Source organism: Azospirillum sp. (genome assembly GCF_050789165.1).
Genome location: NZ_JBOZRT010000029.1, coordinates 1 through 57,671, shown reverse-complemented (window position 1 = coordinate 57,671; position 57,671 = coordinate 1). Strand labels below are relative to the sequence as shown.

46 protein-coding genes and 2 pseudogenes are annotated in these 57,671 nt (G+C 69.8%); 37 read left to right on the top strand and 11 right to left on the bottom strand.

What is annotated here, in order from left to right:
• Window positions 1–31 precede the first annotated feature (31 nt).
• From ACRWK7_RS05730 to ACRWK7_RS05715, 4 genes are all read left to right on the top strand, one after another.
• A complete protein-coding gene (locus ACRWK7_RS05730) occupies window positions 32–505 on the top strand; it encodes a hypothetical protein (RefSeq protein WP_431855236.1) in 474 nt (157 codons plus the stop codon).
• Window positions 506–524: 19 nt separating this feature from the next.
• On the top strand, window positions 525–2,753 hold the full coding sequence (locus ACRWK7_RS05725) for an alpha,alpha-trehalose-phosphate synthase (UDP-forming) (RefSeq protein ID WP_431855235.1): 2,229 nt from the start codon (window positions 525–527) through the stop codon (window positions 2,751–2,753).
• Window positions 2,750–4,522 carry an SLC13 family permease gene (locus ACRWK7_RS05720; RefSeq protein WP_431855234.1) on the top strand — a complete coding sequence of 591 codons (1,773 nt, stop codon included), beginning with the start codon at window positions 2,750–2,752 and terminating at the stop codon, window positions 4,520–4,522. Before ACRWK7_RS05725 ends, ACRWK7_RS05720 begins: the two co-directional genes overlap by 4 nt.
• 105 nt (window positions 4,523–4,627) lie before the next feature.
• Entirely contained in the window at window positions 4,628–5,005 is a 378-nt protein-coding gene (locus ACRWK7_RS05715; protein WP_431855233.1) for a response regulator, read from the top strand.
• A 6-nt stretch (window positions 5,006–5,011) separates the two neighbouring features.
• On the opposite strand, the gene ACRWK7_RS05710 is transcribed toward ACRWK7_RS05715, so the two are convergent.
• Together ACRWK7_RS05710 and ACRWK7_RS05705 are read right to left on the bottom strand one after the other, a co-directional pair.
• On the bottom strand, window positions 5,012–5,614 hold the full coding sequence (locus ACRWK7_RS05710) for a response regulator transcription factor (RefSeq protein ID WP_431855232.1): 603 nt from the start codon (window positions 5,612–5,614) through the stop codon (window positions 5,012–5,014).
• Entirely contained in the window at window positions 5,611–6,705 is a 1,095-nt protein-coding gene (locus ACRWK7_RS05705; protein WP_431855231.1) for a sensor histidine kinase, read from the bottom strand. The genes ACRWK7_RS05710 and ACRWK7_RS05705 overlap by 4 nt, the downstream gene beginning before the upstream one ends.
• 326 nt (window positions 6,706–7,031) lie before the next feature.
• Here ACRWK7_RS05705 and nhaA point away from each other — a divergent pair, with 326 nt between their 5' ends.
• The 7 genes from nhaA to ACRWK7_RS05670 all read left to right on the top strand — a co-directional run bounded on the left by nhaA (window position 7,032) and on the right by ACRWK7_RS05670 (window position 27,740).
• Window positions 7,032–8,228, top strand: a complete 1,197-nt coding sequence (gene nhaA / locus ACRWK7_RS05700; RefSeq protein ID WP_431855230.1) for a Na+/H+ antiporter NhaA — start codon at window positions 7,032–7,034, stop codon at window positions 8,226–8,228.
• The gene (locus tag ACRWK7_RS05695) at window positions 8,225–8,419 is read left to right on the top strand and encodes a hypothetical protein (RefSeq protein WP_431855229.1); all 195 of its coding nucleotides are present in this window, start codon (window positions 8,225–8,227) and stop codon (window positions 8,417–8,419) included. The genes nhaA and ACRWK7_RS05695 overlap by 4 nt, the downstream gene beginning before the upstream one ends.
• Window positions 8,420–9,031: 612 nt before the next feature.
• Window positions 9,032–21,835, top strand: a complete 12,804-nt coding sequence (locus ACRWK7_RS05690; RefSeq protein ID WP_431855228.1) for a VCBS domain-containing protein — start codon at window positions 9,032–9,034, stop codon at window positions 21,833–21,835.
• A 73-nt stretch (window positions 21,836–21,908) separates the two neighbouring features.
• Window positions 21,909–23,522, top strand: a complete 1,614-nt coding sequence (locus tag ACRWK7_RS05685) for a TolC family protein (protein ID WP_431855227.1) — start codon at window positions 21,909–21,911, stop codon at window positions 23,520–23,522.
• Window positions 23,519–24,286, top strand: a complete 768-nt coding sequence (locus tag ACRWK7_RS05680; RefSeq protein ID WP_431855226.1) for an efflux RND transporter periplasmic adaptor subunit — start codon at window positions 23,519–23,521, stop codon at window positions 24,284–24,286. The genes ACRWK7_RS05685 and ACRWK7_RS05680 overlap by 4 nt, the downstream gene beginning before the upstream one ends.
• Window positions 24,283–25,623, top strand: a complete 1,341-nt coding sequence (locus ACRWK7_RS05675) for an efflux RND transporter periplasmic adaptor subunit (RefSeq protein ID WP_431855225.1) — start codon at window positions 24,283–24,285, stop codon at window positions 25,621–25,623. Before ACRWK7_RS05680 ends, ACRWK7_RS05675 begins: the two co-directional genes overlap by 4 nt.
• Window positions 25,608–27,740, top strand: a complete 2,133-nt coding sequence (locus tag ACRWK7_RS05670; protein ID WP_431855224.1) for an HlyD family efflux transporter periplasmic adaptor subunit — start codon at window positions 25,608–25,610, stop codon at window positions 27,738–27,740. Before ACRWK7_RS05675 ends, ACRWK7_RS05670 begins: the two co-directional genes overlap by 16 nt.
• A 500-nt stretch (window positions 27,741–28,240) precedes the next feature.
• Here the strand turns inward: ACRWK7_RS05670 and ACRWK7_RS05665 are convergent, their stop codons facing one another.
• On the bottom strand, window positions 28,241–29,149 hold the full coding sequence (locus ACRWK7_RS05665; RefSeq protein ID WP_431855223.1) for a LysR substrate-binding domain-containing protein: 909 nt from the start codon (window positions 29,147–29,149) through the stop codon (window positions 28,241–28,243).
• 124 nt (window positions 29,150–29,273) lie between these two features.
• On the opposite strand from ACRWK7_RS05665, the gene ACRWK7_RS05660 reads away from it, so the two are divergent.
• The 3 genes from ACRWK7_RS05660 to ACRWK7_RS05650 are packed head-to-tail and all read left to right on the top strand — an operon-like array spanning window position 29,274 to window position 31,887.
• On the top strand, window positions 29,274–29,837 hold the full coding sequence (locus ACRWK7_RS05660) for an N-acetyltransferase family protein (RefSeq protein ID WP_431855222.1): 564 nt from the start codon (window positions 29,274–29,276) through the stop codon (window positions 29,835–29,837).
• Complete coding sequence (locus ACRWK7_RS05655; RefSeq protein WP_431855221.1) at window positions 29,774–31,114, top strand: MFS transporter; 1,341 nt, start codon at window positions 29,774–29,776, stop codon at window positions 31,112–31,114. Before ACRWK7_RS05660 ends, ACRWK7_RS05655 begins: the two co-directional genes overlap by 64 nt.
• A gap of 23 nt (window positions 31,115–31,137) precedes the next feature.
• Window positions 31,138–31,887 carry an SDR family oxidoreductase gene (locus ACRWK7_RS05650; RefSeq protein WP_431855220.1) on the top strand — a complete coding sequence of 250 codons (750 nt, stop codon included), beginning with the start codon at window positions 31,138–31,140 and terminating at the stop codon, window positions 31,885–31,887.
• 266 nt (window positions 31,888–32,153) lie between these two features.
• Here the strand turns inward: ACRWK7_RS05650 and ACRWK7_RS05645 are convergent, their stop codons facing one another.
• The gene (locus ACRWK7_RS05645; RefSeq protein WP_431855219.1) at window positions 32,154–32,339 is read right to left on the bottom strand and encodes a hypothetical protein; all 186 of its coding nucleotides are present in this window, start codon (window positions 32,337–32,339) and stop codon (window positions 32,154–32,156) included.
• Window positions 32,340–32,355: 16 nt separating this feature from the next.
• Window positions 32,356–32,730, bottom strand: a complete 375-nt coding sequence (locus tag ACRWK7_RS05640; RefSeq protein ID WP_431855218.1) for a hypothetical protein — start codon at window positions 32,728–32,730, stop codon at window positions 32,356–32,358.
• 94 nt (window positions 32,731–32,824) lie between these two features.
• Between ACRWK7_RS05640 and ACRWK7_RS05635 the strand changes: the two genes are divergently transcribed.
• The gene (locus ACRWK7_RS05635; protein WP_431855217.1) at window positions 32,825–33,127 is read left to right on the top strand and encodes a DUF6166 domain-containing protein; all 303 of its coding nucleotides are present in this window, start codon (window positions 32,825–32,827) and stop codon (window positions 33,125–33,127) included.
• Between the two features lie 86 nt (window positions 33,128–33,213).
• A complete protein-coding gene (locus ACRWK7_RS05630; protein WP_431855216.1) occupies window positions 33,214–34,023 on the top strand; it encodes a sterol desaturase family protein in 810 nt (269 codons plus the stop codon).
• Window positions 34,024–34,086: 63 nt separating this feature from the next.
• Here the strand turns inward: ACRWK7_RS05630 and ACRWK7_RS05625 are convergent, their stop codons facing one another.
• Window positions 34,087–34,845, bottom strand: coding sequence for an alpha/beta fold hydrolase (locus tag ACRWK7_RS05625; protein ID WP_431855215.1), 759 nt, complete (start codon window positions 34,843–34,845; stop codon window positions 34,087–34,089).
• A 166-nt stretch (window positions 34,846–35,011) separates the two neighbouring features.
• On the opposite strand from ACRWK7_RS05625, the gene ACRWK7_RS05620 reads away from it, so the two are divergent.
• The 12 genes and pseudogenes from ACRWK7_RS05620 to ACRWK7_RS05565 all read left to right on the top strand — a co-directional run bounded on the left by ACRWK7_RS05620 (window position 35,012) and on the right by ACRWK7_RS05565 (window position 45,286).
• Entirely contained in the window at window positions 35,012–35,302 is a 291-nt protein-coding gene (locus tag ACRWK7_RS05620) for a DUF6455 family protein (protein WP_431855214.1), read from the top strand.
• A 4-nt stretch (window positions 35,303–35,306) separates the two neighbouring features.
• Complete coding sequence (locus ACRWK7_RS05615; RefSeq protein ID WP_431855213.1) at window positions 35,307–36,152, top strand: isocitrate lyase/PEP mutase family protein; 846 nt, start codon at window positions 35,307–35,309, stop codon at window positions 36,150–36,152.
• A 119-nt stretch (window positions 36,153–36,271) separates the two neighbouring features.
• Window positions 36,272–37,513 (top strand): iron-containing alcohol dehydrogenase, encoded by a 1,242-nt coding sequence (locus ACRWK7_RS05610; protein WP_431855212.1) that lies wholly within the window; start codon window positions 36,272–36,274, stop codon window positions 37,511–37,513.
• Between the two features lie 49 nt (window positions 37,514–37,562).
• The gene (gene dctP / locus ACRWK7_RS05605; RefSeq protein ID WP_431855211.1) at window positions 37,563–38,627 is read left to right on the top strand and encodes a TRAP transporter substrate-binding protein DctP; all 1,065 of its coding nucleotides are present in this window, start codon (window positions 37,563–37,565) and stop codon (window positions 38,625–38,627) included.
• A gap of 70 nt (window positions 38,628–38,697) precedes the next feature.
• Complete coding sequence (locus tag ACRWK7_RS05600; protein WP_431855210.1) at window positions 38,698–39,255, top strand: TRAP transporter small permease subunit; 558 nt, start codon at window positions 38,698–38,700, stop codon at window positions 39,253–39,255.
• A 2-nt stretch (window positions 39,256–39,257) separates the two neighbouring features.
• Window positions 39,258–40,577: a TRAP transporter large permease gene (locus ACRWK7_RS05595; RefSeq protein WP_431855209.1), complete on the top strand. Its 1,320-nt coding sequence runs from the start codon at window positions 39,258–39,260 to the stop codon at window positions 40,575–40,577.
• Window positions 40,578–40,593: 16 nt separating this feature from the next.
• Window positions 40,594–41,502, top strand: a complete 909-nt coding sequence (locus ACRWK7_RS05590) for a phytanoyl-CoA dioxygenase family protein (protein WP_431855208.1) — start codon at window positions 40,594–40,596, stop codon at window positions 41,500–41,502.
• A gap of 55 nt (window positions 41,503–41,557) precedes the next feature.
• Window positions 41,558–42,268, top strand: coding sequence for a GntR family transcriptional regulator (locus ACRWK7_RS05585; protein ID WP_431855207.1), 711 nt, complete (start codon window positions 41,558–41,560; stop codon window positions 42,266–42,268).
• 58 nt (window positions 42,269–42,326) lie between these two features.
• Window positions 42,327–43,349, top strand: coding sequence for a phosphotransferase family protein (locus ACRWK7_RS05580; protein ID WP_431855206.1), 1,023 nt, complete (start codon window positions 42,327–42,329; stop codon window positions 43,347–43,349).
• Window positions 43,346–44,626 carry a phosphopyruvate hydratase gene (gene eno / locus ACRWK7_RS05575; RefSeq protein ID WP_431855205.1) on the top strand — a complete coding sequence of 427 codons (1,281 nt, stop codon included), beginning with the start codon at window positions 43,346–43,348 and terminating at the stop codon, window positions 44,624–44,626. The genes ACRWK7_RS05580 and eno overlap by 4 nt, the downstream gene beginning before the upstream one ends.
• A 74-nt stretch (window positions 44,627–44,700) precedes the next feature.
• Window positions 44,701–45,059 (top strand): annotated as a pseudogene (locus tag ACRWK7_RS05570) (transposase); the annotation flags it as partial.
• 44 nt (window positions 45,060–45,103) lie between these two features.
• Window positions 45,104–45,286: a transposase gene (locus tag ACRWK7_RS05565; protein ID WP_431855204.1), complete on the top strand. Its 183-nt coding sequence runs from the start codon at window positions 45,104–45,106 to the stop codon at window positions 45,284–45,286.
• Between the two features lie 146 nt (window positions 45,287–45,432).
• On the opposite strand, the gene ACRWK7_RS05560 is transcribed toward ACRWK7_RS05565, so the two are convergent.
• The 3 genes from ACRWK7_RS05560 to ACRWK7_RS05550 form a co-directional block, all read right to left on the bottom strand.
• A complete protein-coding gene (locus ACRWK7_RS05560; RefSeq protein ID WP_431855203.1) occupies window positions 45,433–45,918 on the bottom strand; it encodes a MarR family winged helix-turn-helix transcriptional regulator in 486 nt (161 codons plus the stop codon).
• A gap of 112 nt (window positions 45,919–46,030) precedes the next feature.
• On the bottom strand, window positions 46,031–46,858 hold the full coding sequence (locus ACRWK7_RS05555; RefSeq protein WP_431855202.1) for a phytanoyl-CoA dioxygenase family protein: 828 nt from the start codon (window positions 46,856–46,858) through the stop codon (window positions 46,031–46,033).
• 43 nt (window positions 46,859–46,901) lie between these two features.
• Entirely contained in the window at window positions 46,902–48,059 is a 1,158-nt protein-coding gene (locus ACRWK7_RS05550) for an amino acid ABC transporter substrate-binding protein (protein ID WP_431855201.1), read from the bottom strand.
• Between the two features lie 336 nt (window positions 48,060–48,395).
• On the opposite strand from ACRWK7_RS05550, the gene ACRWK7_RS05545 reads away from it, so the two are divergent.
• The 9 genes from ACRWK7_RS05545 to ACRWK7_RS05505 all read left to right on the top strand — a co-directional run bounded on the left by ACRWK7_RS05545 (window position 48,396) and on the right by ACRWK7_RS05505 (window position 55,750).
• Window positions 48,396–49,256, top strand: coding sequence for a branched-chain amino acid ABC transporter permease (locus tag ACRWK7_RS05545; protein ID WP_431855200.1), 861 nt, complete (start codon window positions 48,396–48,398; stop codon window positions 49,254–49,256).
• Window positions 49,253–50,206 (top strand): branched-chain amino acid ABC transporter permease, encoded by a 954-nt coding sequence (locus ACRWK7_RS05540; RefSeq protein ID WP_431855199.1) that lies wholly within the window; start codon window positions 49,253–49,255, stop codon window positions 50,204–50,206. The genes ACRWK7_RS05545 and ACRWK7_RS05540 overlap by 4 nt, the downstream gene beginning before the upstream one ends.
• On the top strand, window positions 50,203–50,976 hold the full coding sequence (locus ACRWK7_RS05535; RefSeq protein WP_431855198.1) for an ABC transporter ATP-binding protein: 774 nt from the start codon (window positions 50,203–50,205) through the stop codon (window positions 50,974–50,976). The genes ACRWK7_RS05540 and ACRWK7_RS05535 overlap by 4 nt, the downstream gene beginning before the upstream one ends.
• Complete coding sequence (locus ACRWK7_RS05530) at window positions 50,957–51,676, top strand: ABC transporter ATP-binding protein (RefSeq protein ID WP_431855197.1); 720 nt, start codon at window positions 50,957–50,959, stop codon at window positions 51,674–51,676. The genes ACRWK7_RS05535 and ACRWK7_RS05530 overlap by 20 nt, the downstream gene beginning before the upstream one ends.
• 152 nt (window positions 51,677–51,828) lie before the next feature.
• Window positions 51,829–52,164, top strand: a complete 336-nt coding sequence (locus tag ACRWK7_RS05525; protein WP_431855196.1) for an IS6 family transposase — start codon at window positions 51,829–51,831, stop codon at window positions 52,162–52,164.
• Between the two features lie 458 nt (window positions 52,165–52,622).
• Complete coding sequence (locus ACRWK7_RS05520; RefSeq protein WP_431855195.1) at window positions 52,623–53,174, top strand: hypothetical protein; 552 nt, start codon at window positions 52,623–52,625, stop codon at window positions 53,172–53,174.
• A 36-nt stretch (window positions 53,175–53,210) separates the two neighbouring features.
• Entirely contained in the window at window positions 53,211–53,876 is a 666-nt protein-coding gene (locus tag ACRWK7_RS05515) for a response regulator (RefSeq protein ID WP_431855194.1), read from the top strand.
• Window positions 53,873–55,195 carry an ATP-binding protein gene (locus ACRWK7_RS05510; protein ID WP_431855193.1) on the top strand — a complete coding sequence of 441 codons (1,323 nt, stop codon included), beginning with the start codon at window positions 53,873–53,875 and terminating at the stop codon, window positions 55,193–55,195. Before ACRWK7_RS05515 ends, ACRWK7_RS05510 begins: the two co-directional genes overlap by 4 nt.
• 81 nt (window positions 55,196–55,276) lie before the next feature.
• Window positions 55,277–55,750, top strand: coding sequence for a hypothetical protein (locus ACRWK7_RS05505; RefSeq protein WP_431855192.1), 474 nt, complete (start codon window positions 55,277–55,279; stop codon window positions 55,748–55,750).
• Between the two features lie 179 nt (window positions 55,751–55,929).
• On the opposite strand, the pseudogene ACRWK7_RS05500 reads toward ACRWK7_RS05505, so the two are convergent.
• Both ACRWK7_RS05500 and ACRWK7_RS05495 read right to left on the bottom strand, forming a co-directional pair.
• Window positions 55,930–56,296, bottom strand: a pseudogene (locus ACRWK7_RS05500) (transposase); the annotation flags it as partial.
• A gap of 209 nt (window positions 56,297–56,505) precedes the next feature.
• On the bottom strand, window positions 56,506–57,069 hold the full coding sequence (locus ACRWK7_RS05495; protein WP_431855191.1) for a DUF2061 domain-containing protein: 564 nt from the start codon (window positions 57,067–57,069) through the stop codon (window positions 56,506–56,508).
• Window positions 57,070–57,671 lie beyond the last annotated feature (602 nt).

Sequence of the window (57,671 nt, the reverse complement as noted above, 5' to 3'; positions counted from 1 at the left end):
GGATCATCCGCGCACAGGTCGGGAGCGGCGGATGATGATGGCGGAAGGACGGGATCTCCAGGCGGCGGCCGTGGCGGAGCGCCTGGGTGGTCTTGGGCACCGTGCGTTTGAAGAGCGGTGCGCCCGCCTCACGCTGCTCGTCGGCGGAGGTCAGGCCGGCGCCATCCGCGACTGGCTGACCGGTGGCCCGGTCCTGAGCAACGCGATGGAACAGTCGATCGCCCGCTGGATCAAGGGCGGGATGCCGCTTCCGGAGATGCCGAGCCGCCGCACGGACAAGCGACTGGCCGCTGCGCCGCTGTGCGCGCTCAGCACCGCCGCCGCCGAGGTGCTGGGTGGCGGCAAGCGGCTGACCCTCCTGCTCGCCGCCGCGGCGCACAGTCCCGACGAGGACGTCGAACCCGCCGCACGCGGAGCGGTCGCCGCTCTGATGCAGGAGCACAAGGAGCGCCTGCTCGGCGCCGTGAACCGGCACCTGGTCGCCGCCGGCCGGGCGCCGGTCTAGGCGGCGCGAGGGGGCTGCGATGGCCATGCTCGTGCGCTTCGCCATGCCGCTGCTGGTGGTGCTCGGCCTCATGGGGTTCGCGCTGTCGCCGCTGGTGAATCACCTCGTGGGCCGCTGGTTCCAGTACGACGTCGAACTGCGGTCGAACCTGATCTTCAACGCCGTCCAGGACTCGCTGATCGGGATGGTGCAGGCCGGAGAAGGGCCGGAGATCGACACGCTGTTCCAGCGCATCACCCTGGACGAGCGCGTGCAGGCGCTCGCCCTGTGCGCGCCGGCCGGCACACCGACGCGGGCATCGCCGGGCTGGCCGATCCAGGTCGGCTGCCCGCCGGCCGGTGCGCCGCTCCGCAAGCCGCAATTCCGCACTGACCGCATCGCCGGCGGCGCGCTGCTGGTGGCGACGTTCCCCCTGGCCGTGCAGGGGAAGACTTTGGGAAGCCTGCTCATCCTCCAGGACGTCAGCTTCATCGAGCGCCGCAGTTCCGACACGCAGCTCTACCTCGCCGCGGTGCTCGTGCTGATCGGCGTCGCGGCGGCCGGCGTGACGGTGGTGGTCGCCCGCCTGACGCTGCGGCGCTGGCTGAGTTCGGTCCGGCAGTCGCTCAACCCGGCGCTGGCGGCCGGATCGCGCCCCGATCCGGCACCGGAGATGCGGCCGGTGATCGCCGAGATCCGGCAGATGCTGCGCGACCTCGACCTGTCGCGGCACACCGCGGCCGGCATCCGGGTCGAATGGTCGCCCGAGACGCTGCGCCGCGTCCTCGACAACGAGCTGCCGGGCGCCGAGGTGATCGTGGTCTCCAACCGCGAGCCCTACATCCACAACGACGACGGCCACGGCGGCATCGTGGTCCAGCGCCCGGCCAGCGGGCTGGTGACGGCGCTGGAGCCGATCACGCGGGCCTGCGGCGGCACCTGGATCGCGCATGGCAGCGGCTCCGCCGACCGTCGGGTGGTCGACCGCCACGACCATATCCCGGTGCCGCCGGAGCGGCCGACCTACACCCTGCGCCGCATCTGGCTGAGCGAGGACGAGGAGGAAGGCTACTACTACGGGCTGGCGAACGAGGGGCTCTGGCCGCTGTGCCACATCTCCTTCACCCGCCCGGTGCTGCGCGAGAGCGACTGGGAGCATTACGTCGCGGTCAACCGCCGCTTCGCCGACGCCGTGCTGCAGGAGGCGAAGACCGACGACCCCATCGTGCTGGTGCACGACTACCACTTCGCGCTGGTGCCGCGCATGGTGCGCCAGCGCCTGCCCAACGCCGTCATCATCACCTTCTGGCACATCCCCTGGCCGAACGCCGAGGTGTTCAGCATCTTCCCCTGGCGCGAGGCGGTGCTGGACGGGCTGCTCGGCAGCTCGATCATCGGGTTCCACACGCGCTTCCACTGCAACAACTTCATCGACACCGTCGATCGCTTCCTGGAGTGCCACATCGACCGCGAGCACTCGACCGTGTCGGTCGGCGGCCACGCCGCGCTGGTGCACCCCTACCCGATCTCCATCGAGTGGCCACCGTCGCCGCTCCAGGGGCAGGCACCGGCGCCGGAGTGCCGGCTGAGCGTGCGGACCCGCCACGGCCTGCCGGCCGAGACGCTGCTCGGCGTCGGCGTCGAGCGCTTCGACTTCACCAAGGGCATCCCGGACCGCTTCCGCGCAGTCGAGATGCTGCTGGAGAACCACCCGGAGCTGATCGGCCGCTTCGTCTACCTGCAGGTGGCGGCCCCGACCCGCAGCAAGCTGCCGGCCTATCGCGAGCTGCAGGCCGAGGCGACGGCGATGGCCGAGGCGATCAACGCCCGCTTCGGCCGCGACGGCTACACACCCATCCTGCTGGTTGCCCGTCACCACGAACCCAGCGACGTTTACGAGCTGTTCCGGGCGGCCGAGGTGTGCATCGTCAGCAGCCTGCACGACGGCATGAACCTCGTCGCCAAGGAGTTCGTCGCCGCCCGCGACGACGAACGCGGCGTGCTGATCCTCAGCACCTTCGCCGGCGCCTCGCGGGAGCTGCTGGAGGCGCTCATCGTCAACCCCTACGACACCCGCAGCATGGCCGAGGCGATCCGCCAGGCACTGACAATGCCGGTGGAGCAGCAGCAGGAGCGCATGCGCCTGATGCGCGACCTGGTGCGCGAGAACAACGTGTACCACTGGGCCGGGCGCATGCTTCTGGACGGCGCGCGCCTCCGCAAGCGCGGCCGCATCGAGGCCCACATCGACGCTATGGGGGCCGGGTGACCGTCGAACAGATCTTCGTGCTGGCTCTCCTCGCCGGCGTGTTCGTCGCGTTCATCCGCGAGTGGGCGCCGCCCGACCTCGTCGCGCTGGCGACCACGGCCATTCTGCTGGGCTCGGGCATTCTCGACACCGGGGAAACGCTGGATGTCTTCAGCAACGCCGGCGTGATCACCGTCGGGGCCATGTTCGTGCTGTCGGCGGCGCTCGACCGCACGGGCTGCATCGAAGCCCTGGGGAACGCCTCCATGGCGATCGTCGGCCGGTCACGCGCGGCGGCGTTCCTCGGCCTCGTGGTGCTGGCCGCGGCGGTGTCGGCGTTCATCAACAACACGCCGGTCGTGGTGATCCTGACCCCCGTCGCCATCCGCCTGTGTCAGCACTTGAAAATCGCGCCCTCGAAAATGCTGATCCCGCTGTCCTACGCGGCGGTGTTCGGCGGAACCATCACGCTGATCGGCACCTCCACCAACCTGCTGGTGGACGGCGTGGCGCAGCGGCTCGGCCAGCCGGCCTTCGGGCTGCTGGAGATCACGCCGCTCGGCCTCGTCATGACGGCGGTCGGCACCGCCTACCTCGTCGCCTTCGGAGACCGGCTGCTGCCGGTGCGCGAGACGGTGGCCGGGCTGCTGTCCGGCCAGCCGCAGCGCCAGTTCCTCACCGAGATGATCGTACCGCCGGATTCCGGCGCCATCGGCAAGACGCTGGAGGAGGCGAAGCTCGCCGCCCTGGCCGGCGGCCGCGTGGTGGATGTGCTGCGCGGCGACGAGAGCCTGCGCCGGAACCTCCGGGCGGTTCGGCTGGAGGCCGGCGACCGGCTGCTGTTCAAGACCGCGGTGAAGGGCGTCATGGGCCTGCGCGAGCAGGCAAGCGTCCTGTTCGACCCCGCCGTCCGGCTGCAGGAGGTGGCCACCCGGCGCACGGTGATCGTCGAGGGCATCGTCGGCCCGCGCTCCAGCTTCGTCGCGCACAAGCTGTCGCACTTCAACCTGCGGCGCCGTTTCGGCGTCTACATCGTGGCGCTGCACCGCCAGGGCGTGAACCTGCGCGACAAGTTCGAGGACGTCCGCATCGAGGTCGGCGACACGGTGCTGATCGAAGGCCCGCCCGACGGCATCCGCCGGCTGGTCGAGACCGGCGACCTGATGAACCTCAGCGAGCCGGAGCACCACCCGTTCCGGCGCGACAAGGCGTGGCTCGCCATCGCCGCGATCCTTGCCGTCGTCGTGCTGGCGGCGCTCGACGTTCTGCCCATCGCCGCGCTGGCGCTGATCGCCGCGGTGGCGGTGGTGGTCGCCGGCTGCCTGCCGCACGAGGACCTCTACAAGTCCATAGAATGGCGCATCCTGTTCATGATCTTCGGCATGCTGCCGCTCGGCCTGGCCCTGGAGAAGACCGGCGCCGTCCTGCTGCTGGCGAACGCGGTGGTCGAGGCGACGCATGGGCTGGGGCCGCACCTCGTGCTGTCGCTGATCTACCTGCTGGCGCTGGTGCTGACGGAGGTGGCGTCCAACAACGCGGTCGGCGTGCTGCTGACGCCGATCGCCATCGGCGTGGCGCAGCGGCTGGGCGTCGATCCGCGTCCCTTCGTGGTCGCCGTGATGTTCGCCGCGTCGAGCGGCTTCGCCACGCCGATCGGCTACCAGACGCACCTGTTCGTGTACGGCGCCGGCGGTTACAAGTACATGGACTTCGTCCGCATCGGCCTGCCGCTGGATCTGCTGTTCTGGGCGGTGGCGTCGCTGCTCATCCCCGTCTTCTGGCCGCTGTAGCCTCCCGGCCGGCGCAGGGAACCGACGAACGGTTTCCAGCGTTGTCTGCGTTGGACGCGGAGGTGTGTCCGCATGTGCACAGGAACTCGTACAGGGTCTGACGGTATGGCCGATGAAGCCAAGGCGACGAAGGTGCTTATCATCGAGGACGAACCGCTGATCGTTCTCGATCTCAAGGCCATCCTCAAGGACATGGGCTGCGACGTGTGCGGCGTCGCGGAGACGGCGGAGCAGGCGATGGAGACGGCCAAGCGGGAGGCTCCCGACCTCATCCTGGTCGACATCCGCCTGCCCGGCGAAACGGACGGCATCGACGCGGTGAAGGCGATCGTCGCGGAGCGCCCCACCCCGGTGCTCTACGTCACCGGCAACTGGCGCGAGCTGCGCAGCCGCGGCCTGCCGGACGCCATGGCCATCGGCAAGCCGTATCTGCCCTCGGTGCTGCGCCGGGCCATTCAGACCGTCATGGGGCAGGACGCCTGAGGCGCGTCACGGCGCGATGAGGCCGCCGAGCGCCGCCTTGACCGCCGCCTGGATGCGGGTGGCCACGCCCAGTTTGCGGATCGCGTTGTCGATGTGGAAGTTCACCGTCCGCTCGCTCACCCGCATCAGCACGGCGATGTCGGTGGACGACTTGCCCCGCGCCGACCAGGTCAGCGCCTCCACCTCGCGGTCGGTGAGGCGCACGGAAGGCCCCGGCTCCGTCCGCGCCGGGCTGCGGGCGATCCGGTTCCGCACGGTTTCGACCAGCAGTTCGAAGTCGATCGGCTTGACGATGTACTCGTCGCAGCCGAGCCGCCGAGCCGCGATCAGGTTCTCCCGCTGCCCGTACGCGGTCAGGAAGATGAAGGGGATGGCGCGGACCGCCGCCCCGGCCTGCGGGATGCTGCCGAGGATGTCGAAGCCGGAGAGCCCGGGAAGGTCGAGGTCGCACAGGATCAGGTCGGGGCGCCGTTCGACGATGGCCGCCAGCCCGGTGGTGCCGTCGCCGCAGGCGTCCACCTCGAACCCGGCCTCCTCCAGTTCCTCCACCAGCAATTCGCGGGTGCCGGGGTCGTCCTCGATGCAGAGGATGCGCTTGCGCTCGGTCATGGCTGATCGCCTCCGGTCCTGGAGGGCGGCTGCGGCAGCCGGACGGTGACGGTGGTGCCGGCGCCCGGGCGGCTGTCGAGAGACACCGTGCCGCCGTGTGCCGCCACGAACCGCTCCACCAGGTGCAGGCCCATGCCGGCGCCCGGCACGCCCCGGCTGTTGCCGCCGCGGTAATACGGCATGAACAGGTTCGGCAGGTCCTCGGCGCCGACGCCGGTGCCGCGGTCGGCGACGGACACCACGACCTCGTGGCCGCGGCGCAGGCCGTACACCGCGATCGGCGTGCCGGGCGGGGAGTACTTCACCGCGTTGGCCAGGATGTTCTCGAAGACCTGGAAGAGCAGCGTCTGGTCCCCCTCGATCCGCGCCGGCAGCCCGTCCAGGTCGGCCGACACCAGCGCGGCGCCGCCTTCGGCCGCGTTCTGGATGACCTCCCGCAGCAGCGCCTTGAGGTCCAGCGGCCGGACGTCCGCCCTGGGGTCGTTCCGCTCGATCGCGGCGGAGGCGAGGATGGCGGCGATGATGCGGTCGATCCGGGCCGCCGCGTCGCGGATCTTCTGCGCCCGGGCCGCGATGTCGCCCGGCGCCATGGTCCCGCTGCGCTTCAGGATCCGATAGGCCTGCCCGTCCATGACGGTGAGTGGCGTGCGCACCTCGTGCGACAGCATGGCCATGAAGCGGCGCTGGCGCTCCACCTCCTCGCGCTGCTCGTCCAGCGAGCGGTTGAGCGCCGCCTCCATGGCCACGCGGTAACGCACCAGGAACGCCACGACCCACTGCGTGGCCACGGCGATCACCCGGTTCAGGACGAAGCTCCAAGTGATCGCGTCGTCGTAGGGCTGGATGAAGAAGCCCAGGAAGGACAGTGTGGTGGCGACCGCCGCGTACAGGAACACCCGGCGGCCACCGTCGAGAAGGCTCAGGATGACCGGGATCGCGTAGGCGAAGCAGACCGAGACGTTCTCGGCCGGCGTCACCGCGTCGAGGAGGAAGATGCCGGCGATGCTGACGACGTTGAAAGGAACGACGAGCAAACCGGCCTTGGAGCGGAGTCCGATCACCGTTGCGACGGTCTTGCCTTTCTGCGTCATCGGATGTCTGGAATGGGAGCCCGCAGGGCGACGACAGTTCACGCCCATCGCAGGCCGTCCGCAAGAGAAACCGTCCATGAAGGGCGCGCCATCCCGCCGCCGATCCGACGCGGGGCGGTCGGCTCGGCGGCGGGGGCGTTCCTCCCTGGACCGATTTGTTTTTTCTGTGCTGTAGGGAGGCACAGAACAGCGCAAACGCGGCGCTCACGCCAGCTGTCAAGGTTCACAGGTGGCGCGGCGCCGCCGGCATGAAAAGGTTGGCATGGATGGCGACCGCCCGGCGGCGGACGCATGCCCCTTCACGCCGCTGACGGAACCGCTTTCCCATGGCAAACGACATCGTCCGGCGCATGGCCCGCCCGGCCAGCATGCTCCGCGAACTGCTCGACAGCGAGGCGTCGGGGGGTGTCTTGCTCATGATCGCCGCCGCGGCCGCGCTGGTCGTCGCGAACTCGCCGTGGGCATCGCTCTACGCCGCGGCGCTCCACGCGCCGCTGGCGGGCCTGGACGTGCTGCACTGGATCAACGACGGCCTGATGGCGGTGTTCTTCCTGCTGGTCGGGCTGGAGATCAAGCGTGAGCTGCAGGAAGGGCAGCTCGCGACGTGGTCCCGGCGCGCGCTGCCCGGCATCGCCGCGGCCGGCGGCATGCTGGTGCCGGCCCTGGTCTACGCCGCGCTGAACTGGAACGATCCGCAGACGCTGCGCGGCTGGGCGATCCCGGCCGCCACCGACATCGCCTTCGCGCTGGGCGTCATCTCGCTGATCGGGCCGCGGGTGCCCGCCTCGCTGAAGGTGTTCCTGGCCGCCCTTGCCGTCCTGGACGACCTCGGGGCGGTGGCGATCATCGCCGTCTTCTACACGGCCGACCTGTCGCTCGGCGCCCTGGCGCTCGCCGCGGCGGCGATGACCGTGCTCATCGCCATGAACCAGCTCGGGGTCGTGCGCCTGTGGCCGTACCTTCTGGCCGGTGCGGCGCTGTGGGTCTTCGTCCTGTGGTCCGGCGTCCACGCGACCGTCGCCGGCGTGGCGCTGGCCTTCACGATCCCGATGGCCCGCAAGGAGCACGAGGTATCACCGCTCCACCGCCTGGAACACGCCATCCTGCCCTGGGTGTCCTTCGGCGTCGTTCCGATCTTCGGCTTCGCCAACGCCGGGGTGTCGTTCGCCGGAGCCGATCTCGCGTCCGTCACCGGGTCCGTGCCGCTCGGCGTCGGGCTCGGCCTGTTCCTGGGCAAGCAGGCGGGCGTCCTGGCGGCGTGCTGGATCGCCGTCCGCCTCGGCCTCGCGCACCTGCCGTCGGGGGCGAACTGGCTTCAGCTCTACGGAGTGGCGCTGCTGTGCGGCATCGGGTTCACCATGAGCCTGTTCATCGGCGTCCTCGCCTTTCCCGCGGCTCCGGAGCTCATGGACACCGTCAAGATCGGCGTCCTTCTGGGATCGACGCTGTCGGCGCTGGCCGGGTGGTTGATCCTGCGCAGCGCGCCGTTGCGCCGGACCGTCGCGGAAGGCGCCCGGCCATGACCTTGAGCGACGAGCAGACACGCTGGCTTCTAACCGCCCGCCCCGATACCTGGCAGCTCGACGACGGCGCCTCGGACGACCTGATCTACGAGTGCATCGCCATAGGCTTGGTGGAGGTGGGCCACCGCCGCGGACAATGGAAGCTGACGGCGGCCGGCCATCACGTGTGGTGCATGCTGCGCGGGCGATAGAGTCTCCTCCGGCGTGGCACGGATGACCGCCTCGTTGGAGCCGGTTCGCCGCGTGGCAGCGCAGGACGTTGTTGCAGTGGGGCGATGATTAGGCATCGCCGTCCAGGCCCTGAATTGCATGCTCGACCTCGGACACCCGGACTCCGTCCGCATCCGATGAGCAGGCGCACCAAGCTGTCGGTATCAGCTCTCGTCACCCCGGTGCAGCCGCGTCAGCGCCCACGCGCCCGGACGTTGTCTGCGATGTCCGCTTCAGCGAACCGGTCGGCCGACACAGGACGAAGCGGTGAAGGCAGCGCGGCTCGCGCGGGCCTCGAGCCGGCACCGAAGCGGAACCGCTCTGTCGCAATTTGTCTGATAACGTTGGTAGCAAGCGCAGGCTGAACCGCTAACTATAGTTGACCGATCGATACAATTTGTTTTAATAGGCTACTAATGCGTTGGCCTGCGGATGCAATCCTCTTCCCTATTGATTCAGCACCCCAATCCCATGCGCAAGCCTGTCTTGCAGTCCGCGGACAATGCTCAGGCTGACCTGAAGCAGAGTTTGTGGGCGGGACGGGTCTATTAGCGATTTATTGTCTCCAGGCTCAAATGCTGCGGGTGCCAAGCGTGCGCAATTCGTTGAAGGTCATCCTGGAGCCGCGGCTCGTGTTCGATGGCGCTGCGGTGGCCACGGCTTCCCACACGGCGGCCGACGTCATCGACCAGTCCAAGGACACCGCTGCGCACGACGCGCCAGCGCACGGCGCCGCGTCCCACGACGACGCTTCCGGCGCCGCGGCGGCGCCCGCGCCTGTGGACGCCCCGCACGCCGACCCCGCGGCCGCGGCGGCGCCGATCCCCGCCGACGGCCGGGCAATCGCTCCCCCGGCGGCGCCGGTGCAGGAGATCGTTTTCGCCGATTCCCGGATCGAGGGGCTGCAGACGCTGCTGTCCGGGGTGCCGGCGGGGGTTGCGGTCGTGGTGCTCGACCCCACGCGCGACGGCATCGAACAGATCAGCGAGACGCTCGCCGGACGCACCGGGATCGAGGCCATCCACGTGCTGTCGCACGGCTCCGACGGGTCGGTGACGCTGGGCGGCAGCACGCTGAACGCCGTGACGTTGAGCGCCCGTGCGGAGGACGTGGCGGGCTGGCGCGACGCGATGGCCGACGACGCCGACATCCTGCTGTACGGCTGCGAGGTGGCGGAGACCCAGCGCGGCAAGGCGTTCGCCGACACGCTCGCCGTCCTGACCGGCGCCGACGTCGCCGCCTCGGACGATGCGACCGGCGGTGCCGGGCACGGCGGCGACTGGATCCTGGAATACCGGACCGGCGGCATCGAGGCGTCGGCGGTCATCTCCGACGACGCCCGCGCGCAGTGGGACGGGCTGCTCGCCGCGCCGTCCATCACCGCGCCGACCGACCCGCTGGCGGCGACCGAGGACACCACGCTCGCCATCACCGGCATCAGCGTATCGGACGCCGATGCCACCGACACCCTGACGGTGACGGTCAACGTCAGCAACGGCACCCTGGCGGCGACCGGCGGCACGCTGAGCAACGGCGGCAAGACCCTGACGGTCAGCGGCACCGACCAGGATGCGATCAACGCCGTCCTCGCCGGCCTGACCTACACACCCAACACCAACAGCAACGCGGGCGACCTGCTGCGGGTGCAGGCCAGCGACGGCACCACCACCACGACCCAGGATCTGACCATCACGGTGGCGGCGGTCAACGACGCGCCGACGCTCACCAAGAACACCATCTTCAGCCCGGTGACCGAGGACAGCGGAGCCACCGGCGGGACGCTGGTGTCGGCGCTGCTCGACCAGGCGGGCTATGGTGACGTGGACAGCGGTGCGCTCCGCGGCATCGCCATCGTCGGCACGACCTTCTACCAGGGCACCTGGCAGTATTCGTCGGATGGTTCGACCTGGAACGACGTCGGCAGCCGCAGCGATTCCAGCGCCCTGCTGCTGCAGGCCGACGCCGGCACGTCCATCCGCTTCATCCCGGGAAGCAACTTCAACGGCACCGCCACGCTGCAATTCCGGGCGTGGGACCGCACCAGCGATTCGGCCGGCGCCACCGTCGACCTGACACTGCCCGGCGCGACCGGCGGCGGCACGGCGTTCAGCGCCAGCCGGCAGACGGCAACGATCAACGTGCTGCCGGTGAACGACGCCCCCACCCTGTCGCCCTACACCGTGTTCATCGACGAGGGCGCCGGCAACACCGTCAAGCTGACCACCAGCGCGTTCGGCCTCTACGACCCGGACATGGGCGGCCTGCTCAACAGCAACCCGCAGTACGCGCGCCAGATCATGTTCAAGCTGACGGAGCTGCCCGATCCGGCGAAGGGCGTGCTGCGCTTCGGCAACGACCGGCTGGTGGTCGGCTCCATCTTCTCGCTGCAGGACGTCATCGACGAGAAGATCACCTACCGTCACACCGGCTACCAGACCACGGCCGCCGGCGGCACCGCGGACTCCTTCAAGGTCACGGTGGACGATGGCGCCGGCGGCACGGTCGACGCGACGCGGATCGACATCGCCATCCGCGCCGTCAACCAGGCTCCGGCGCCGACCATGACGCTCGACGGCACCGCCTACGAAGGGCGCAAGAACGTCGGCCTGACGCTGAGCGTCGCCGACCCGGACCAGACCTCCGGAACCTGGGCGGTGGCGTTCACCAACGTTCAGCCGGGCGCCGGCGTGCTCTACCGCGACCTCGACGGCAACAACCGCTACGACGCCGGCGAGGAGGTGACGGAGGGCAGCACCTACACAGGCGCGCTGAGCGGGCTGCGCCTGCGCTACGACGTAGACGGCGCAGAACCGTCCGCCATCGCGCCGCGCTTCACCGTCACGGTGACGGACGACGGCGGCGGCACCACGCCCGTCGCCACACTGACCGGCAGCACCACCTTCTCGATCAGCGTCCAGGAGAACAACGACGACCCCGTCCTCACCACCTTCCCTGACAACGGCGGCACCGGGCTGACCATCGCCCGCACGGTCGACACCCAGGAAGCCCGGGTGATCGCGCTGGACACCAGCATCCTGAACGTCACGGACACGGACTCCGGCAACACCAACATCTCCTTCAACATCCTGTCGGCGCCCGACGGCGGCGTCGGCACGGTCCAGGTGCTGCGCGGCGGGACGTGGCGCAACCTGGGTGCCGGCGCCAACTTCACGCTGGCCGAGGTGATCGCCGGCAGCGTCCGCTACTACGTGCGGACCAGCGCGGACGGGACGCACGCCGACCAGCTCCGCTTCCAGATCCGCGATAGCGAGATCACCGCCTTCTCGACGGTGCGGCAGGTGGTCGACCCGCGCGACGGCGGCGCACGCGACGCCGCCGACACCGCCTACCTGACCTTCACGCTCGACCTCTCGGTCACGGTGAACGGCAGCCCGCCGGGCGGCGAGGGCGGCCCCATCGACCCGCTGACCTTCATCACCAACCTGGCGCCGACCGGCGTCACCGTGGTCGATATCGGCACGGTGCACGTGGAGGAAGGCGGCGTCATCCGCTTCACCCGCGACGCCGCCGGCCAGCCGCAACTGCTGACCACCGACCCGGACACGGCGGACGCGCAGCTCGTCTACCGGCTCACCTCGCTGCCGACGGGCGGCGCCATCCAGCTCTACACCGGATCGGGCGACCCGGCGACGGACACCGAGAACTGGCGCACGCTGAACATCTACAGCTCCTTCACCCAGGCCGACGTGAACGCCGGCAAGGTGCGCTTCAGCCACGACGGCGGCGAGGACTTCCTCCAGTCCTTCAGCTTCACGGTGTCGGACGGCGCCAACGTCACCGCGGTGCAGACGGTCAACATCGACGTTACCCCGGTGAACGACACCCCGACCGCGACCACCAGCGGCACGGCACAACTGGTCGAGCGCAACCTCGCCAACCTCTCGGACACCTCGCCGGACAACGGCTACTACGTCTTCAACACCGGCGGCCGCGTGCAGATCACGCTGGGCGACGTGGACGGCAGCGGCGACAAGACCGGCGACGTCGCGCACCAGTCCACCGACACCCAGATCGGCTTCACCGTGGTGACCGGCCCGGCCGGCGGCGTGCTCCAGGTGTTCCGCAGCGGGTCGTGGCAGGCAGTGGTGGCGGGCGTCACCTTCATCACGCGCGCCGAGCTGGCGGCCGGCTCCTTCCGCTACGTCCACAACGGCGACGAGGTCTTCTCCGACAGCTTCACCATCCGCCCGGACGACGGGCGCGGGCAGCCGAACAGCGTCGGCGCCGACCGGGTGGTCAACCTGTCGATCGCCCGCTTCAACGACCCGCCGGCCGCGCAGACCAACACCGGCCTGCAGGTGGTGGAGGGCGGCACGGGGGTGATCGGCGGCGTGGACGGCAACGGCGACCCGCTGTCGGGCTCCGGCACGGCCTTCGCGGGCACCGGCAAGGCAACGTTGCTCTACACCGATCCCGACAACACCACGCTGCAGCGCCAGTACCTCATCATCGACGCGGTGGACAACGGCACCCTGAAGCGCGACGGCGTGGCGCTCGGCCGCCTCAGCGTCTTCACCCAGGAGGACCTGGACGCCGGCCTGATCACCTACGAGCACAACGGCGGCGAGGTGTTCACCGACAGCTTCTCCTTCCTGGTGAGCGACGGCGGCGGCACCTCCGTGTTGGGCACCTTCAGCATCAAGGTGCTGCCGCGCAACGAGGCGCCGACCATCGGCACGCTGCCGACCTACCGCATCCTCGACAGCGCGGCGCCGATGACCTTCACCGGCGCCAACACCATCACGCTGGCCGACGGCGACCTCGTGTCGGTGGACACCGCGGCCGGCGAGACCGACATTCTGCGCGTCACGCTCGACGCCCAGGTCAACGGCACCACCTACGCCGACGGCGCCCTGACGCTCGGCACCACCACCGGCCTGACCGTCGTCTCGGGCACCAACGGCACCTCCGGACGTCTGGTGGTCGAGGGCACGCTGGCCGACCTCAACGCCGCGCTGGCGACGCTGAGCTACCAGATCGGCCACGACGCCAACGCGGTGGTCGACCTGGTCATCACCGCCGACGACCGCACCAACGGCGGCGCCAACGGCGGCCTGACCAACGAGAACGGCAACCCGCTCGACGCCGCCAACAACACCGCCGTCAAGACGGTGCGGCTCTATGCGTCCTACACCCAGGACGACCCGACCCTCGGCGGGCCGACCGCGCTGACGGTCAACGAGGACGCGACGCTGGCGTTCAAGAACGCCAACGGCAACAGCTTCGCGCTGCAGATCAGCGATGCCGACGGCTTCAGCGTCAGCGACGCGGCCGGCACGGTGACGCTCGGCGTGCAGCACGGCACGTTGTCCATCGGCGCCGCCAACGGCGCCACGGTGACCGGCAACGGCACCGGCGGCCTGACGCTGCGCGGCACGCTGGCGCAGGTGAACGCGGCGCTGCTGACCATGACCTACGCCGCGACGGCGGACTACAACGGCACCGACACGCTGTCGGTCACCGTCGCCGCCAAGACCGGCGCCTACGGCCTGGGCGGCGCCTCAGACGTCAGCGGCACCTACGCCATCACCGTCAACCCGGTGAACGACACGCCGACGGCGACCAGCGCCGGGGCGGAGACGCAGGTCGTCAACCAGACCACGCCCTACGTCTTCAGCGCCGCCACCGGCAACCTGATCAGCGTCGGCGACGGCAAGGACGGCGGCGCCACCCGGTTCCAGGACACGGTGACGGTGACCGTGTCGCTCACCGGCGATTCCACGGGCGTGCTGACCCTGATCGGCGGCACCACCGGGCAGGGCAGCGTCACGCTGACCGGCACGCTGGCGCAGGTGAACGCGGCGCTGGACGGCATGACCTACACGCCGAGCAACTACGACCTCGACGCCACCGTGCGGCTGACCGTCACCATCGACGACGCGGCGGACGGCGGAACGGCGCTGGCCGGCGGCGTCGGCGCCGCGCAGACGGCGAGCGTCAGCGTCGACCTCAACGTCTCCAACGCCGATGACGCCCCCACCCTGACCGCGCCCGGCGCCATCGACCCGGTGAACGAGGACACGTCGATCACGCTGACCGGGGCCGGCAAGGTCTTCGTCCTGGCCGACACCGACGACTTCGGCGCCGGCGGCATGAGCGTGACGCTGAGCGTGGACCACGGCACCCTGAGTCTCGTCGCCAACGACGGCGCCACGGTGACCGGCGGCGGCACCGCGACGCTGACCATCACCGGCACCAAGCAGCAGGTCAACGACGCGCTGGATGGCCTGAAGTTCACGCCGACCGCGGACTTCCACGGCACCGCGACCATCACCGCCAACGCCTCGGACGGGATCCTGCCGGCGCTCCAGGTCACCAAGGCGATCACCGTCAGCCCGGTCAACGACCGCCCGGCCGCGGCGGGCTCGGTCAGCGTCGGCACCGTCACCGAGGACACCACGCCGGCCGGCACCGATCTGGCGACGCTGCTCGGCGGCAAATACTCGGACGCGACCGACAACCAGACCACCCAGGGCGGCGACAGCACGGCGACGCCGCTCGCCCACGTCGCCATCGTCGGCAGCACCGGCTACACCGCGGCCCAGGGCACCTGGCAGGTGTCGGACGGGTCGGGCGGCTGGATCAACGTGCCGACCTCGGGCCTGTCGGCCAGCGCCGCGCTGGTCGTTTCCGCCGACCGCACCATCCGCTTCGTGCCGGCCGCCGACTTCCACGGCACGCCGGGCTCGCTCACCGTGCGCCTCGCCGATGGCAGCGCCACCATCACCGACAGCGCCAGCGCCGCAGCCGGGCAGCTCAAGGACCTCTCGGCCGACGGCGGCACCGGGACCACCGGCGCGTGGTCGAGCGGCAGCGTGACGATCACCGCCACCGTCGCCAACGTCAACGACCGGCCCACCGCCGCCGCGGCCACGCTGGCCGCGGTGGCCGAGGACACCGCCGCCGCCTCGATCACCGGCGCCACCGTCGCCAGCCTCGTCGCCGGGAAGTACGGCGACACCCGCGACAACCAGAGCGGAATCGCCGGCGGCACCAACGCCTCCACCCCGGTCGGCGGCATCGCCGTCGTCGGCAACGCCGCGAACGCCGCGACCGAGGGCACCTGGTACTACGACGCCGGTTCCGGCTGGGTGGCGATCGGCACGCCGGCCGACGGCAGCGCGATCCTTCTGCCCACCTCGGCCAGCCTGCGCTTCGTGCCGGTGGCGGACTTCAACGGGACGCCGGGCGCGCTCACCGTGCGCTATGCCGACAGCGCGGTGACCTTCAGCGCCGGCAGCGACATCAGCGCCACGGCCGCGGACGACACCGGCACCTGGTCGGCGACCACGACCATCGGAACCTCGGTCAGCGCGCGCAACGACGCGCCGGTGCTGTCCGGCACCGCAGCCAGCCCGACGGTGGCCGAGAACGCCGGCACCGGCTCCGGCACCGCCGCGGTGAAGCTGATCACCGCCGGCACCGCGGGCGTGTCGGACATCGACTTCGCCACCGCCAGCTTCGGCGGCGGCACCATCACCGTGTCCTTCACCGAGGCCACCAATCCCTACCGCACCGGCGACGTGCTGGAGCTGGGCAGCAGCTTCCCGGCCAGCGTCGTCGCCTCGGTCAGCGGCGGCAACGCGCAGGCGCTGGTCATCACGCTGGGCGCCAGCGCCACGGAGGCCACCATCCAGCAGGTGCTGGAGGCGATCCAGTACCGTTCCACCAGCGACAACCCGACGGTCTACGGCACCGACCTCGACCGCACCTACCGCATCAGCTTCACCGACGGCAACAACAACGGGCTGGCCGGCGGCCCGTCGTCGCTGGCGTCGGCCACGACCATCGACGGCACCATCCAGTTCACGCCCGTCAACGACCCGCCCAACGCCGTCGACGACACGAACACGCTGACCGAGGACACCGCCAGCGTCAGCGGCAACGCCCGCAGCAACGACACCGACCCCGACACCCAGACCAGTTCGCTGACGGTCACCGCGGTCACCTTCGGCGCGACGGGCGGCACGGTGGGTTCGGCATTGGCCGGGGCCTACGGCTCGCTGACGCTGAACGGCGACGGCACCTACAGCTACGCGCTGAACACCGGCAACCCGGCGGTGCAGGCGCTGCGCACCAGCACGGACACGCTGACCGAGACCTTCACCTACACCCTGTCGGACGGCGCGCTGACCGACACCGCGACCATCACCATCACCATCACCGGCGTCAACGACGCGCCGGTGGCGGTGGCGGATTCGCTGAACGCGGTGGAGGACGGCGGCGCGGTGTCCGGCAACGTGCTGACCAACGACACCGACAAGGACAGCGGCGACACCAAAACGGTGACGCAGGTCAACGGCGCCCCCGGGAAGGTCGGCGCCACCGTCGCCGGGGCGAACGGCTACGGCAGCTTCGTGATCGGCTCCAACGGCGCGGTCACCTACACCATCGACAACAGCAAGCCGGCCGTCCAGGCCCTGGCGCAGGGCCAGACGGTCACCGACACGGTGACCTACCAGACGAGCGACGCCGCGGGCGGCACCTCCACCGCGACCGTCACGGTGACCATCACCGGCGCCAACGACGCGCCGGTCGCCGCCAACGACACCGGCAGCGTCGCCGAGGACGCGGCGACCGCCGCCACCGGCAACGTGCTGACCAACGACAGCGACGTCGACACCGGCGCCACCCGCAGCGTGACCGCGGTCTCGCTGGGCGGCACCGGCGGCACGGTGGGGGAACCGCTCACCGCCGCCTACGGTTCACTGACGCTGAACGCCGACGGCACCTGGAGCTACGCCATCGACAACGCCAAGGCCGCCGTCCAGGCGCTGGCGGCCGGCGAGACGCTGACGGAGACCTTCGGGTACACCGTCGCCGACGAGCACGGCGCCACCGCCACGGCGACGCTGACCGTCACCATCACCGGCGTCAACGACGCCCCCGTCGCGGTCGCCGATACCGGCACCATCGCCGAGGACGCGGCGACCGCCAGCACCGGCAACCTGCTGGCCAACGACACCGACGTCGACACCACGAACACCCACAGCGTCACCGCCGTGTCGTTCGGCGCCACGCCGGGCACGGTGGGCTCGGCGTTGAACGGCGCCTACGGAACGCTGACGCTGAACAGCACCGGCGCGTGGAGCTACAGCATCGACAACACGAAGGCCGCGGTGCAGGCGCTGCGCACCAGCGGCGACACGCTGACCGAAACCTTCACCTACACCAACCGCGACAGCAGCGGCGCCACCTCCACCAGCACGCTGACCATCACGATCACCGGCGTGAACGACACGCCCGTGGCCGTGGCCGACACCCTCGACGTCAACGAGGACGGCGCCGCGGCGACCGGCGCCGTGCTGGCCAACGACACCGACGTGGACAGCGCCGACACCAAGACCGTGTCGCAGGTGAAGGGCAGCGCCGGGAACGTCGGCACGGCGGTCACCGGCAACAGCGGCTACGGCAGCTTCACCATCGCCGCCGACGGCACCGTGTCCTACGCGGTGAACAACAGCCTCGCCGCCGTCCAGGCGCTGGCGGTGGGCGAGTCGCTGACCGACAGCGTCTCTTACCAAATGCGCGACACGGCCGGCGCGGTGTCCACGGCGACGGTCACCGTGACCATCCACGGCGTGAACGACGCCCCTGTCGCGAACGACGACACCGGCACCATCAGCGCCACCACGACCGCACCCGCCACCGGTACCGTGCTGACCAACGACACCGACGTCGACACGCACGACACCCACACGGTCACGGCGGTGTCCTTCGGCGGCGCACCGGGCACCGTCGGCCAGCCGCTCACCGGCAGCTACGGCACCCTGACGCTGAACGCCAACGGCACCTGGAGCTATGCGGTCGACACCGCCAACGCCGCGGTGCAGGCCATCGCCGACGGGGAGACGCTGTCCGAGGTCTTCACCTACACCAACGCCGACAACAACGGCGGAACCGCCACGGCGACGCTGACCATCACCATCCGCGGCACCAACGCCGACCCGGTCGCGGTGGCCGACACCGGCAGCACCGTCGAGGACGCGACCACCGCGGCCACCGGCAACGTGCTGACCAACGACACCGACACCGACACCAGCGACACCCACACGGTCACGGCGGTATCCTTTGGCGGCACGCCGGGCACCGTCGGCCAGCCGGTCAACGGCGCCTACGGCAGCCTGACGCTGAGCAGCAGCGGCGCCTGGAGCTACAGCATCGACAACGCCAACGCCGCCGTGCAGGCGCTGGCGGCCGGCGCCACGGTGACGGAGACCTTCACCTACACCAACACCGACAGCAGCGGCGCCACCTCGTCCAACACGCTAACCATCACCATCACCGGCGCGAACGACGCGCCGGTCGCCACCGGCGACACCGGCAGCATCGCCGAGGACGCAGCGGTCGCCGCCACCGGCAACGTGCTGACCAACGACACCGACGTCGACACCGGCGCCACCCGCAGCGTGACCGGGATCGCCTTCGGCGGCACGGCGGGAACGGTCGGCACCGCGCTCACCGGCGGTTACGGCAGCCTGACGCTGGGCAGCACCGGCGCCTGGAGCTACAGCATCGACAACGCCAACGCCGCCGTGCAGGCGCTCGCCGTCGGCGAGACGCTGACCGAGACCTTCACCTACACCATCGCCGACGAGCACGGCGCCACCGCCACGGCGACCCTGGTGGTGACCATCACCGGCGCCAACGACGCCCCCGTCGCGGTCGCCGACACCGGCACCATCGCCGAGGACGCGGCGGCCGCCGCCACCGGCACCGTGCTGGCCAACGACACCGATGTCGACACCTCGAACACCCACACAGTGACCGCCGTGTCCTTCGGCGGCACGGCGGGAACGGTCGGCCAGCCCCTCGCCGGCGGCTACGGCAGCCTGACGCTGAGCGGCACCGGCGGCTGGAGCTACAGCCTCGACAGCACCCTGCCCGCCGTGCAGGCGCTCGCCGTCGGCGAGACGCTGACCGAGACCTTCGCCTACACCAACACCGACAGCAGCGGCGGCACCGCCAGCAGCACGCTGACCATCACCATCACCGGCACCAACGACGCCCCGGCGATCGGCGGGACGCCGAAGCTGACCGGCGCGGTGGCGGAGGACACGGGCGGGACGCTGAGCGACAGCGGCACGATGGCCTTCACCGACGTGGACCTCACCGACGCGCACACCGTCACGGCGACGTTCGCCTCGTCGTCGTACGGTTCGCAGCTCGGCACGCTCACGGCAGCGAAGGGCGCGGACACCACCGGCACCGGGACCGGCGGGCGTATCGGCTGGACCTACACGGTCGACAACGCGGCGGTGCAGTTCCTGTCCGCCGGGCAGACCATCACCGAGACCTACACGGTCACCGTCTCGGACGGGCACGGCGGCACCGACAGCCGCACGGTCACCGTGACCATCACCGGCGTCAACGACACGCCGACGGTGACCGGCACGCCGGACCTCACCGCCGCGGTGACCGAGGACGCCTCCTCGCCGACGCTGAGCCGCAGCGGCACCTGGGCCTTCACCGACGCGGATCTCTCCGACGCACACACGGTGACGGCGACGTTCAGCGGATCGAGCCGCGGGACCCAGCTCGGCAGCATGACGGCGGACACCAGCGGCGGTACGGTGCGCTGGACCTACACGGCCAGTAACGCGGCCGTGCAGGTCCTGGCGGCCGGCGAGACCGTCACGGAGACCTATACGGTCACCCTGTCCGACGGCAAGGGCGGCACCATCGCGCGCGACGTGACGGCGACCATTACCGGCACCAACGACGCTCCGGTCATCGCCGCCTCGTCCCGCCTGTCCGGCGGGGTGGTGGAGGACGCGTCCTCGCCGACGCTGCGCGACAGCGGCACGATGGCCTTCACCGACGTGGACCTGACCGACGCGCACACGGTTTCGGCGACGCTCGCGTCCTCCACCAACGGCGCGCCGCTCGGCACGCTGAGCGTTACGAAGACCGCCGACACCACCGGCTCGGGCGCCGGCGGCCAAGTGACGTGGACCTACACGGTGGACAACGCCGCGGTGCAGTTCCTGGCGGCCGGCCAGACCGTCACCGAGACCTACACGGTCACGGTGTCCGACGGGCACGGCGGCACCGACACCCGCACGCTGGTGCTGACCATCACCGGCACCAACGACGCCCCCACGGTCACCGGCGCCCCGCCGGAGGTGGCCGGCCGCGCCGGGCAGGCGCTGGCGCTGACCGTGGACCGCGGCCGCTTCGCCGACGTGGACGTGGCGGACAGCCTGCGCTTCACCGCGACGCTGGCCGACGGGTCGCCGCTGCCGTCCTGGCTGTCCTTCTCGCCCGACAGCCTCACCTTCGCCGGCACGCCGCCGTCGGGCACGGCCGGCAGCTTCGTGGTCGTCCTGCGGGCGACCGACCAGCCCGGCGCGTCGGCGACGCTGGACGTGCGCTTCACCATCACCGCCGACCCCACGGTCGTCACCGCGCCGACCACGGTGACGCCGGGGACCGCCACCCCGACGGCGGTGCAGACCACCCCCACCGCGCCGACGCCGGTGGCGCCGCTGCTCACGGTGGTGACCGGGCCCTCGCCGGGGGGCACCGGCGGCCTGACGACGAGCAGCACGGCCACCGGCGGAACGATCACCGGCGGAACCGTCACGACCGGAGCCGGCGTCGCGCCAACCGCGCCGCTGACCACGTTCGTCGACGCGGCCACGCTGGTGAGCGGCAGCAGCACGACCACCGGCTTCGGTGCCGAGGCGGTGGTGGCGGCGACCAGCCTGACCCGCCGGGGCAACGAGGCCGGCGGCCTGCTGTCAACCGACGCCGTGTTCCGCCAGACGACCTCGGCCAACGTCGAGCTGTTCCTCAGCGGCTCGGTCGGCAACCAAGTGATGCTGCCGCTGCAGCAGACCAGCTTCCAGGTGCCGCCGACCGTATTCCGCCACACCAACCCCGGCGAGAAGCTGGCCTATCAGGCGGTCCGCCCGGATGGCAGCCCGCTGCCCAACTGGATCCAGTTCGACGCCCAGAACCTGACGTTCCGCGGCACGCCGCCGGCCGGGGTGAAGGGCAACGTCGACATCGTGATCGTCGCCAAGGACACCCGCGGCCATCAGGCGGCGGCGCAGTTCCGCATTCTGGTCGGCCAGGATCTCCGCACCAACACGCCGGTCGACGACGCCCAGCGGCAGAGCGGCAACCCGAACCGCGCGCCGGCGCCCGAACCCGCGGCGGAGGCCGCCCCCGCCGAGCGGCGGGCCGACGCCGGCGCGGCCGCGGACATGGAGGTCGGCATGGACGTGGAGCCCTTCGCCGGCATGCCCGCCGGCCGGACGAGCTTCACCGCGCAGCTCCACGCCGCGGGGGCGCCGGGCGTGCTGGCCGAAGCGCGCGCCCTGCTGGACGCCCTGCTGCTGGCCGCCGACGTGGAGCGCGACGCCGCCTGATCCACACTTGTCCCACCCCGATCCACAGCCCTCCCGCCATAGTTGCTTTTGCCTCAAAGGTCAGCTTTCCCGCATGCCCGCCCTCCGCCTTCTCCGTTCGACGTCCGCGTCCGCATTGCTCCTGCTGCTCGGCGCCTGCGCCGTGGCGCCCGATCCGATCCGGCCGGAGCAGCACTTCGCCCGCGCCCAGGCCGACGTCGGGGCGCTGTACGCGAACCAGCCGCCGATCACCGGTCCGCTGACCCAGCACGAGGCGGTGGCGCGCGCGCTCAAGTACAACTACGACCACCAGCTGGCGCTGACCGAGGCGGCGCTGCAAGACCGGCAGTTCGACGTGGCGGTGTTGAACATGATGCCGCGTCTGGCGGCCAGCGCCGGCTACACCGGGCGCAACAACGAGAACGCCTCGTCCAGCCTGTCCATCCTCACCCGGCGGCAGTCGCTGGAGCCCTCGACCTCGCAGGACCAGCACCGGCGGACCGGGGACCTCGCCTTCTCGTGGAACCTGCTGGACTTCGGCGTCAGCTACTTCCAGGCGCGCCAGCAGGCCGACCGCGCGATGATCGCGGTGGAGCGGCGCCGCCGCGTGGTGAACAACATCGTCAAGGAGGTGCGCTCGGCGTTCTGGCGGGCCGGCACCGCGCAGCGCCTGCTGCCGCGCATCGACCCGCTGATGCGCGAGGCGGAGAAGGCTCTGGCTGCCAACACCCAGATCGAGGCGGAGGCGCTGGCCCCCGTCATGCAGACGCTGGAATACCGCAAGAACCTGCTGCAGGTGATCAGCCAGCTGCGCCGCCTGCGTTCCGAGCTGTCGGTGGCGAAGGCGCAACTGGCGGCGCTCATCAACGTGCCGCCGAACACCGCCTTCACGGTGGAGGAGCCGCCGAACGCGCCCGAAGTGCCGCGCAGCCTGTCGGTGGACGTGGCGACCCTCGAAATGATGGGCCTGTCGCAGCGCCCCGAACTGCGGGAAGAGGCCTACCAGGAGCGTGTCGACCGCAACAACCTGTACAAGGAGATCACCCGGCTGCTGCCGGGCCTGTCGCTGCTCGGCTCGCTGAACTTCGACAGCAACTCCTACCTGGTGAACAACCTGTGGGCCGAGGCGGGCGTGCGCGCCACCTTCAACCTGGTCAACCTGATCAGCGCCCCCGCCACCATCAACGCCGCCGAAACGCAGATCGAGGTGGCGAAGACCCGGCGGATGGCGCTGTCGGTGGCGGTGCTGACCCAGGTCAACGTCAGCTACCAGCAGTTCGTCCGTGCGGTCGAGACCTTCGACACCGCGCAGGAGATCTCGCTCGTCGAGGGCCGCATCGCCAAGGCGGTGAACGACGGCGGCCTCGCCCAGGCGGAACCGGAGTTCGAGCGCATCCGCCGCGGCCTGTCCGCCGTCGCCGCCGAGCTGGACCGCGACCGCGCGTTCACCGACCTGCAAGGCGCGCTCGGCAACCTCTACACCTCCGTCGGCCTCGACCCGGTCCCGGTGTCGGTGGAGACCGACAACCTCGACGCGCTGCGGATCCTGGTGAAGGCCTCCCTGGCGGATCTGGACAAGGGGAAGCTGCCGCCCCTGGCCACCGAGCTGCCCGCCGCCAAGGCCGATGATAAGACCGATGACAAGGCCGCGGCGCCGGTGGCGGCAGCGCCGGCCACCACCCTGATCGTCGGCGGACCGGCCTCATGAGCCCGCGCGCGCTGGCCGGCATGGTCGTGGCCCTGACGGCGCTCGCCACGCCGGCGGCCGCGCAGGCGCTCTCCCCGCTGGTCCTGCCCGAGCGCGAGATCCGCGCCCAGGTCACCGCGCGCACCAGCACCGTGCTGGCCAGCGGCATGGCCGGCCGCATCGTCGAGCTGCCGGTGCAGGACGGCGACACCTTCAAGAAGGGCGACGTCCTCGTGCGCTTCGACTGCGCCGTCCAGGAAGCCCAGCTCGCCCGCGCCAACGCGGTGCTGGAGAAGGCCCGGCGCGTGCTGGAGGTGAACGAGAAGCTCCGCCAGCTCGGCTCGATCAGCGCCAAGGAGATCAGCGTCGGCCACGCCGACGTCGCCGAGGCCAGCGCCGAGGTCGGCATGATGAAGGCGCTGGTGTCGCGCTGCGCGGTGGTGGCGCCCTTCGCCGGCCGGGTGGCCGGGGTGTCGGCGCGCCAGTACCAGTTCATCGGCGAGGGGCAGCCGCTGGTCGACATCCTCGACGACCGCGAGCTTGAGCTGGAGGCCATCGTGCCGTCGCGCTGGCTGGCGTGGCTCACCATCGGCCGGCGCTTCCAGGTGGTGGTGGACGAGAACGGCCGCACCTACGAGGGCGAGGTCGCGCGCCTGTCCGGCCGCGTCGATCCGGTCAGCCAATCGATCAAGCTCTACGCCCGAATCCGCCAGCCCGACGACCGGCTGCTGGCCGGCATGAGCGGGCGCGCCATCATCGTCCCGCCACCGGACGCCGTCCCATGACCGCGGCGGCGAGTGGACAGCTGAACCGGCAATTGCTGCGCCTGTCGGCGCTGCTGCAGCTGGAGAAGCGCGCGCGCAACGCGGCGCAGAACGAGCTGCCCTTCGTCATGGTCAACGAGACGGCCGAGGTCCTGCCCTACCAGCAGGCGGCCTTGTGGGAGGGCGGCGCCGGCGGTCGCGTCGCCGCGCTGTCCGGCGTCTCCGCGCCCGATCCCGCCGGCGCCTACGCGCTGTGGCTGAAGCGGCTGCTCGCCGCGCTCGCTGCCTCCCCGGCCCCGCGCGCTGTGGACCCGCTGGAGCTGCCGCCGGACGTCGCCTCGGGCTGGGCCGACCACCTGCCACCGCACGCCTTCTGGCTGCCGCTGGCGGCGGGAGGGCGGGTGCTGGGCGGCCTGCTGTTCGCCCGCGCCGAACCGTGGAGCGAAGCCGACGCCCACCTGCTCGCCTATGTCGGCGATGCCTACGCGCACGCATGGCTGCTCGCCCACGCCCGCCGGGTGCGCCTGCCCGGGCAGGGCGGAGCCAGGCGGCGGTGGGCCGCCGCGGCGGCGCTCCTGCTGATTCTCGGGCTGGGGGCGATGCCGGTGCGGCAGTCGGCGCTGGCCCCAGCGGAGGTGATCCCCCGCGCGCCGGTGCTGGTGCGAGCCCCCTTCGACGGGGTGATCGACAGCGTCGCCGTCGCGCCCAACCAGACGGTGGCCGCCGGGCAGCCGCTGCTGACGCTGGACACCGCGCAGCTCCTGGCCAAGCACCGGGTGGCGTTGAAGGCGCGCGAGGTGACGCAGACCGAGTACCAGCAGACCGCCCAGCAGGCGGTCTTCGACCCGCGCGTCAAGGGCCGCCTGGCGATCCTCCAGGGCAAGCTGGAACAGGAGGCGGCCGAGGCCGCGTACCTGCAGACGCTGCTCGACCGCGCCACGCTGGCCGCGCCGATGGCCGGGGTGGCGGTGTTCGAGAATCCCAACGACTGGATCGGCCGCCCGGTGGCGCAGGGCGAACGCATCATGATGCTCGCCGACCCACGCGAGGTGGAACTGGAGATCCGGCTGGCCGTGGGCGACGCCCTGCCCTTCGCGCCCGACGCCGAGGTCGCCTTCTTCCTGAACGTGGCGCCCGACGCGCCGGCCCGCGGGCGTCTGACCTCCGCCGGTTACCGCGCCCAGCCGACGCCGGAGGGCACCGTCGCCTACCGCCTGAAGGCCGACCTGGAGGCCCCGCCGGAGTCTCTCCGCATCGGACTGAAGGGCACCGCCAAGATCTACGGGGAGACGGCCCCCCTCGCCCTCTGGGTGCTGCGCCGTCCCATCGCCATGGTCCGGCAATGGCTGGCGTTCTAAGCGCGGCCGCTCCCGAGGCCCGTCCGCTGCCGCCGCTGCGCGAGGACCTGCGCCTGATGCCGGGGCCGCGCGGCGCCGACGGGGCGCCGACCTGGACGCTGCACGACCCCGCCGCCAACCGCTTCCTGCGCATCGGCTGGCTGGAGTTCGAGATCCTGCAACGCTGGGGCCTGGGCAGCGCCGCCGCCGTCGCCGCGGCGGTCCGCCGTGCCACGCCCATCGCCGCGCAGGAGGAGGACGTGCTGGAGGTGGCGCGCTTCGCCGCGCGCTGCGAACTGCTGCAATCGGCCGAACCGGCCGGCAGCGGGCGCCTCGCCCGGACGGTCGAGGCGCGGCGCGTGGGTGCGGCGAAGTGGCTGCTGAAGAATTACCTGTTCGTCCGCATCCCGCTGCTCGCCCCCGACCGCTTTCTGACGGCGACGCTGCCGCTGGCGCGCCGTCTGTTCTCGCGCGGCTTCCTGGCCGTGGTGGCGCTGGCGGCGCTGCTGGGGCTGTACCTGATCGGGCGGCAGTGGGACACCTTCACCCACAGCTTCCTGCACCTGCTGACGCTCGACGGCATCGTGCTCGGCGGCGGGGCGCTGCTGGTGGCCAAGGTGGTGCACGAGTTCGGGCACGCCTATGCGGCGCGGCTGGCCGGCTGCCGGGTGCCCGCGATGGGGATGGCGTTCATGGTCATGGTGCCGGTGCTGTGGACCGACACCACCGACGCGTGGCGCCTGACCTCGCGCCGCCGGCGCATGCTGATCGATGCCGGCGGCATGCTGGCGGAACTGACGCTGGCCGCGTTCGCCGCGCTGGCCTGGAGCGTGCTGCCCGACGGCGGCCTGCGCACCGGCGTCTTCCTGCTGGCGAGCACGAGCTGGGTGATGACGTTGGCGATCAACCTGAACCCGCTGATGCGCTTCGACGGCTATTTCCTGCTGTCGGACGCGCTGGACCTGCCGAACCTGCAGGATCGCGCCTTCGCGCTCGGCCGCCACTGGCTGCGCGAGACGCTGTTCGGCTTCGGTGACCCGCCGCCGGAGCACCCGACGCCGGGGCGGCGCCGCTTCATGATCGGCTACGCGCTGGCGATCTGGGTGTACCGGTTCTCGCTGTTCCTCGGCATCGCGCTGCTGGTCTACGCGATGTTCTTCAAGCTGCTGGGCGTCTTCCTGATGGCGGTGGAAATAGGCTGGTTCATCGTGCGGCCCGTCGTGGCGGAGCTGCGCGTCTGGGCCGCGCGGCGGCGGGACCTGCGCTGGAACGCGCGCTCGGTCACGACGTTGGCGGCGGCGTCGTTGCTGCTGGCGGCGTTCCTCGTGCCGTGGCGCACCCAGGTGACCGCTCCCGCCGTGCTGAAGGCGGAGCGGCAGGCCGTGCTCTACGCCCTGCACCCCGGGCGCATCGCGTCCATGCCCGACGCGCCCGGCGCCACCATCGCCGAAAAGGCCGCGGCCTTCGTGCTGGACTCGCCCGACCTGGGGTTCCGCATCGCGCAGGCGGAACGCCGCGTCCGGCTGCAGCAGACGCTGGCCATCGCGCAGCAGGCCGACCCCGAGCAGGCTTCGCGCCTGCCGCTCACCTGGCAGGAGATGGAAAGCGCGGCGGCCGAGCTGGAAACGCTGGCCGCCCAGAAGCGGGAGATGACCGTCCGCGCCCCATTCGCCGGCCGCCTCGCCGAGCTGCCGGAGCACCTGCGCCCCGGCGCCTGGGTGGCGGCGCGCGAGCCGCTGGGGCTGCTCGTCGCCGACGGCACGACGGTTGCCGAGGGCTTTGTGACCGAGGCCGAGGTCGCCCGCATCGCGCCCGGCGCGCCGGCGCGCTTCATCCCCGACGACGGCGGTCCCGAGCTGCCCCTGCGGCTGGAGTCCATCGACGTGACTGCCGCCCCCGAACTGGAGACGCCGGAACTCGCCACCACCCACGGCGGCGGCGTCGCCGTCCGGCCAGCCGCGAACGGGAAGTTGATTCCGGCGGAGGCCGTCTACCGGATCGTACTGGCGCCCGCGGCATCGCTGGACATCCGGCGGACGCTCCGCGGCACCGTCGTCGTCGAAGGCCGGCGGTCCAGCTGGCTCGAGCGTCTGCGCCGCAACGCCTACGGGCTTCTGATCCGTGAAAGCGGGTGGTGAGCGGGTAGTTCTGTCTGCGTGTTGTCGCGGGACAAGGAAATCCCCCGTCGAGAGCGTCGAAGCCGACAGGCACCGCCTCGACCACCGTGCCACCCAGCAGGCCGTCCTGGCCGGGTGGGCAATGGTGGAGTGATCCGGCACCGGCCTATCCAGTCGGCACTCTGGAAACCGACGGCCAGGAACGGGACCGCGGGGTCCGTCAGGGTGCAGGGCTGAACACCAGCGCGGCGGCGCAACCAAGCGTGGGAGGGCCATTGGGACGTGCGGGTACAGAAGGCTGCCATCGGCGACACGAAGTTCCGAGCGTGCCGCGTGCTCCACTGGCTGGCGGCCATGGAAGAGCGCGGCCGGATGCGATGCGCCCTGCTCGATCTCGACGACCGCCTGCTGATGGACATCGGCGTGATGAGAGGGAAGCGGGGAAGCCGTTCTGGAAGCCCTGACGGGTTTTTGGCCGGGGGTCGTTGCTCCCTGTGGTCCAAGGAACCGAGCCGGCGAACCTAACCTGCCCGGACTTCCGCCGGGTCTGCGTGCGCGAACTCCCCGATCAGCCATTGGCGCAGCGCGGTGGCCCCGGGGCGCGGCTTGCGGGCGTGTTCCAGCAGGGAGTAGGTCCCTGAAACGGCCGCCCGCCCGCCCAACGGCGTGACGAGCCGGTTGGTGGCGAGCTGACGTTCCACCAGCAGGGCCGGCACCACCGCCAAGCCAAGGCCGTCCTCGGCCGCCTGGATGGCGAAGAAGGTCTGGTCGACGACCAGAGGATCGGTCAACACCGTGGGCGGCAGCCCGTGCGCGCGACACCACGCCGGCCAGAGGTCTTCGCGGGCACGGATCTGTATGGTGGTGACCCGCGCGATATCGGGCACGTCCGCGATCGGGTTCTGCCGGGCGAAGGCCGGGCTGCAAACCGGCAAGCACCGCTCGGTCGTCAGCGGAGTGGCGGCAAGACCCGCGAAATGCGCGGGGTTGCGGCGGATCGCCAAGTCGAAATCCTGCGACAGATCGACGGGCCCGAGGCCGGTTCGCAACGAAATCTCGTATTCGGGATGATCGCGGCGGAACGATCCGAGCCGCGGCAGGAGCCAGTGCATGGCAAGCGTGGGCAGGCAATCCACCCGGATGAGGGCGCGGCCGCTCTCGGCCTGCAGCGCCTCCGTGGCCCGCCCGAGCTCGGCGAACAGTCCGGTGATCCGCGTGAAGTAGCGGGCGCCGACGTCGGTGAGGGAGACCTGCCGATGCCCGCGGGTGAACAGCGGCACGCGCAACGCCCGCTCCAGCGTCTGGATCTGCCGGCTGACCGCGCCGGGCGTGACGCACAGCTCATTGGCCGCCGCCGCGAAGCTGCCATGACGGGCGGCCGCCTCGAAGGCACGCAGGGCATTCAAGGGGGGAAGGCGGTGCAGGGTCACGGGCGTGGTCTCCTCGGTCGCTTGCGTGAGTTTTCCTCAATGGATGCGTGCCGACAACTCGTTTGCGAAGACGCTCGCGGCACCGCTAGCCTCTCGAAAGAAAGGACCGGCCTGGCGGTCTGGCATGCATTCCCTGGAGTTGCCGATGATCGGGAGGCTGGCGCACGCGATGATCCGACCCGCCGTCGAGGACGATTTCGTGCGGATCGCCGCCATCTACGAACATTATGTCCTGACCAGCACGGCAACCTTCGAAGTGACGCCGCCGTCACCCGTCGAACTCGCCAAGCGGGCGCGGGACGTCCTCTCCTTCGGCGGCCCATACCTCGTAGCGGCCTCTCCCCAGGGGGTACTCGGCTACGCCTACGCCGGGATGTACCGGGCGCGCGCCGCCTACCGCCTCACCGTGGAGAACACGGTGTACGTCGCTCCCGAACACCTTGGCCAAGGGGTGGGAAAGGCGCTGCTGGGCGCGATCATCGCCGAATGCGAACGGGGCGGCTTCGCCGAAATGGTCGCCGTCATCGGCGGCGAGGTGGAGAACCGCGCCTCCATCCGCCTCCACGAGTCCTGCGGTTTCGCGCATGCCGGCACGCTCAGGCGGGTCGGGAACAAGTTCGGCCGGTGGCTCGACACGGTCCTGATGCAGCGCGGCTTGTCGGCGGGCGCCGCGCCGCACGGCCGCTGAGGCCCGGCGTGGCGGCGCACCCGAGCTTGGCGCTGATCTGCGCGAGCCGCTTCGGCACCTGCGTGGCGACCATGACCTACGCCGGCAGCCTGCCCTTCCTGCTCGATCCGTGGGGCATGTCCGCGACGGAGGCCGGCAGCATCCAGGCCGCGCACAATCTCGCCTACGCGCTGTCGCTGCTGGTGACCTCCTGGCTGGCCGACCGGATCGGCGCCAGACGGGTGTTCCTGGCGTCGATCTGGGCCGCGGCCATCGCTTTCTGCGCGTTCGCGGCGTTCGCCCGCTCCTACGCCAGCGCGCTGGCCCTGTTCCCGCTGGTGGCGGTGGCGCTCGGCGGCACATACACGCCGGCAATCATGCTGGTGGCCGGCGCGGTGGCGCCCCAGCGGCGCGGCATGGCCCTCGGCTGGACATTGGCGGCGGCATCGGCCGGCTACGTCGTCTCCCTGGCGCTCACCACGGGCGGCGGGACGGTATTGGGCTACGAATGGGCCTTCGCCGTCAGCGCGATCGGACCGCTGTTCGGCGCCGTCACGGGTACGCTGGCCGTCGGGAACGCGCCGCGGGCGGCGCACGGGGTACCGCCGGGCGGTGCGTCCGCAAAAGGCGATCTCCTCGCCGCGCTCGCCTCCCGGTCCTCGGTCCTGTTGACGCTCGGATACACCGCGCATTGCTGGGAGTTGATGGGGATGTGGGCATGGACGCCGGCGTTCCTCACGGCCGCCCTGTCCGACGGGCCGCTGCCGGGCGTCCTCGCGCCGGCCCTGCTCGGCGTGGTGATCGCCTCGACCATCCACGTGTCGGGCATGGCGGCAACGCTGACGATGGGCGCCGCCTCCGACCGGTGGGGACGGCGCGTCGTCCTGATCGCGGCTGCGGGCGGCGGCGGCGCTCTGTCCTTCACCATCGGATGGTGCGCCGGCCTCGGGCCGGGGCCGCTCCTGGCGCTCGCCGCGCTCTATGGCTTCGCCACCCTCGGCGATTCCGGCGTGCTGTCGACGGCCATGACCGAGGCCGTCCCGGCCCGCCACCTCGGAACGCTCCTGGCGCTCCGCTCGCTCCTCGGATTCGGCGCCGGAGCGGCCTCCCCGATCGTCTTCGGCTGGGTGCTCGACGCCGGCAATCCGGGCGACGGTCTGCCCCGGCACTGGGGATGGGCCTTCGCGGTGCTCGGGGCGGGAGGCGCCGTGGCCACCGTCTGCGCGCTCCTTCTGCCGGCGGGCGGAGCGGGAGCCGCACCCCGGCCGCGGGAGAAAGCGGAACCCGAATCGCCCTGAAATCGCTCTCGAAAGGATCGGCCATGAAGGACAATCTCCGCGTTCTCATCGTCACCGGTGGCGGCCGCGGCATCGGTGCCGCCATCGTCCGCCTGGCGGCGCGGGACGGCTACGCCGTGTGCTTCAACTACACCCGCGACGACGCCGCGGCTCAGGGTCTGCTGCGGGGCTTGCACGACGCCGGCGTGCGGGCCGCCGCTGTCCGCGGCGACGTCGCCGACCCGGACACGGCGCATCGCCTGTTCGACACGGCCGAAGCCGACCTCGGGCCGGTTACTGCCCTGGTCAACAACGCCGGCGTGACGGGTCCCATCGGGATGTTCCGGGACGCCGAGCACGCCACGCTGCGCCGCGTGCTCGACGTGAACGTGCTGGGCACCATGCTGTGCGCGCAGGAAGCCGTGCGCCGATGGCAGAAGAGCGGCACGCCCGGGCGCATGGTCAACATCTCCTCCGTCGCGGCGACGCTGGGCGCCGCGCACGAGTATGTGCACTATGCGGCGACGAAGGCGGCGGTCGAGGCCTTCACCCTTGGGCTGGCGCGCGAGGTCGCCTCGGGCGGGATCCGCGTCAACGCGGTGTCTCCCGGCACGGCTTTCACCGACATCCACGCCGCCGCCGGCGAGCCGGACCGGCCGGCCCGCGTCGTCACGCGCGTGCCCATGGGCCGCATCGCCGAGCCGGACGAGATCGCCGAGGCGGTCCTGTGGCTGCTGTCGGACAAGGCGAGCTACGTGGCCGGGGCGGTGCTCCGCGTGGCCGGCGGGCTGTAGGCCAACGGGATGGATGCCCGGTGCGGCACCAGGAACACATACGCCTTGCCCGCCGGGTCCGCCGGTCAGTTCGCGGACGCGCTGCGGGACCTTCTCCTGGGGGCAGGTCACCGGCCGGATCGTCTGTCGCACATGCCAGTGCGGCCCATTCCGGCAGCCATGGCCGACACCGGATGGACCGAATGGCGAATAGGGCAGACGTCGATCGTGGCGTCACCTGGCAGGACGCCCGGCACCGGTCGGTCGAGCCCATTGCGAGCACGCTCTCAGCGCGGCGAAGCCGGCAGCTTCTTGGCGTCGGGGAACAGCCACAGCGCGCCGACCATGAAAAGGCCGAGCGCCGGGATCAGCCATGCCGGCAGGTCGGGGCTGAGGCGGTCGCGCAAGAGGTAGCAGCCGGCCACCACGACGGCGACCAGCACCGACAGAACGCCTTTCAGAATGGGAGGCATGACGGGTCTCCTGCTGTTATCCGGGGATGTGCGCCGCCAGAACGACGGCGAGAACGAGATTGAGGACGGCGGCGAGTGCGGCCCCGGCGCGGCCGTCGCGCAGCGGCGGCGGCACCGCCTGGAACAGCAGCGGCCCGAACAGCACCGCCACCCCGGCGGCGATCACCGCGGGCGGCCAGGGCAGCCGCGCAAAGGCCAGCCACAGCGCCGCCACCACCACCACCACGATGCTGCCTGCCAGCAGCAGCACCAGCGCGCCGCCGCCGATGCCGGTCAGTGCGGCCGGGCGGTGCGTGGCCGGGAAGAAGCCCGCCAGTTGCACCGCCGCAGCGGAGCCGACCAGCAGCGCCGCGGCGAAGCACGCCAGCGGAGCCGTTTCTGCCCAGGACATCGCGCCTCCCCTCCCGCGCCCCGTCCGAAGGGGCGATTGCGGCTCACTTTGACATATGATAGATATATCAGACAAGCAGGAAACGGGAGGAACCATGAAGATCTATCGCGGCGACCGCACCATCGACGGCATCCAGGTGACCGTGGACGGCGTGCCTCTCGACCCGCGCTTCGACCTGAAGACCGTGTGTGCGGAAGGGTTCGAATGGAGCTACGAGGGCGCCGCCCCGGCGCAGCTGGCGCTGGCGCTCGTCGCCGACCACACCGGCGACGGCGACAAGGCGCTGAAAGCCTACGACGCGTTCATGCGCACGGTGGTGGCCAACTTCAACAACGAGTGGGAGATGACCGGCGCCGATATGGACGCGGCGCTGGCCGGCCTTCATGCCCGGGCGTGACCCGCTATCCGAACGGCCAGTTGACCGTGAGATGGGTCTGATGTATCCGTGATATATCACAAAATGGCTCGGGAGGGGACCTGGACATGCACAGCGAAATCGCCAACTCGCCGATGAGCGACCGGCAGCGCAACTACCGCCAGCAGTACCGCGAGCGCATCGCCGGCTGGTACAATGGCTGGCTGCACGTCGCCGTGATCTACACGATCGGCCTCACCGCCATGTACATCTACGTCACCAACATCGAGGCCGTGCGCTGGTGGGAGTGGCTGACCGTTCCGGCGGTCTTCCTGATCTGCAATTTCTTCGAGTGGTTCCTGCACGCCCAGATCATGCACCGGCCGCAGAGCAACCCCGGCCTGCGGGCGATCTACACGCGCCACACGCTGATGCACCACCAGTTCTTCACCGAACACGAAATGCGCTTCGCCGACCAGTTCGACTGGCGCGTCACCTTCTTCCCGCCCTATGCGCTGGTGGTGTTCATCCTGATGTCGATCCCCGGCGCGCTGTTCGTCGCCTGGCTGATCTCGGCCAACGTCGGCTGGCTGCTGATGGCGACCACCACGGGCATGTACCTGACCTACGAGTTCATGCACTTCTGCTGCCACGTGAACGACAATTGGTTCGTGCGCCACTGCCCGTTCGTCAACACGATCCGGCGCCACCACACCGCGCACCACAACCAGGCGATCATGATGGAAAGAAACATGAACCTGACCTTTCCCATCGCCGACTGGCTGTTCGGCACCTCGGACCTGAACCGCGGGCTGCTCGGCCACCTGTTCAACGGCTACGACACCCGCCATGTGCGCACCGACCTGCGGCGCACCTCGAAGACCCCGGTCGGCGGCAAGGGCAAGTCCGCCGGCGGCACCGTCATCTCGGCAGCCTGAACCGCCCCCTCCCCGCCCCTGCCCCTCTCCCGCCCCGGCGGGAGAGGGGTTTTCCGTCACCCGCTACAGCCGCGCCATAAAGGCGGCCAGCGCATCCGCCAGCCGCTGCGGGTCATGGGCCATCGGGTTGTGGCCGCAACCCTCCCAGACCTCCAGCTCCGCTCCGGCGATCGCGTCCGCGATGGCGCGGCCGTGCGGCAGCGGGCACTGGTCGTCCGCAGCCCCGTGCACCACCAGCGTCGGCACCGACACCGCGGCCAGCGTGCCGCGATGGTCGGCGCGCCGCGCCGCCATCCAGGACCCGGCGACGGCGAAGGGCGTCGCCGTCTCGGTCAGCCGCAGCGCCTCGGCCCGGCGCGCCGCCTCCTCGGCGATCCGCTCGGGCGTCTCCCCGGCGAACCAGCGGCACCCGGTGCCCGGGTGCGCCGTACCGCCGATCAGCACCAGCCCGGCCAAGCGGCCGCAGCCATGGCACGCGACGTACTCCAGGCTGACCAGCACGCCCATGCTCCACCCCGCCAGGACGAAGGGACCGGCAATCCCGGCCGTGTACGCCGCCACGTCGGCGGCGAAGCCGTTCAGTCCGTACGCCTCCAGCCGGTCCGGCGCGTGCGAGCCGGCTCGTCCGCGCAGGTTGGGCGCCAGCGCGTGGATCTCCGGCGGCAGCCGCTCCATCAGCGGCTTCCACGCCGACGCCGATCCCTGAATGCCGTGCAGCAGCACCAGCGTCGGGCGGTCCGCCGACGGCGCGCCGGCCGTCAGCTCCGTCAGCGTGCCGGTCGCCACCCGTCGTTCGCCCTTGCGAATCCTCGCCGCATCCATCGCCCGCCTCCCTGATATTGTCATGATATATCAGAGAGGCTAGCAGCGCCGCCGCATTGCCGGCAACCCGGCCGAACAGCCCATCCGCACGGATTGATCCGCGTCAATGCAGCGCTGGCCCGATAAAGATATCAGTGATATGTTACGCATCATTGGAGCAGAGAGCATGGACCCGACGCTGATTCTCGTCCTGGCCGGCGGCTTGGTGCTGGCCGGCGTTTCCCTCGCGGCGCGGCGGCCCGGACAGTCGTTGCCGCTGGCCGCGGTGATCGCCCGGCGCCTGCCCGGCGTGACCGCGCTGGCGACGGCCGGCACCTGCTACGCCGTCGCCGACGCCGTCGCCGCGTGCCGGCGCTGCGAGCGGCAGGACGCCTGCCGGCGGTGGCTGGCCCGCGACACGTCGGAGGCCTGCCCCAGCTTCTGCCCCAACCGCGCGGCGATCGAAAAGCTGAGGTGAGGCCATGACGGAATCGGCGTTGCGGGAGAAGGCGGAGCGTCTGCGGCAGTTGCACCGCACCGGAAGACCGCTGATCCTCCCCAACGCCTGGGACGCCGGCAGCGCCGTGGTGTTCGCCGCGGCCGGCTACCCCGCCCTCGCCACCAGCAGTGCCGGCATCGCCTTCGCCGCCGGCCACCCGGACGGCGAGCGCATGCCGCGCGACGCCATGATCGCGGCGGTCGGCCGCATCGCCGCCCGCGTCGCCGTCCCGGTCAGCGCAGACATGGAGGCCGGCTACGGCGCCACGCCGGAGGACGTTGCCGACACCGTGCGCGGCGTGATCGCCGCCGGAGCCGTCGGCATCAACCTCGAGGACGGGTTGGACGGTGGCGGGCTGCGCGACCCCGCGGACATGCTCGCCCGGCTGCGCGCCGCCCGCGCGGCGGCCGACGCGGCCGGCGTGCCGCTGTTCCTCAACGCCCGCACCGATGTGTTCTGGCAGCAGATCGGGCCGGAGGACCAGCGCCTCGCCCTCGCCGTCGAGCGCCTGCGCGCCTACCGGGATGCAGGGGCGGACGGGCTGTTCGTACCGGGCCGCATGGACCTGCCGACCATCCGGGCGCTGGCGGCGGCGACCGACCTGCCGTTCAACATCCTGGGCGGCGCGGGAATGCCGTCCATCCCGGAACTGGCCTCGGCCGGCGTCGCCCGCGTCACCGTCGGCTCCGGCCCCATGCGCGCCGCCATGGGCGTCGTCCGTGCCATCGCCAAGGAACTGGCCGGGCCCGGCACCTACGAGCGCATCCTCGGCGTCGCCATTCCCTATCCCGACCTGAACGCGCTGTTCGCCGACGACCCGCAGGGCTAGTCCCTTCGGCCGGGGGCCCACCCCCTTCGGCCATAGCGCAAGCTGCCGCGTTGACGGGCTCTCTGATGTTCGATTAGCATACTAACAATGTATCGTTGATATATCAGGGGAGGGGGCCCGTGCTTCACGACCGGCTCTTCTACAGTGCGCCGTCGCGCATTCTGTTCGGCAACGGTGTCCGGCGCGATCTGGCGCCGCTGCTGGCAAAGCAGGGGTTCCGGCACGGGCTGATCGTCACCGACCGCTTCTTCACCGAAAAGAGCCCGATCATCGAGGAACTGCGCGGCCTGCTGCGCGAGCATGGCATCACCTCCTCCGTCTCGGCGGAGGGTGAACCGGACCCCAGTGTCGCGCTGTGCCTCAGGGTGCAGGACCAGGTGCGCGGCAGCGGCGAGCTGGACCGCATCGACCATCTGATCGCCGTCGGCGGCGGCAGCAACATCGACCTCGCCAAGGTGCTGTCGCTGACGCTGAAGTACGGCGGGGTACCGGAGGACTACATCGGCGAGGGGCGGATCCCCGGCAAGCCGCTGCCGCTGGTCGCCATCCCGACCACCGCCGGCACTGGATCGGAGATCACCGCCGGCGCCATCCTGGTCAAGCACGACAGCGACACCAAGGTCGCGGTCATGGCGAACGACCTGCGCCCGGCGGTGGCGGTGGTCGATCCGGAGCTGACGCTGTCCTGCCCGCCGCGCGTCACCGGCGACGCCGGGCTGGACGCGCTGACGCACGCCATCGAGTCCTATCTCACCATCGACTCCCCGCAGTTCGACCGCCAGGGCGAGGCCGACCCGGCCTACACCGGCCGCAACGTCATGACCATGCTGTTCGCGGCGGAGAGCATCCGGCTGTGCTTCCGCCACCTGCCGGCGGCGATGCGCGACGGCGCGAACCTGGAGGCCCGCACCGGCATGGCGTACGGCAGCCTGTTCGCCGGGCTGTCCTACGCCAGCGCCGGGCTGAACGGCGTGCACGCGCTGGCCTACGCGCTGGCCGGACTGACGCACGCCACGCATGGCAGCACCAACGCCGTGTTCCTGCCCTACGTGATGGACGCGCTGCGCCCGGTGCGGCAGGCCGAACTGGCGGAGATCGCCCGCATGGCCGGCGAATCCGGCGGTGACGACGCCGCGCTGGCCCTGCGCGCCGTGGAGCGCACGCGGGAACTGGTGGAGATGGCCGGCATCCCCACCACGCTGCCCGGCTTCGGCGTGCGCGAGGAGCAGATCGAGCTGCTCGCCCGCAATGGCGTCGCCGTGGCCCGCCTGACCAGGGCGTTCCCGATCCAGCCGGCTGACGCGGCCTACCGCCGCATCGTCGCCAACGCCTTCAGCGGCCGCTTGGGGGACGCTGGCTAGAGCACGTCGACACGCCAGGCAAAGAACAACAATCCATGGGAGGATGAGTGTGATCAGGATCAAGGCTTTGACGATGGCGGCCGCGGTCGCGGCCTTCCTCGCGCTTCCGGCACTGGCACAGGACGCCAAGCACAGCTTCAAGATGGCCACCGGCTGGCCGGGTGGGCCGCTCATGGACATCGGCGCCAAGGCCTTCGCCGAGCGCGTCGACCAGATGTCCGACGGCCGCATCAAGATCCAGGTCTTCCCCGGCGGTGCGCTCGGCAACGCGCTGAAGGTGACCGAGACGGTCAAGAACGGCGTGGCCGAGATGGGCCACACCTGGATGGGCTACGACTGGGGCCGCGACACCACCACCGTGCTGTTCGGCGGCTACGCCGGCAGCTTCGATTCCGAGCGCATGCTGCACTGGCTGTACGAGGCCGGCGGCGTCGACCTGCAGCGCCAGTACCGCGACGAGGTGTTCGGCGTCGTCTCCATGCCGCTGTTCATCCGCACCGCCGAGGTGTTCCTGCACTCCCGCAAGCCGGTTCGCACGCTGGAGGACATGAAGGGCCTGAAGCTGCGCACCGCCGGCTCCTGGCTCGACATGGCGAAGGACCTGGGCGCCGCACCGGTGACCACGGCCGGCGGCGACGTCTTCCCGATGCTGGAGCGCGGCGCCATCGACGCCACCGAGTGGGGTACGCTGTGGGAGGACATCTCCCCCGGCTTCCACAAGGTCGCCAAGTACCTGATCATCCCGGGCGTCCATCAGCCGGTCGCCCCGTTCGATCTGGTCATCAACAAGGACGCCTGGGCCAAGCTGTCCGACAAGGACAAGAAGCTCATCGAGACCGCAGCCCGCCTGACCACCTTCGACAGCTGGCTGCGCATCGGCGAGGAGGACGCCAAGGCGCTCGACTTCTACCGCAAGGCCGGCAACGAGGTGATCGAGCTGGCCCCCGAGGTGCAGTACCGGACGCGCGAGATCGCCGACGCCTGGGCCGACAAGCAGGCGCAGACGAACCCCTGGTTCGCCAAGGTGCTGGCCAGCCAGCGCGACTTCGAGAAGCGCTGGGCGAACGCCACCCAGTACCGGAACGTGAAGGTGCGCGCGACCGCCACCCAGTGAGTCCTTGGTGCGCCTCCCCGCTCCCGGGCGGAGAGGCGCCCGCCGCGTCCCCGGCGAATCAGGAGTCCGCATGCAATCCTTCGTCCGCTTCATCGACCGCCTGACCGGCTGCGTCGGCTTCGTGGGGGCGTGGCTGGTCGCCCCGCTCGTGCTGTCCGCCTGCTACGAGGTGTTCTCCCGCTACATCCTCGGCAGCCCGACCATCTGGGCGTACGAGACGGGGTACATGTTCACCGGCGCCAACTTCCTGCTGGGCATGGCCTTCGCGATGCGCGAGAACGCGCACATCCGCGTGGACGTGCTCTACCTGCGCTTCTCGCCCCGCACCAAGGCGATCGTCAACGCGCTGTCCTACGCGCTGATCGTCGTGCCCATCGGCTCCTGGCTGTCCTTCGCGCTCTACAAGCACGGCCTGTCGGCCTACCTGTCGCACGAGACCTCCGGCCAGTCGGCCTGGAATCCCGTGGTGTGGCCGTTCCGCCTGAGCTTCTTCGTCGCCTTCGCCATGCTGGTGCTCCAGGCGCTGTCCGAGCTGGCGAAGTGCCTGCTGCTGCTGCGCCAGACGGAACCCGAGGCGCACGGCCATGTGGTCCTGCCTTCCGCGGCCGGCCGGCAAGGGAGCCATTAGCCATGTCGATGCTCGCGCTTTACATGTTCCCGATGCTGTTCAGCCTGCTGCTGCTGGGCGTGCCGGTGGCCTTCTCCATGCTCGCCACGGCGACCGTGTTCGGCTGGATGGTGTTCGACACCGCGCTGGTCTTCCAGCTGGTCGAGAAGATCGAGGACGTCGCCTCCAACTTCGTGCTGGCCGCCGTCACCCTGTTCGTCTTCATGGGCTGCATGCTGGAACGCGCCGGCATCGCCGAGCAGCTGTTCGAGGCGGTGCACGTGTGGACCCGCCGCATGCCCGGCGGCCTGGCGCTCGGCACCGTCGTGATGTGCATCGTCTTCGCCGCCTCCACCGGCGTCATCGGCGCCACGGAGACGGTGGTCGGCCTGCTCGCCATCCCGGTGATGCTGAAGTACCGCTACGACAAGCCGCTGATCTGCGGGACGATCTGCGCCGGCGGCAGCCTGGGCACCATCATCCCGCCGTCCGTTGTGGTGGTGGTGATGGGCCCGCTCGCCAACGTCTCGGTCGGCGACCTGCTGGTCGGCATGGTGTTCCCCGGTCTGATCATGGCCGGCTTCTATCTCGTCTACATCTACCTCCTCTGCCGCATCCGTCCGGAAGCCGGCCCCGTGGTGCCTGAGGAGGAGGACACCATGTCGCTGGCGGAGAAGCTGCGCATCACCGCTTTCGCGCTGGTGCCGCCGATGTTCATGATCATCGCCGTGCTGGGCTCGCTGATGCTGGGCCTCGCCGCGCCGACCGAGGCGGCGGCCATCGGCGCCGCCGGGTCGGTGCTGCTGGCGGGCTTCTACGGGCGGCTGTCCTGGCGGACGCTGAACGGCGCCGTCATGAAGACGCTGCAGGTCACCGCCATGATCATGACCATCCTGCTGGCCGGCAGCATGATGACCGGCGTCTTCATCGGCGCCGGCGGCGTGAGCCTGGCGCAGGAACTGGTCAACCAGGCGCAGCTCGGCCCCTGGGGCCTGCTGGCGCTGGTGCTCGGGCTGACGTTCCTGGCGGGGTTCTTCCTCGACTGGATCTCGATCGTGCTGATCATGATCCCGCTGTTCACGCCGCTGGTCGTCGCCGCCGGCTTCGACGCGGTGTGGTTCTGCATTCTGTTCCTGGTGATGATCCAGACCAGCTACCTGACGCCGCCGATGGCGCCGGCGATCTTCTACCTGCGCGGCATCGCCCCGCCGGAGATCACCACCGGCCACATGTACCGCGGCGTGCTGCCCTTCATCGGGCTGCAGATCCTGACCCTCATCATCGTGATGGCCTTCCCGCAGACCGTGCTCTGGCTGCCGAGCAAGCTGCTGGGATTCAACTAGCTTACGGAGCGCACCCATGACCCCCGAGGAGGTTCTCTCCCACCCGCCGCGGATCCTGACCCAGGCCCAGCGCGAGTCGTACTTCGAGGGCGGCTATCTGCTGCTCGAATCCATCATCCCCAAGGACATCGTCGAGAACCTGCGGCGCACGACCGAGGAGATGGTGGACCGCACCCGCAGCATCGCCAAGTCCGACGCCGTCTGGGACCTCGAGCCCGGCCACAGCGCGGATTCGCCGCGCCTGCGCCGCCTGTCCAGCCCGGTGGACCACCACCCCTACTACTGGGAATACTGCTCGCAGTCGCTGTTGGGTGACATCGTCGCCGACCTCGTCGGCCCGGACGTGAAGTTCCACCACAGCAAGCTGAACTTCAAATGGGCAAAGGGCGGTACGGAGGTGAAGTGGCACCAGGACATCCAGTTCTGGCCGCACACCAACTACTCGCCGTTGACGGTCGGCACCTACATCTACGACTGCGACATGGACCAGGGGCCGCTCGGCGTCATTCCGGGCAGCCACAAGGGCGAGCTGTTCTACCAGTTCGACGACGCCGGCAACTGGACCGGCTGCCTGTCGGACGAAGACCTGGAGAAGGTGGACGTGTCCAAGGCCGTCTACCTGCCGGGACCGGCCGGGTCGCTGACCATCCACAACTGCCGGACGGTGCACGGCTCCAAGCTCAACGAGTCGCCGAACGGCCGGCCGCTGCTCCTGTACGCCTTCAGCTCGGCCGACGCCATGCCTTACACCGGCAACCCGATCCGCAGCCCGCACGACCAGTCGATCATCCGCGGCAAGCGCGCGCTGATGGCGCACCACGACCCGCGGCCATGCTGGTTGCCGCCGGACTGGTCGGGCGGCTATGGTTCCATCTTCACCTACCAGCAGGGAGAGACGAAGGCAGCGCCGGCCCTGACGATGTGACCTTGCGCGGCACAACCCGGAGCGCTAAGTCTCGACGCTGGGGCAACTGGAACCGATGCTGCGGATGAAGAAGGCGCCACGCCACGAGGCCAAGCCGGGCAATGAGGCCGAGCCGTTCGACGACTCGCAATCGACCTTGACCGAGAAGGCCTACCACGCGCTCGAGGAGATGATCGTCACCCTCGAGCTGGCGCCGGGCAGCGTGGTGTCGGAGGCGGCGCTGAGCCAGCTCCTCGGGATCGGCCGCACGCCGATCCGCGAGGCGCTGCACCGGCTGGCGCACGAGCATCTGGTGACCATCCTGCCCCGGCGGGGGATCATCGTCTCCGAAGTGAACATCATGACCCAGCTGCGCCTGCTGGAGGTGCGCCGCGAGGTGGAGCGCCTGATGGCGCGCGCCGCCTCCAAGCGGGCCAGCCCCGCCGAACGCGAGGCGTTCCGCCGCATCGAGGAGGGCATGCAGAAGGCGGCGTCCAGCAACGACGACATCGCCTTCATGCGCCTGGACCAGGCGTTCAACCAGCTGCTGACGCAGGCGGCGCGCAACGACTTCGCCACCGGCGCCATCAGCCTGATGCAGTCCCTGTCGCGGCGGTTCTGGTACATCCATTACCGTCAGGTCGCCGACATGCCGCTGGCCGCCCGTCTGCATGGCGCGGTGGCGCTGGCCATCGCCGAGGGCGACGCTGAGCGGGCGGCGGCGGCGTCGGACGCGCTGATGGACTACATCGAGGACTTCACACGCGCCACGGTCACCGCCGACTGAAGCCTTTCCCCCAAGGGAACAGGGCTTCGGAAGCACACGAAACCGCTTTGGGGGCCCCATGGGGAACGGCTTTACCGACCTGTCGAAGGACGGCGTGGCGCTGTTGGCCGTCCTGTTGAGGATGGGGCTGATCGCGCCGGGGCAGCCGTTCGAGGCGGAGACGCTGACGGGAGGCGTTTCCTCCACCGTCCTGAAGATCTCCAGCGCCGGCCGGGTCTTCTGCCTCAAGCAGGCGCTTCCCAAGCTGAAGGTGGCCAAGGACTGGCAGGTTCCGGTCGACCGCGTCTTCGGCGAGATCGACTGGCTGTCCACCGTGTCCTCCATCGCGCCCGAAGCGGTGCCGGCGGTATGCGGAGTCGACCGGGATTCCCGATGCTTCGCCATGGAATTCCTCCCCGAGGAGGAGTACCCGAACTGGAAGTCCCTGCTGCTGCAGGGCCGTGTCGACGCCGGCTTCGCCGCCGCCGTCTGCGCGACGCTCGGCCTGATCCACGCGAGAACGGCAGCCGACCCGGTCCTGGCCGGGCGGTTCGCCACGGACGCCAACTTCTACGCGATCCGCCTGGAGCCGTACCTCGCCGAAACGGCGCGCAACCATGCCCGTCTGGCGCCGCGGATCCTGGAGGTGCTCGAGCGGACGCGCACGACCAAACTCGTGCTGGTGCATGGCGACGTCAGCCCCAAGAACATCCTCGTCGGCCGCAAGGGGCCCGTGTTCCTGGACGCCGAATGCGCCTGGTACGGCGATCCGGCCTTCGACCTCGCCTTCTGCCTGAACCATCTGCTCCTCAAGGCCGTCCACAACCCGGTCGCCGCGCCGTCGCTGCTGGCGGCGTTCGCCGCGTCCAGCGCCGCCTACCTCGACCAGGTTGGATGGGAGCCGCGCGACCGCTTCGAGGAACGCGCCGCGGCGCTCCTGCCGTGCCTGATGCTCGCGCGTGTCGACGGGAAGTCTCCGGTCGAGTATCTCGCGGAGGCCGGGCGTGCGCTCGTGCGGACACTCGCCGTGGCGATGATCGACCGGCGGCCGATCACGCTGGACCAGATTGCCGCGTTCGTTCGCAAGGAGATGACGTCGTGAGCCGGATCAAGGATGTTCGAGGCCGCCAGGTGTGGGATTCGCGCGGATGGCCGACCGTCGAGGTCGAGGTCACGCTCGACTCCGGCGCGGTCGGTCGCGGCATCGCGCCCGCCGGCGCGTCGCGGGGCGCCCATGAAGCGGTGGAACTGCGGGACGGCGGCGCGCCGCTCGGTGGCAAGGGCGTGCGCACCGCCCTGGCGGGCATCGAGCGCGACATCGCGCCGGCGCTCGTCGGCCTGCCGGTCGCCGATCAGGCGCGGATCGACCGGACGCTGATCGACCTCGACGGGACGCCGAACCGCTCCCGGCTCGGCGGCAACGCGGTCGTCGCCACCTCGATGGCGGCGCTCAACGCCGCCGCAGCCGACGCCGGGCTGCCGCTGTGGCGCCACCTCGCCGAGGACCGGCCGGTGCGGCTGCCGCTGCCGCAGATCCAGATCTTCGGCGGCGGCGCCCACGCCGGGCGCCGGATCGACATCCAGGACCTGATGGTGATCGCCACCGGCGCCGGGTCGTTCGGGCAGGCGCTCGAGATGACGGCGGAGGTCTATCACAGCGCCGGCCGGATCATGGCCGGGCGCGGTCTCTTGCAGGGCGTCGCCGACGAGGGCGGCTGGTGGCCGGCGTTCGACACCAACGAAGAGGCGCTGGACACACTGGTCCGCGCCATCGAGGGCGCCGGCCTCGTGCCGGGAGAGGACGTGTGCATCGCCCTGGACATCGCCGCCTCGGAGTTCGGCAGGAACGGCCGCTATCGCCTCGGGCTTGAGGGGGTGGAGTACGATTCCGACGGCCTGTGCGCGGTGCTGCTCGGCTGGCTCGACCGTTACCCGATCGTCTCGATCGAAGACCCGCTCGCGGAGGACGACGAGGCCGGTCTCGTCGCCTTCACCCGCGCCGCGGGAACGCGCGTCCAGATCGTCGGCGACGATTATCTGGTCACCGACGCGCGGCGGGTGGAGGCGGCGGCGGCCAGGGGTGCCTGCAACGCGGTCCTCCTCAAGCCCAATCAGGCCGGCACCATCACGGAGACCCGCGCCGCGCTGGCCGCCGCGCAGGCGGCCGGCTTCAACACCATCGTGTCCGCCCGTTCGGGTGAAACCGAAGACGCGATCATCGTCCATCTCTCGACCGGCTGGAACGCCGGCCAGCTGAAAGTCGGCTCCTTCGCCCGGTCCGAACGGATGGCCAAGTGGAACGAAGCCATACGGCTCGAATCCACAGGGCTTCCATTTTTCGGACAAGCCGCGCTGCAATTTCCGACGCGCTCCGCGTAGGCCTCGGATGACCACTGGCTCCTGGCGGGTGAACGAGACTACGTCATATTGCTGAACAGGATCACCGACGGATCATGCGGCTGATCCGGCCGGGGCTCGGCGTCAAGAACCTGCCCGGCCCGCTGGCGCTCAAGCGGATGATGGCGGCCATGGTGGAGCTGTTCTGCGACAGCTTCGCCACGGTGCCGCGACGCCTCGTGCTGGACATCGACGACACCGAGGATCGCGTCCACGGCGCCCAGCAGCTGTCGCTCTTTCACGCCCACTACCACGGGCGCTGCTTCCTGCCGATGCACATCTACGAGGCGGCCACCGGCAAGCCGGTCGCCGTCATCCTGCCCCCGGCAAGACGCCGGACGGTGCCGAGGTGGCGCTGGTGCTGCATCACGTCTTGCGGGCCATCCGCGCCCGCTGGCCGCGCATTGATATCCTGGAGCGCGGCGACAGCCATTACGGCCGCCACGAGGCGATGAGCTGGTGCGACCGAAGGCATCGCTCTGGCGCGAGGCGCAGTTCGACACGCTACGCCTCGGCCTCATCAAGGTGGCGGCACGGGTCACCGAGATGGTGACGCGCATCAAGGTGTCTCTGCCGACCAGCTTCCCCTACCAGGAAAGCCTCGCGGGGCTGGCCGCACGCACCGTCAAGCTGCCGCCGTGAATGCCGGGGCGATGTGCCCCCGAACAAACCTGCCCCCGCCCCCAGCCCCGTCATGCCGCGCCGTTGGCGCCACCTATCGGCACGCCTCTGGGGCGCCGTTCCAAAACGGCCGATGAATGATCCGGGCCAACGTCACACGCTGGATCTCAAGGCAGGTGAAGCGGTGCGCGGCCGTAATCGTTGTTCGCCTCGACGAGGTTCGCGAGGCAACGCAGGAAGACCGAGCGGTCCTCGTCAGAGAGCGGCGCCACGGTGCGGTCGTGTGCACGTCCCGCACTCCCGTCGATGTGCCGCAGCAGCGCGCGCCCGGCTTCCGTGATCGAGACGAGCTTTACCCGGCGATCCGCAAGGCCAGGGCGACGCACCAGCAGACCTCGCTGCACCAGCCTGGTCAGCACACCCGTCATGGTGGTCCGGTCCATGCCGATCTGGGCTCCGAGCGAAACCTGGTCGAGATCGGGTTTCGACGCGAGCACGGTCAGCACGCTGTACTGCACCGGCGTGATCTTGAATTCCGCGCATTCCTCCATGAACAACGCCACATGGATCTGGTGAAGCCGGCGAATGAGAAAGCCGGGGCGCTGCGCCAAGGTACGACAGGCGTCATCCGTCAGCAGATCTTCGGTGGGCATCGGATGCACCGTATCAATGGTCCATGGCGGTGAAGGTGGCGCACAACGCTGCGTTTTCCAGCCTCCGGATGTTCCCCCGGCCTGCCAAGGGCAAGCCGGGGGAACAAACGCCCTAGGTCCCCGTGCGGGAGGCCGCCTGGAGAACGGACTCGTCCCGGTACTGCCCCCACACCCTGTCCAGGAAGTCGAGGCTCTCCGGATCGAGATCGAAGCGCGGTTCCGGGTCGCGGTCCCAGTGACCGTAGGCGTCCGTGCCGGCGATCGGCAGCGCGGCCCGCCGACCGAGCGTGGAGCGCACGTGCGCCGGCATGTAGAAGAACGCCAGCCCGATCCTCCGGTCCGGTGACGGATTGGGCAGCGAGCCGTGTACCGTTCGTTCGTGGTGGATGGAGAACTCGCCCGGTTCCAGTTCCAGATCCACCGCCTGCGTCTCGTCAATGCCGCGGATCGTCTGCCCGCGCGCCAGCAGATTGTTGGCGTCGTAGGTTTCCTCGTGCTGGAGGTCGGGGCCGAGATGGCTCTTGGGAATGACGCGCAGGCAGCCGTTCGACCGGTTGCTCGGCGTGAAGGCAACCCAGACGGTCACCTCCTCGTGCGGGTCGAGCCCGTAATAGGCTGAGTCCTGGTGCCAGGACACGTAACGCACATCCCGTCCGTTCTTGGCGAACAGCGACGATCCGAACAGCAGGATGTCATCGCCGATCAGCGATCGGACGGCATTCACAATGGCCGGATTGCGGGACAGTTCGACCATCCACGGATAGGCGAGGTGTGCCTTGATCTTCAGGCGCTTCTGCGCCTCCTGGCCGGTCTGGGCCTCATACTCAGCGATGCGGCGGCAGTAGCCGGCCGCGTCCTCGGCGCTGATGGCCCGCAACGGGGCCAGATAGCCTTCACGCTGGAAGGACTGGATCTGCTCGTCGGTCAAGGATCCGTTCATGGGTGCTCCTCCCCTCCTGTGGATTCGCGCCGGCTGCCCGACGTCAATTGAGGCGCATGTCCGCCTGTTTCACGTCCGGCGGCGACAGCACGACCGGCTTCCCGCCCTGCACCTGGATAATGGGCAGATTGCGCGCCGCGTTCATGCCATCCGCACGGAAGCGGATCGGTCCGTAGAAGGTCTGCAAATCCGTCTTCACGAGTTCGGCGCGGACCTTGTCGCGGTCGGTGGTGCCGGCGCGTTCGATCGCCTTCTGCAGCACGATCAACGCCGCCGCGGACGACGCGTGGACGTAATCCGGCTCCTGCCCGGTCTTCTTCAAGACCGCGTCGTAGAACTCCTTGGTCGTCCCAAAAACGTCATCGCCCTTGTAGTTGGTCGAGTGATGCCACCAGGTGGCGCTCGTGACGTTCTCCGCAAGGGGCCCGAGATTGTCCATGAACTCCTTGTAGGCGGGGCCGGTGATCATCGTAATGATCGGCACGGTGACGCCGAGATCCGCCATCTGCTTGCGGAAAAGCACCAAGTCCTGCGTATAGCCGGAGACGAAGACCCAGTCGGGCTTCAGCGGCTTGATGCTGCTGATCGTCGAGGAATGGTCGAGCGTGCCGACGGGGTAGAAGCTCTGATGCACGACCGTCAAGCCATGCTTGGGCGCGTAGTCGGCCAGCGACGTGGCCATCAGTTTGGGGAAGACGTCGTCACGGCCGATCACGGCGACGGTCTTCATGTCCGGCTTCGCCGCCTTGAACTGGTCGAACATCGCCTCGATCAGGCCGATGCTGGGCGCCAGCGTGCCGAACAGGTTCTTGAATCCCTGGTCGTGCACCGGCTCCGAGGACGCGACGGCGATGATGGGGACGCCATACCGCTCGGCCACTCCGGCGACGATCTTGGTGTGCCCGGACCCGAACGGCGCGGTCATGAAGTCCACCTTGTCGACGGTGATCAACTTTTCCGCGAGCTGCTGGGCGCGTTTGCCGTCGGTTTGGTAATCGTAGGTGAGGAGTTCCACCTTCATCTTCTTGCCGCCGACGGCGATGCCCCCGGCGGCGTTTACTCGTTCCAGCCAGAGTTCGTAGGCGGCAGCCTGCTTCTTTCCCTCGTCGGCGAGGCCACCGGAGAGCGCAAGCGGAGCGCCGATGCGAATCGTCTTGTCCTGGGCCGCCGCCGGCGAGCCGAACGTGAGCGCCGTGGCCACGGCTAGGGCCGCCCCCAATCCAATGTGCCTTTTCATGCTCGATCCTCCCGTCTTATCAGGGCGGCGGGCGTAACGGCTGCGGCCGTGGCTGGAACCGCCGACATCTCCGCACGGCGTCAGGACCATTCGCGCGTTGCGTGTGGCGGCCACGCCGGCGGTCGCGCGACGACATGGTCTGCCGGCCGTCCCGGCTGGCCGGGCGAATGAGCCATACGTGAGTATGTCCGGAGTCGGATTGTCGCGCAAGCAAATCGTATGTACACTGACGATCTGCTTGGCCGCCGTGTTTGGTCGCTGGCAGCCCAGAAGCAAACCGGGTGTAGGGGGCCGATGGCCATGCCGGAATTGCAGATCCTCATCAACGGCCTCGTGCTGGGATCGCTCTACGCCTGCATGGCCGTCGGGTTCTCGCTGGTGTGGGGCGTGTTGAACGTCATCAACATGCTGCACGGCTCCTTCATCGTGCTGGGCGCGTACATCGCCTTTTTCTTGCATCGCGAGCTGGGAGTGCACCCGTTCTTCAGCATCCCGATCGCCGGGGCGGCGCTGTTCGCGCTCGGCTACGCCCTGCAGCGGGGCGCCATCAACCGGGTGGTGGCGCGACCGGTCCTGACGACGCTGACGCTGACGTTCGGCCTCGACATGCTGGCGTACAACATCATGATCTTCGCCTTTTCCGCCACGCCGGTGCGGATCATCCTCGACGTCGGGCGGATCGAGGCGGCCGGCATCGTCGTGCCGGTGGACCGGGTCGCCGCCATGATGCTGGCGCTGTCGCTCACCGCCATCCTTTACGCGGTGATGCGCGGATCGCAGATGGGGCGAGCGATCGTGGCGGTGCGCATGGACCGCGATGCGGCCGCACTCATGGGCATCAAGGTGGAGAGGATCTACGCCATCACGTTCGCGCTCGGCGCGATGATGGCCGGCGCGGCGGGATGCGTTCTCGCCATGGTCTTCCCGATCAGCCCGACCATTTCCGGCCAATACCTTGGCAAGGTGTTCGTGGTGTGCGTGCTGGGTGGCCTCGGCAACGTCCCCGGCGCGCTGGTCGGCGGATTCGCCCTCGGTCTCATCGAATCCTTCTCCGGCGTCTATCTCGGCCCGCAGAACGCGATGATGATGGGTTACCTGCTCATGCTCCTGCTGTTGCTCGTCCGGCCGACCGGAATCATAGGGCGAAGGGGCTACGAATGAGGATCCAATACGCACTGCTCGGTATCGGTTCGGCGCTTCTGCTTCTGCTGCCGGTCATCGGCGACAACTACCTTGTCCGGTTCGGCACCTTCCTGTGTCTGTACGCGTCTCTGGCGATAGGGTGGAACATCATTGGCGGGGTGACGGGCTATCCGTCCTTCGGCACGGCGGCCTTCTTCGGAGCGGGGGCCTACGCCGGCGCGATTCTCCAGATCGCCGGTGCGCCGATGGCCGTGGCGTGGGTCGGTGCGGCCGCCATCGCGGCCGCGGCCGCAGCTGTGGTCGGCGTCATGATCCTACGGTTGCGCGGACACTACTTCGCGGTCGGCTCAATCGCCCTGGTGGAGGTCGCGCGGCTGGTGGCAAGTTCCTGGACCGACATGACCGGCGGCGGCATGGGCCTCAACGTGCCGATCCTGGCCGGCGGGCCGGACTACGCCGGCGCCGTCTTCCTGTACTCGATGTTCGTGGTGGCTGCCCTCGCCTTCGCGGCGTCGCTGTGGATCGACCAGGGCTCCCTTGGGTTCGCCCTTCGCTGCATCCAGCAGAACGAGGACGCGGCCAACATGGTCGGGATCAACACCACGGCCTGCAAGATCGCGGCCTTTGTCCTCTCGTCGGTGTTCGCCGGCGCGGCGGGGGCGATCTACGCCAGTTGGACCGCCTACCTCGATCCGACGGATGCCTTCAGCATTCTGATGACGCTCAAGGTGCCCGTGATGGCGATGCTGGGAGGCGCGGGAACGATGCTGGGCCCAATCGTCGGCGTCATCGCCTTCCAGACCATGGAGGAACTCGTCTGGTCGAACTTCCTGGAGCTGCATCACGCCATCCTGGGCCTGATCATCGTCGGCCTCATCTTCCTTCTTCCGGGCGGCCTCCTCAGCCTGCGAGGCCGGCGCCGCCGGGCCGGCGCCTCGGTGAAGCGGCGTGAGGTGCCCGCGGAATGAGCGCAATCCCCCTTCTTCGGGTCAGCAACCTGAACAAGTCGTTCGGCGGCGTGCGCGCCGTGCACGCCGTGTCGTTCGAGGTGGGCCGCGGCGAAATCGTCGGGCTGATCGGTCCCAACGGCGCCGGCAAGACGACGCTCGTCAATCTGATCACGGGTGTTCTGCGTCCCGGCGGCGGCCGCATCGAGTTCGACGGCGTCGATGTGACCAACCAGCGTCCGTTCCAGGCGGCGCGCCGGGGCCTTGCCCGCACCTTTCAGGTCGTGCAGCCGTTTCCGCAGATGTCGGTTCTGGAGAACGTGGCGGCCGGCGCCCTGTTCGCAGGCGGTGCCGGCAGCCGACGCGAGGCGGAGGTGGCCGCGGCCGAGCAGATCGAGTTCGTCGGCCTGGCCGATCTGGCCCACGCACCCGCGTCATCGCTGACGCTGCCCAACCGCAAACGCCTGGAGTTCGCCAAGAGTCTGGCGATGAACCCGCGGCTGCTGATGCTTGACGAGGTCAACGCCGGCCTCAACAGCGGCGAGCTTGACGCGGCTGTGCGCCTGATCCGCAGCATTGCCGCGCGCGGCATCACCATCGTCCTGATCGAACACCTGATGAAGGTGGTGCTCGGCCTCAGCCAGCGGATCCTCGTGCTGCACCATGGCGAACTGATCCGCGAAGGCGTGCCGCAGGAGGTGATCAACGATCCTCAAGTCGTTGCGGCGTACCTCGGTCGCCGCTTCGCCGAACGCTATGGGAGTCCTGCCCGTGCCGACTCCGCTCCTTGAGATCCGGGGCCTTGCCGCCGGCTATGGCGACGTGCAGGTGCTGTGGGGCGTCGACCTGGTCGTCGAGCCCGGCGAGATCGCCTGTGTCGTGGGCTCGAACGGCGCCGGCAAGACGACTCTCCTGCGGACGATCTCCGGCCTGCTGCGGCCGATGGCCGGGACCATCCGGTTCGCGGGGCTGGATCTCGCCGGCGCGGCGCCCGACCGGGTGCTCATGGCGGGCATCGCCCATGTGCCGGAGGGCAGGCGGCTGTTCCGCGGGTTGAGCGTGCGCGACAACCTCCTCCTGGGCACCTACGCGCGCACCGATGGCCGGTCCGCCATCGAGAAGGACCTCGCCTTCGTGTACGACCTCTTCCCCATTCTCAAGGAGCGCTCCGACCAGGACGCCACCACGATGTCGGGCGGCGAACAGCAGATGTGTGCCATCGGCCGCGGGATCATGGCCAAGCCGCGGCTGCTCATGATCGACGAGATGTCGCTGGGCCTTGCCCCCCGGGCGGTCGAGATCCTGGGCGAGGCGCTGATCGACATCAACGGCCACGGCTTGTCCATCCTTCTCGTGGAGCAGGACGTCGTGACCGCGTTCGATCTCGCCCGCCACGGCTTCGTCGTCGATATGGGCCGCGTGACGTTGAGCGGCGAGACCGCGGCCCTTGCCAAAGACCCGGCAATGCGTGGCGCCTACCTTGGTGATTGAATGCCTTGTCCGGCTTCGTCTGGTGTCGCGCCACGCCTGAACTGAGGACGCAGGGAACCCGGAGGAGGAACGCCGCAAATACGCGACGGCAGGGCATCGTCACACAAACCGCTGTGTTGGCGAGCCCGAGGGGCACTGGGCATGGTAGCGGGATGAGACGTGATCCTGGTCCGCACCACCGCCATCCTTATCCGGCCGCGCTGATCGCGCTTGCGATCTGGCTGCACCACACGTTTCCGCTCAGCTTCCGAGACGTTGAGCCGCTCTTGGCCGAGCGCGGCGTCCAGGTGTCCTACGAAACGGTCCGGCGCTGGTGTCGAAAGTTCGCGCAGACCTTCGCCAACCGGCTCCGCCGCCAGCCTCCACGGCCCGGCGATCGCTGGCACTTGGACGAGGTGTTCATCAAGATCAATGGCGTCCAGCACGACCTCTGGCGCGCCGTCGACCGCGTAATCGTCGCGCCGGCCCCGGCCAGCAATGCGTCCTAAGGCAGCAGCACGGAGTCGAGGACGGCCAGGGAGGCGAGGCCGCACTCCGCGTGGTCGAGCGACAGCGCCTCGTGCAGGAGCGGGCAGACCCCGCAGGGATTTTCCCTCCGCAGGGCCGGCCGGGGTATGATCGCCGTTTGTTGGAGATCTGTTGCGTGTGCAGACGTGGGCATGGACGGACGCAGAAGCGGGATTGGATCGGACCATGCGTCGACGCACCTGAACCGTCGCCGAAAGGCCTGGCGCTGGCAGGGACTCCGGACGCTGGCGCGGATGGCCGGGTGCGCCGGAGAGGAGCAAGGCAGGCCTGAGGCCGGCCCTTCGGGTCCCAACGGTCATCGGCTCCAGGGATGCCGATGAACGCGAAAGGAACGTTTCGTTCAGCTTGCGCTCAGGTGGCCTCAATCATGGTCGATGGGATCAGCGCTCAGAAGTCAGCGTCGGACAGAGAGGCGGGCATGACAAAACGATACCACCGTAACGACACGCCCGCGCTGCGCTCCCTGGGCGCCGCGGGCCTGATGCTGCTGGCCGGCGCCATCGCTGTGCCGCAGGATGCCGTCGCCGGCAACCTGGACGCTGCGGCTGTCCCCGTTGTCCAAGCCGCACGGCATCTGACCGGGCAGGGGTATGGACGCGTCCTCTCCATCGAGTGTGCAGCGGAGACCTGCCTCGCCCGGGTGCGCCTCGACAGCGGAGCGTTGTCGCGGCTGAACGTGGATCCGCGGTCCGGACGGATCATCGTCGAGCAGACGGCCAGCTCGGATGGGGTTGCCGGCTCGGTCCTGCGGGCACTCGTGCGGACCGCCAGCCCTCCGAAGTTGGACCTGCTTCCGCGCGCGGCCCGGCAGGCTCTGGCATCGGGCGAGTTCACGGCCATCCAACGCGTCGGGTTCAGCGGCGACGCCATCGAGTTCGCCATGCTGGATCGCTCGGGCCGCATCGTCGGGCGGCTGGTCGACTCCTCCACCGGCCGTGTCCTGCCGCATTCGGTCAGCGAGGCCGACTAACTCGCCACCACCGGCGCCGAACGGGAGCCCCAGACGATGCGTGTGCTGTTGGTGGAGGATGATCCGCTCCTCGGAAGCGGCGTACGGGCCGGCCTCGAACAGGCCGGCGTCACCGCCGACTGGACGCAGGACGGCGAGGAGGCCGAGGCCGCCCTGAGCGCAATGACGTACGACGCCGTGGTCCTCGACCTCGGCCTGCCGAGGATGGACGGGTTGTCGCTGCTCCGTCGGCTGCGATCACGTCATGATCCGGTCCCTGTGCTGGTGCTTACCGCCCGCGGAGCTGTCAGCGACCGCGTCACTGGGCTGGACGCTGGCGCCGACGACTACTTGGCCAAGCCCTTCGATCTGGCAGAACTGCAGGCCCGACTGCGCGCACTGCTCCGCCGGTCCAGGGGCATCGCCACCCCGGTGATCCGGTGCGGGCGGATCGAGCTGGATCCGGCGGCGCGCGCGGCGACCCTTGATGGCAAGCCGGTCGACCTCCTGCCACGCGAGTTCGCAACGCTCGAAGCTCTGTTGCTGAACACCGGCCGCGTGCTGTCCAAGGCACAGATCGAGGATCGGCTGTATGGCTGGGGCGACGAGATCGAGAGCAACGCGATCGAGGTCTATGTGCATCATCTGCGGCGCAAGCTCTATCCCGACCTGATCCGCACGGTGCGTGGCGTCGGCTACTTCGTGCCCAAGGATCCGACATGAGGCCGTCCCTGGGCCGGCGGCTGCTGGGCGTGCTGCTGACCACGGTGCTGCTGGCGTGGACGGCGACTGCGTTCTTCTCGTACGTCGACGCCCGGCGAGCGATCGGCGCCATGCTGGATGATCATCTGCGGCAATCGGCGGAGCTGCTGCTCAGCCACACCGATGAGACACCGGCCGGCGCATCCGGCAATGCTCATGGCGGCTGGGTCCTTGCCTTCCAGGTTCGGCATGCGGATGGGCGGGTCCTGCGCCGCTCCGCTGATGTCTCTGACGAGCCGTTCGCCCCGGTCGAGGACGGCTTCGCCGACGTGGAGCGCAGCGGCGAGCGCTGGCGCGCCTTCGCCTTACGCGACACGGTCCATGGGCTCTCGGTCCAGGTCGCCGAACGCTACGCCTTCCGGAATGAACTGGCCGGCACAGTCGCGAGCCACCTTCTGCACCCGCTCGCCGTCGCTCTGCCGGCCCTGGCAGGGCTGATCTGGCTTTCGGTCGGCTGGGGACTGGCGCCGCTGCGCACCTTCGCCGCGGATGTGGTGCGCCGCGATCCCGACGCACGCCATTCCCTGGCGGTCGCCGGCACCCCGCAGGAGGTGCTGCCGGTGGCGCAGGCGCTCGATGGTCTCTTCTCCCGCGTCGCAGCGCTGATCGAGAAGGAGCGCCGGTTCACCGCCGACGCCGCGCATGAGCTGCGCACGCCACTCGCCGCCATCAAGACCCAGGCTCAGGTCGCCCTCGCCTCCGTACGGGAAGCCGGCGCACGGGAGGCCATCACCCGTGTCGTCATCGGCACCGACCGCGCCGCTCATCTCGTGGAACAGCTCCTGCTCCTGGCACGCCTCGACCCGCAGCAGTCCCTCAAGGCTGCCCCGGTGCGTCTGGACGAGGTCGCGCAGCACGTGGTGGCCGAACTCGCCCCTTGGGCAGCCAACAAGGCCATCGATCTCGGGCTGGACGTCAGCGCCTCTGCCCCGACGGTGCTGGGGGATGCCGCGCTCCTCGGCGCCCTGCTGCGCAACCTGGTGGACAACGCCGTGCGCTACACGCCGCCGGGGGGCCGGGTGGACGTCGTCGTCGAGGCCGAACGGGATCGGGTGCGGCTGCGAGTGGTCGACGACGGGCCCGGGATTCCCGCACCGGAGCATGAGCGGATCTTCGACCGCTTCTACCGCGGGCTGGGGAGCATGGAGCCGGGCAGCGGCCTCGGCCTGTCCATCGTCGCGCGCATCGCCGACCTGCACGGCGCGACACCGGTGCTCTCGGCGGGCGCCGGCGGGTGTGGGCTGGCCGTTACCGTGGACTTCGCGACGGCGGCGGTTTAAGCGCCGTTTAAGCCGAGAGGCGCAGCGTCCGGATCGACCCGCAGGTCCTGCGGCATGCCAACCGATCCAAGGAGTAGATCCATGCGCCCGATGAAGAGCCTCCTCGCCACACTGCTCACCGCCGGCCTCGCCCTCGGGGCCGCCAGCCCGACGCTGGCCGCCGGCGAGCATTCCCACGACGCCGGCACGATGACCCTGACGCTGGACCATGGCAAGAAGTGGCCGACGGATGCCTCCCTGCGGAAGGGGATGTCCGGCATCCGCACGGTGATTGGTTCGGCGCTAGAGCCGATCCACAAGGGAACCCTGCCCGCGGCCCGGTACGGGGAGCTGGCCGCGGCCATCGAGAGCGAGGTCGATCAGATCGTGAAGACCTGTAAGCTGCCCGATGCCGCCGACGCTCAGCTGCACATCGTGCTGGCGCAGCTGCTGGAGGGCGTCGAGGGCATGAAGGGGGGAGAGCACCGGCAGGCCGGAGCGGTCAAGGTCGTCAGCGCCTTGGACGCCTATGGCAAGCATTTTGACCACGCGGATTGGAAGCCGATGGCCCACTGATCCGGGAAGGAGCGCTGAACATGGCGTTCGGCGCTCCTTCACCACCTTGCGCAGCAGGTCCATCACGATGCCGGCGCGCTCGGAGTCCAGCGCCGCCGTCGGTTCGTCGGCCAGGATGATGCGCGGCCGGTTGGCCAGCGCTCGCGCGATGGCGACGCGTTGCGCCTCACCGCCCGACAGCCGATCCGGCCGGCATCGGCGATCCGCTGGAGGTGGCGGTCACGTTGCGTTGGCGCGGTGTCGGCAGTAGCGCTGGGAACCGCGGTGGTGCGTGGCGGAATGACCACCACGGCTCCAGGATCGCGCAGCGCGATGGTTTGGTAGATCGGCTCACCGTCGTAGGCGCCATCCGCCAACACCGTGGTGATAGGGCCACGGGTCTGCTCGAGCAAGGGGCCGACCTGCGAGGCGTCACCGGCCTTGGTGGTCGTCAGCACCGCGTCGACGATTGTCGAGGAGGTCGCGTCCACACAGGTGCAACTTGCGCCATGATCGCGGGCCGCGAGCGTCGTGCTTGTCGGTCAGCCACTGGCCGGCCCCGTAGACTGAACCGCACCGGGTTTCCCGGAGGCCCCGTTTCCTGAGAGGACGGGGTCATTATGACGAAACAGGCATCACCCACATACACCCCTGAAGTCCGTGAGCACGCCTCGCAGTGGGCGGCGACCTGCTCGATCGCGGCGAAGATCGGCTGGAATCCCGAGACGCTGCTGCCCATCGCATTCCGGAACATCCGCCGACGGGTTTGGCCGGCGCTATCTCTGGATGGGCATACGCTCAAGGGCGCCGGCTTCGACCTGCTCCCCTGTGTCAACAGGAGAAGGCGGCCAGAAGTGGGACCACGCCAGATCATTGGCAACGTAATTCACGGAATCGCCAACGACGTTGAACGCAACAAACCCAGCCGCAGTGGCGGGACTTCCGGTCAGCAACATCCCAGTGAAAAAAATTCTACCTGCATTGATGGTCACATAGCTGGTGGTCTTTGCCACCCCGATGTTCTCATCTTTGGAACCTTCATCGTTCGATGAAAGCCCCCAGAACTTTTCGTGATAATAGTAAAAGATCGGTTCTGTGACAAAAGATACGGCGGCCAGAGCGCTTCCGGCCGCCAAGCCACCGGCAAAAGCCATTCCGAACAGAAAATCGTTGAGCGATGATAGGCTTTGGTAGGTAACGGTCTTATAGATTGTCCGTTCGTCGAAGTCAAATTCTTCCGGATCGCTCGCAACGACTTGCGCTGCTGCCGCCCCGGACCAAAGCGCAATGGCGAGAAGCACTCCTGCAAGACGCTTTATGGAGCCGTGATGTGTGAACATTCGGGAAGGGTACATCAATCGGGCCTTTCGGAGCCATCTTTTTGGTATACAAATGATTTCCACAGCCCCGGCCACCGCGGAAGTTCGACCGCATCCTGAGGTGGGCCCGATCGGCGAGCCGGCCGCAGTGGCCGGGGTGCGATCATGGACTCTGTTGCCACGTCGCCCGGCATGCGGCGGAATGGCTGGACGCTTGAAGGAGCCCAGCCGTGTCGGACTCCAAGGGGCGCCATTGCGAGGGTCAGATCGTGCTCTGGGCGGTGCCAAGCAGACCCTTGGGCTACGGACCGAGGGCGAAGGCCTGGCTGCGGGCGATGACCGCGGTATCATTCAAAAGCCGGCGACAGCTCCATCCCTCCGCAAAAAAAGGCATGAGAGGCATCATGGAACGGTGCCCTCCATTCTCGGACCCCATCTGAAGCGGCTCACGGCTGCGTCAGGCAAGCGCGCGCAGTTCGGCAAGCTTGGCGTTGCCGAGGGGGATGCCCTCCTCGGTGGCTCTGATGCGGCGGGCGTACCGGCGGTCGCCGGGCATGCGCTCCTGACCCGCGGCGCGCACCCGGCCGGTCAGGGTTTGGACGCGCTCGGCGAAGGCGGCGTTG

Excerpts from the sequence above, each read along its gene's own strand:
- ACRWK7_RS05560 (WP_431855203.1), bottom strand. The coding sequence starts at position 45,918 with ATGCCCACCGAAGATCTGCTGACGGATGACGCCTGTCGTACCTTGGCG.
- ACRWK7_RS05630 (WP_431855216.1), top strand. The coding sequence starts at position 33,214 with ATGCACAGCGAAATCGCCAACTCGCCGATGAGCGACCGGCAGCGCAAC.
- ACRWK7_RS05505 (WP_431855192.1), top strand. The coding sequence starts at position 55,277 with ATGCGCCCGATGAAGAGCCTCCTCGCCACACTGCTCACCGCCGGCCTC.
- ACRWK7_RS05705 (WP_431855231.1), bottom strand. The coding sequence starts at position 6,705 with ATGACGCAGAAAGGCAAGACCGTCGCAACGGTGATCGGACTCCGCTCC.
- ACRWK7_RS05525 (WP_431855196.1), top strand. The coding sequence starts at position 51,829 with ATGAGACGTGATCCTGGTCCGCACCACCGCCATCCTTATCCGGCCGCG.
- ACRWK7_RS05660 (WP_431855222.1), top strand. The coding sequence starts at position 29,274 with ATGCATTCCCTGGAGTTGCCGATGATCGGGAGGCTGGCGCACGCGATG.
- ACRWK7_RS05715 (WP_431855233.1), top strand. The coding sequence starts at position 4,628 with ATGGCCGATGAAGCCAAGGCGACGAAGGTGCTTATCATCGAGGACGAA.
- ACRWK7_RS05625 (WP_431855215.1), bottom strand. The coding sequence starts at position 34,845 with ATGGATGCGGCGAGGATTCGCAAGGGCGAACGACGGGTGGCGACCGGC.
- ACRWK7_RS05710 (WP_431855232.1), bottom strand. The coding sequence starts at position 5,614 with ATGACCGAGCGCAAGCGCATCCTCTGCATCGAGGACGACCCCGGCACC.
- ACRWK7_RS05590 (WP_431855208.1), top strand. The coding sequence starts at position 40,594 with ATGACCCCCGAGGAGGTTCTCTCCCACCCGCCGCGGATCCTGACCCAG.
- ACRWK7_RS05600 (WP_431855210.1), top strand. The coding sequence starts at position 38,698 with ATGCAATCCTTCGTCCGCTTCATCGACCGCCTGACCGGCTGCGTCGGC.
- ACRWK7_RS05615 (WP_431855213.1), top strand. The coding sequence starts at position 35,307 with ATGACGGAATCGGCGTTGCGGGAGAAGGCGGAGCGTCTGCGGCAGTTG.
- ACRWK7_RS05640 (WP_431855218.1), bottom strand. The coding sequence starts at position 32,730 with ATGTCCTGGGCAGAAACGGCTCCGCTGGCGTGCTTCGCCGCGGCGCTG.
- nhaA (WP_431855230.1), top strand. The coding sequence starts at position 7,032 with ATGGCAAACGACATCGTCCGGCGCATGGCCCGCCCGGCCAGCATGCTC.
- ACRWK7_RS05515 (WP_431855194.1), top strand. The coding sequence starts at position 53,211 with ATGCGTGTGCTGTTGGTGGAGGATGATCCGCTCCTCGGAAGCGGCGTA.
- ACRWK7_RS05670 (WP_431855224.1), top strand. The coding sequence starts at position 25,608 with ATGGCTGGCGTTCTAAGCGCGGCCGCTCCCGAGGCCCGTCCGCTGCCG.
- ACRWK7_RS05635 (WP_431855217.1), top strand. The coding sequence starts at position 32,825 with ATGAAGATCTATCGCGGCGACCGCACCATCGACGGCATCCAGGTGACC.
- ACRWK7_RS05545 (WP_431855200.1), top strand. The coding sequence starts at position 48,396 with ATGCCGGAATTGCAGATCCTCATCAACGGCCTCGTGCTGGGATCGCTC.
- ACRWK7_RS05645 (WP_431855219.1), bottom strand. The coding sequence starts at position 32,339 with ATGCCTCCCATTCTGAAAGGCGTTCTGTCGGTGCTGGTCGCCGTCGTG.
- ACRWK7_RS05620 (WP_431855214.1), top strand. The coding sequence starts at position 35,012 with ATGGACCCGACGCTGATTCTCGTCCTGGCCGGCGGCTTGGTGCTGGCC.
- ACRWK7_RS05510 (WP_431855193.1), top strand. The coding sequence starts at position 53,873 with ATGAGGCCGTCCCTGGGCCGGCGGCTGCTGGGCGTGCTGCTGACCACG.
- ACRWK7_RS05650 (WP_431855220.1), top strand. The coding sequence starts at position 31,138 with ATGAAGGACAATCTCCGCGTTCTCATCGTCACCGGTGGCGGCCGCGGC.
- ACRWK7_RS05685 (WP_431855227.1), top strand. The coding sequence starts at position 21,909 with ATGCCCGCCCTCCGCCTTCTCCGTTCGACGTCCGCGTCCGCATTGCTC.
- ACRWK7_RS05495 (WP_431855191.1), bottom strand. The coding sequence starts at position 57,069 with ATGTTCACACATCACGGCTCCATAAAGCGTCTTGCAGGAGTGCTTCTC.
- ACRWK7_RS05730 (WP_431855236.1), top strand. The coding sequence starts at position 32 with ATGATGATGGCGGAAGGACGGGATCTCCAGGCGGCGGCCGTGGCGGAG.
- ACRWK7_RS05540 (WP_431855199.1), top strand. The coding sequence starts at position 49,253 with ATGAGGATCCAATACGCACTGCTCGGTATCGGTTCGGCGCTTCTGCTT.
- ACRWK7_RS05725 (WP_431855235.1), top strand. The coding sequence starts at position 525 with ATGGCCATGCTCGTGCGCTTCGCCATGCCGCTGCTGGTGGTGCTCGGC.
- ACRWK7_RS05520 (WP_431855195.1), top strand. The coding sequence starts at position 52,623 with ATGACAAAACGATACCACCGTAACGACACGCCCGCGCTGCGCTCCCTG.
- ACRWK7_RS05580 (WP_431855206.1), top strand. The coding sequence starts at position 42,327 with ATGGGGAACGGCTTTACCGACCTGTCGAAGGACGGCGTGGCGCTGTTG.
- ACRWK7_RS05585 (WP_431855207.1), top strand. The coding sequence starts at position 41,558 with ATGCTGCGGATGAAGAAGGCGCCACGCCACGAGGCCAAGCCGGGCAAT.
- ACRWK7_RS05680 (WP_431855226.1), top strand. The coding sequence starts at position 23,519 with ATGAGCCCGCGCGCGCTGGCCGGCATGGTCGTGGCCCTGACGGCGCTC.
- ACRWK7_RS05555 (WP_431855202.1), bottom strand. The coding sequence starts at position 46,858 with ATGAACGGATCCTTGACCGACGAGCAGATCCAGTCCTTCCAGCGTGAA.
- ACRWK7_RS05595 (WP_431855209.1), top strand. The coding sequence starts at position 39,258 with ATGTCGATGCTCGCGCTTTACATGTTCCCGATGCTGTTCAGCCTGCTG.
- ACRWK7_RS05535 (WP_431855198.1), top strand. The coding sequence starts at position 50,203 with ATGAGCGCAATCCCCCTTCTTCGGGTCAGCAACCTGAACAAGTCGTTC.
- ACRWK7_RS05695 (WP_431855229.1), top strand. The coding sequence starts at position 8,225 with ATGACCTTGAGCGACGAGCAGACACGCTGGCTTCTAACCGCCCGCCCC.
- ACRWK7_RS05675 (WP_431855225.1), top strand. The coding sequence starts at position 24,283 with ATGACCGCGGCGGCGAGTGGACAGCTGAACCGGCAATTGCTGCGCCTG.